At 35.7% G+C, this 57,671-nt stretch carries 51 protein-coding genes, 3 riboswitches and 1 other annotated feature (2 of these 55 cut by a window edge); of the genes, 13 read left to right on the forward strand and 38 right to left on the reverse strand.

Annotation, left to right across the window (positions count from 1 at the left end; genetic code table 11):
- On the forward strand, nucleotides 1–325 hold the 3' portion of the coding sequence (locus MNO09_RS28615; RefSeq protein ID WP_000100307.1) for an EamA family transporter. 104 nt of this gene lie to the left of the window's left edge; only the last 325 of its 429 coding nucleotides appear in the window; the start codon falls outside the window, past its left edge; its stop codon occupies nucleotides 323–325.
- A gap of 11 nt (nucleotides 326–336) precedes the next feature.
- On the opposite strand, the gene MNO09_RS28620 is transcribed toward MNO09_RS28615, so the two are convergent.
- Nucleotides 337–930 (reverse strand): DedA family protein, encoded by a 594-nt coding sequence (locus MNO09_RS28620; RefSeq protein WP_000434862.1) that lies wholly within the window; start codon nucleotides 928–930, stop codon nucleotides 337–339.
- A gap of 474 nt (nucleotides 931–1,404) precedes the next feature.
- On the opposite strand from MNO09_RS28620, the gene MNO09_RS28625 reads away from it, so the two are divergent.
- On the forward strand, nucleotides 1,405–4,167 hold the full coding sequence (locus MNO09_RS28625) for a tetratricopeptide repeat protein (RefSeq protein WP_000151444.1): 2,763 nt from the start codon (nucleotides 1,405–1,407) through the stop codon (nucleotides 4,165–4,167).
- 42 nt (nucleotides 4,168–4,209) lie between these two features.
- On the opposite strand, the gene lepB is transcribed toward MNO09_RS28625, so the two are convergent.
- A complete protein-coding gene (gene lepB / locus MNO09_RS28630; protein ID WP_000983304.1) occupies nucleotides 4,210–4,746 on the reverse strand; it encodes a signal peptidase I in 537 nt (178 codons plus the stop codon).
- A 159-nt stretch (nucleotides 4,747–4,905) separates the two neighbouring features.
- Here lepB and MNO09_RS28635 point away from each other — a divergent pair, with 159 nt between their 5' ends.
- Nucleotides 4,906–5,190, forward strand: coding sequence for a hypothetical protein (locus MNO09_RS28635; RefSeq protein ID WP_000867040.1), 285 nt, complete (start codon nucleotides 4,906–4,908; stop codon nucleotides 5,188–5,190).
- A gap of 55 nt (nucleotides 5,191–5,245) precedes the next feature.
- Here the strand turns inward: MNO09_RS28635 and MNO09_RS28640 are convergent, their stop codons facing one another.
- Together MNO09_RS28640 and MNO09_RS28645 are read right to left on the reverse strand one after the other, a co-directional pair.
- Nucleotides 5,246–5,926 (reverse strand): lysoplasmalogenase, encoded by a 681-nt coding sequence (locus tag MNO09_RS28640; RefSeq protein WP_001051062.1) that lies wholly within the window; start codon nucleotides 5,924–5,926, stop codon nucleotides 5,246–5,248.
- 122 nt (nucleotides 5,927–6,048) lie between these two features.
- Nucleotides 6,049–6,999 (reverse strand): DMT family transporter, encoded by a 951-nt coding sequence (locus MNO09_RS28645; RefSeq protein WP_000845721.1) that lies wholly within the window; start codon nucleotides 6,997–6,999, stop codon nucleotides 6,049–6,051.
- Between the two features lie 269 nt (nucleotides 7,000–7,268).
- On the opposite strand from MNO09_RS28645, the gene MNO09_RS28650 reads away from it, so the two are divergent.
- Complete coding sequence (locus tag MNO09_RS28650) at nucleotides 7,269–9,194, forward strand: heavy metal translocating P-type ATPase (protein ID WP_001083800.1); 1,926 nt, start codon at nucleotides 7,269–7,271, stop codon at nucleotides 9,192–9,194.
- Between the two features lie 183 nt (nucleotides 9,195–9,377).
- On the opposite strand, the gene MNO09_RS28655 is transcribed toward MNO09_RS28650, so the two are convergent.
- The 3 genes from MNO09_RS28655 to MNO09_RS28665 are packed head-to-tail and all read right to left on the reverse strand — an operon-like array spanning nucleotide 9,378 to nucleotide 11,287.
- Nucleotides 9,378–10,247: a YihY/virulence factor BrkB family protein gene (locus tag MNO09_RS28655; protein ID WP_001226522.1), complete on the reverse strand. Its 870-nt coding sequence runs from the start codon at nucleotides 10,245–10,247 to the stop codon at nucleotides 9,378–9,380.
- Between the two features lie 6 nt (nucleotides 10,248–10,253).
- Complete coding sequence (locus tag MNO09_RS28660) at nucleotides 10,254–10,769, reverse strand: DUF4075 domain-containing protein (RefSeq protein ID WP_001085385.1); 516 nt, start codon at nucleotides 10,767–10,769, stop codon at nucleotides 10,254–10,256.
- Nucleotides 10,770–10,822: 53 nt separating this feature from the next.
- Nucleotides 10,823–11,287, reverse strand: coding sequence for a low molecular weight protein-tyrosine-phosphatase (locus tag MNO09_RS28665; protein WP_000250910.1), 465 nt, complete (start codon nucleotides 11,285–11,287; stop codon nucleotides 10,823–10,825).
- A 173-nt stretch (nucleotides 11,288–11,460) separates the two neighbouring features.
- Between MNO09_RS28665 and MNO09_RS28670 the strand changes: the two genes are divergently transcribed.
- On the forward strand, nucleotides 11,461–11,685 hold the full coding sequence (locus MNO09_RS28670; RefSeq protein ID WP_000366197.1) for a DUF1128 domain-containing protein: 225 nt from the start codon (nucleotides 11,461–11,463) through the stop codon (nucleotides 11,683–11,685).
- A 192-nt stretch (nucleotides 11,686–11,877) separates the two neighbouring features.
- On the forward strand, nucleotides 11,878–14,544 hold the full coding sequence (locus tag MNO09_RS28675; RefSeq protein ID WP_000073678.1) for a cation-translocating P-type ATPase: 2,667 nt from the start codon (nucleotides 11,878–11,880) through the stop codon (nucleotides 14,542–14,544).
- A gap of 82 nt (nucleotides 14,545–14,626) precedes the next feature.
- Here the strand turns inward: MNO09_RS28675 and MNO09_RS28680 are convergent, their stop codons facing one another.
- The 7 genes from MNO09_RS28680 to MNO09_RS28710 all read right to left on the reverse strand — a co-directional run bounded on the left by MNO09_RS28680 (nucleotide 14,627) and on the right by MNO09_RS28710 (nucleotide 21,206).
- A complete protein-coding gene (locus tag MNO09_RS28680; RefSeq protein ID WP_001064402.1) occupies nucleotides 14,627–15,709 on the reverse strand; it encodes a toxic anion resistance protein in 1,083 nt (360 codons plus the stop codon).
- An 18-nt stretch (nucleotides 15,710–15,727) separates the two neighbouring features.
- On the reverse strand, nucleotides 15,728–17,359 hold the full coding sequence (locus MNO09_RS28685) for a YceG family protein (protein WP_088106803.1): 1,632 nt from the start codon (nucleotides 17,357–17,359) through the stop codon (nucleotides 15,728–15,730).
- Between the two features lie 110 nt (nucleotides 17,360–17,469).
- A complete protein-coding gene (locus tag MNO09_RS28690) occupies nucleotides 17,470–18,261 on the reverse strand; it encodes a TerC family protein (RefSeq protein ID WP_000025707.1) in 792 nt (263 codons plus the stop codon).
- Between the two features lie 72 nt (nucleotides 18,262–18,333).
- The gene (locus tag MNO09_RS28695) at nucleotides 18,334–18,912 is read right to left on the reverse strand and encodes a TerD family protein (protein ID WP_000236646.1); all 579 of its coding nucleotides are present in this window, start codon (nucleotides 18,910–18,912) and stop codon (nucleotides 18,334–18,336) included.
- Between the two features lie 82 nt (nucleotides 18,913–18,994).
- A complete protein-coding gene (locus tag MNO09_RS28700) occupies nucleotides 18,995–19,579 on the reverse strand; it encodes a TerD family protein (protein ID WP_000146732.1) in 585 nt (194 codons plus the stop codon).
- A 23-nt stretch (nucleotides 19,580–19,602) separates the two neighbouring features.
- On the reverse strand, nucleotides 19,603–20,199 hold the full coding sequence (locus tag MNO09_RS28705; RefSeq protein WP_001121586.1) for a TerD family protein: 597 nt from the start codon (nucleotides 20,197–20,199) through the stop codon (nucleotides 19,603–19,605).
- Between the two features lie 128 nt (nucleotides 20,200–20,327).
- Nucleotides 20,328–21,206, reverse strand: coding sequence for an ROK family protein (locus MNO09_RS28710; RefSeq protein WP_088106802.1), 879 nt, complete (start codon nucleotides 21,204–21,206; stop codon nucleotides 20,328–20,330).
- Between the two features lie 307 nt (nucleotides 21,207–21,513).
- Here MNO09_RS28710 and MNO09_RS28715 point away from each other — a divergent pair, with 307 nt between their 5' ends.
- Complete coding sequence (locus tag MNO09_RS28715) at nucleotides 21,514–22,671, forward strand: cell wall anchor protein (protein WP_088106801.1); 1,158 nt, start codon at nucleotides 21,514–21,516, stop codon at nucleotides 22,669–22,671.
- A 114-nt stretch (nucleotides 22,672–22,785) separates the two neighbouring features.
- Here the strand turns inward: MNO09_RS28715 and proS are convergent, their stop codons facing one another.
- Complete coding sequence (proS, locus tag MNO09_RS28720; protein ID WP_001040946.1) at nucleotides 22,786–24,216, reverse strand: proline--tRNA ligase; 1,431 nt, start codon at nucleotides 24,214–24,216, stop codon at nucleotides 22,786–22,788.
- A gap of 46 nt (nucleotides 24,217–24,262) precedes the next feature.
- Nucleotides 24,263–24,470: a binding site (T-box leader), on the reverse strand.
- Between the two features lie 93 nt (nucleotides 24,471–24,563).
- Entirely contained in the window at nucleotides 24,564–24,857 is a 294-nt protein-coding gene (locus tag MNO09_RS28725; protein ID WP_000383868.1) for a YesK-like family protein, read from the reverse strand.
- 154 nt (nucleotides 24,858–25,011) lie between these two features.
- Here MNO09_RS28725 and MNO09_RS28730 point away from each other — a divergent pair, with 154 nt between their 5' ends.
- Together MNO09_RS28730 and MNO09_RS28735 are read left to right on the forward strand one after the other, a co-directional pair.
- Nucleotides 25,012–26,325, forward strand: a complete 1,314-nt coding sequence (locus MNO09_RS28730) for an alkaline phosphatase family protein (RefSeq protein WP_000356427.1) — start codon at nucleotides 25,012–25,014, stop codon at nucleotides 26,323–26,325.
- 108 nt (nucleotides 26,326–26,433) lie between these two features.
- On the forward strand, nucleotides 26,434–27,717 hold the full coding sequence (locus MNO09_RS28735; protein WP_000738835.1) for an MFS transporter: 1,284 nt from the start codon (nucleotides 26,434–26,436) through the stop codon (nucleotides 27,715–27,717).
- Nucleotides 27,718–27,761: 44 nt separating this feature from the next.
- On the opposite strand, the gene MNO09_RS28740 is transcribed toward MNO09_RS28735, so the two are convergent.
- The 8 genes from MNO09_RS28740 to MNO09_RS28775 all read right to left on the reverse strand — a co-directional run bounded on the left by MNO09_RS28740 (nucleotide 27,762) and on the right by MNO09_RS28775 (nucleotide 31,815).
- Nucleotides 27,762–28,154 (reverse strand): hypothetical protein, encoded by a 393-nt coding sequence (locus tag MNO09_RS28740; protein WP_000514016.1) that lies wholly within the window; start codon nucleotides 28,152–28,154, stop codon nucleotides 27,762–27,764.
- 12 nt (nucleotides 28,155–28,166) lie between these two features.
- On the reverse strand, nucleotides 28,167–28,418 hold the full coding sequence (locus MNO09_RS28745) for a helix-turn-helix transcriptional regulator (RefSeq protein ID WP_002070345.1): 252 nt from the start codon (nucleotides 28,416–28,418) through the stop codon (nucleotides 28,167–28,169).
- 56 nt (nucleotides 28,419–28,474) lie between these two features.
- Nucleotides 28,475–29,707 (reverse strand): MFS transporter, encoded by a 1,233-nt coding sequence (locus MNO09_RS28750; RefSeq protein ID WP_070169376.1) that lies wholly within the window; start codon nucleotides 29,705–29,707, stop codon nucleotides 28,475–28,477.
- Nucleotides 29,708–29,773: 66 nt separating this feature from the next.
- Nucleotides 29,774–30,355, reverse strand: a complete 582-nt coding sequence (locus MNO09_RS28755) for a TetR/AcrR family transcriptional regulator (protein WP_001254438.1) — start codon at nucleotides 30,353–30,355, stop codon at nucleotides 29,774–29,776.
- Nucleotides 30,356–30,435: 80 nt separating this feature from the next.
- Entirely contained in the window at nucleotides 30,436–30,579 is a 144-nt protein-coding gene (locus MNO09_RS28760) for a hypothetical protein (RefSeq protein ID WP_000817980.1), read from the reverse strand.
- Nucleotides 30,580–30,704: 125 nt separating this feature from the next.
- Nucleotides 30,705–30,956 (reverse strand): hypothetical protein, encoded by a 252-nt coding sequence (locus MNO09_RS28765; protein WP_000394367.1) that lies wholly within the window; start codon nucleotides 30,954–30,956, stop codon nucleotides 30,705–30,707.
- Between the two features lie 13 nt (nucleotides 30,957–30,969).
- Nucleotides 30,970–31,284 (reverse strand): thioredoxin family protein, encoded by a 315-nt coding sequence (locus tag MNO09_RS28770; protein ID WP_001091217.1) that lies wholly within the window; start codon nucleotides 31,282–31,284, stop codon nucleotides 30,970–30,972.
- A 168-nt stretch (nucleotides 31,285–31,452) separates the two neighbouring features.
- Nucleotides 31,453–31,815 (reverse strand): DnaJ family domain-containing protein, encoded by a 363-nt coding sequence (locus tag MNO09_RS28775; RefSeq protein WP_000382357.1) that lies wholly within the window; start codon nucleotides 31,813–31,815, stop codon nucleotides 31,453–31,455.
- A 522-nt stretch (nucleotides 31,816–32,337) separates the two neighbouring features.
- Here MNO09_RS28775 and MNO09_RS28780 point away from each other — a divergent pair.
- Nucleotides 32,338–34,362 carry a glycosyl hydrolase family 18 protein gene (locus tag MNO09_RS28780; protein WP_000095625.1) on the forward strand — a complete coding sequence of 675 codons (2,025 nt, stop codon included), beginning with the start codon at nucleotides 32,338–32,340 and terminating at the stop codon, nucleotides 34,360–34,362.
- Between the two features lie 446 nt (nucleotides 34,363–34,808).
- Here the strand turns inward: MNO09_RS28780 and MNO09_RS28785 are convergent, their stop codons facing one another.
- The 7 genes from MNO09_RS28785 to MNO09_RS28815 form a co-directional block, all read right to left on the reverse strand.
- A complete protein-coding gene (locus tag MNO09_RS28785) occupies nucleotides 34,809–36,353 on the reverse strand; it encodes an ABC-F family ATP-binding cassette domain-containing protein (RefSeq protein WP_000025963.1) in 1,545 nt (514 codons plus the stop codon).
- A 305-nt stretch (nucleotides 36,354–36,658) separates the two neighbouring features.
- On the reverse strand, nucleotides 36,659–37,432 hold the full coding sequence (locus MNO09_RS28790; RefSeq protein ID WP_000835390.1) for a hypothetical protein: 774 nt from the start codon (nucleotides 37,430–37,432) through the stop codon (nucleotides 36,659–36,661).
- A 66-nt stretch (nucleotides 37,433–37,498) separates the two neighbouring features.
- Nucleotides 37,499–38,248: an ABC transporter ATP-binding protein gene (locus tag MNO09_RS28795; protein WP_000016075.1), complete on the reverse strand. Its 750-nt coding sequence runs from the start codon at nucleotides 38,246–38,248 to the stop codon at nucleotides 37,499–37,501.
- Complete coding sequence (locus MNO09_RS28800) at nucleotides 38,245–39,243, reverse strand: ABC transporter substrate-binding protein (RefSeq protein WP_000715558.1); 999 nt, start codon at nucleotides 39,241–39,243, stop codon at nucleotides 38,245–38,247. Before MNO09_RS28800 ends, MNO09_RS28795 begins: the two co-directional genes overlap by 4 nt.
- The gene (locus tag MNO09_RS28805; protein ID WP_001057159.1) at nucleotides 39,240–40,013 is read right to left on the reverse strand and encodes an ABC transporter permease; all 774 of its coding nucleotides are present in this window, start codon (nucleotides 40,011–40,013) and stop codon (nucleotides 39,240–39,242) included. Before MNO09_RS28805 ends, MNO09_RS28800 begins: the two co-directional genes overlap by 4 nt.
- On the reverse strand, nucleotides 39,985–40,305 hold the full coding sequence (locus MNO09_RS28810) for an MTH1187 family thiamine-binding protein (protein WP_000082904.1): 321 nt from the start codon (nucleotides 40,303–40,305) through the stop codon (nucleotides 39,985–39,987). Before MNO09_RS28810 ends, MNO09_RS28805 begins: the two co-directional genes overlap by 29 nt.
- Nucleotides 40,306–40,406: 101 nt before the next feature.
- Nucleotides 40,407–40,508, reverse strand: a riboswitch (TPP riboswitch).
- 61 nt (nucleotides 40,509–40,569) lie between these two features.
- Complete coding sequence (locus tag MNO09_RS28815) at nucleotides 40,570–42,309, reverse strand: methyl-accepting chemotaxis protein (RefSeq protein WP_001234176.1); 1,740 nt, start codon at nucleotides 42,307–42,309, stop codon at nucleotides 40,570–40,572.
- Nucleotides 42,310–42,452: 143 nt separating this feature from the next.
- A riboswitch (cyclic di-GMP riboswitch) is annotated at nucleotides 42,453–42,537 on the reverse strand.
- Between the two features lie 283 nt (nucleotides 42,538–42,820).
- Between MNO09_RS28815 and MNO09_RS28820 the strand changes: the two genes are divergently transcribed.
- Nucleotides 42,821–44,134: an anaerobic C4-dicarboxylate transporter family protein gene (locus MNO09_RS28820; RefSeq protein ID WP_000498714.1), complete on the forward strand. Its 1,314-nt coding sequence runs from the start codon at nucleotides 42,821–42,823 to the stop codon at nucleotides 44,132–44,134.
- Between the two features lie 115 nt (nucleotides 44,135–44,249).
- Here the strand turns inward: MNO09_RS28820 and thiE are convergent, their stop codons facing one another.
- Together thiE and thiM are read right to left on the reverse strand one after the other, a co-directional pair.
- Nucleotides 44,250–44,909 carry a thiamine phosphate synthase gene (gene thiE / locus MNO09_RS28825; protein WP_000087092.1) on the reverse strand — a complete coding sequence of 220 codons (660 nt, stop codon included), beginning with the start codon at nucleotides 44,907–44,909 and terminating at the stop codon, nucleotides 44,250–44,252.
- Between the two features lie 16 nt (nucleotides 44,910–44,925).
- Nucleotides 44,926–45,732, reverse strand: a complete 807-nt coding sequence (thiM, locus tag MNO09_RS28830; RefSeq protein WP_001056108.1) for a hydroxyethylthiazole kinase — start codon at nucleotides 45,730–45,732, stop codon at nucleotides 44,926–44,928.
- A 72-nt stretch (nucleotides 45,733–45,804) separates the two neighbouring features.
- A riboswitch (TPP riboswitch) is annotated at nucleotides 45,805–45,914 on the reverse strand.
- A gap of 277 nt (nucleotides 45,915–46,191) precedes the next feature.
- On the opposite strand from thiM, the gene topB reads away from it, so the two are divergent.
- A complete protein-coding gene (gene topB, locus MNO09_RS28835; RefSeq protein WP_000047265.1) occupies nucleotides 46,192–48,381 on the forward strand; it encodes a DNA topoisomerase III in 2,190 nt (729 codons plus the stop codon).
- Nucleotides 48,382–48,420: 39 nt separating this feature from the next.
- Here topB and MNO09_RS28840 read toward each other — a convergent pair whose 3' ends face one another.
- The 4 genes from MNO09_RS28840 to MNO09_RS28855 all read right to left on the reverse strand — a co-directional run bounded on the left by MNO09_RS28840 (nucleotide 48,421) and on the right by MNO09_RS28855 (nucleotide 55,892).
- Nucleotides 48,421–51,282 (reverse strand): YhgE/Pip domain-containing protein, encoded by a 2,862-nt coding sequence (locus tag MNO09_RS28840; protein ID WP_000810107.1) that lies wholly within the window; start codon nucleotides 51,280–51,282, stop codon nucleotides 48,421–48,423.
- 306 nt (nucleotides 51,283–51,588) lie between these two features.
- A complete protein-coding gene (locus MNO09_RS28845) occupies nucleotides 51,589–52,380 on the reverse strand; it encodes an endonuclease/exonuclease/phosphatase family protein (protein WP_000772004.1) in 792 nt (263 codons plus the stop codon).
- Nucleotides 52,381–52,384: 4 nt separating this feature from the next.
- The gene (locus tag MNO09_RS28850) at nucleotides 52,385–54,022 is read right to left on the reverse strand and encodes a PTS transporter subunit IIBC (protein WP_000705549.1); all 1,638 of its coding nucleotides are present in this window, start codon (nucleotides 54,020–54,022) and stop codon (nucleotides 52,385–52,387) included.
- Nucleotides 54,023–54,227: 205 nt separating this feature from the next.
- A complete protein-coding gene (locus MNO09_RS28855) occupies nucleotides 54,228–55,892 on the reverse strand; it encodes a glycoside hydrolase family 13 protein (RefSeq protein WP_001044747.1) in 1,665 nt (554 codons plus the stop codon).
- A 244-nt stretch (nucleotides 55,893–56,136) separates the two neighbouring features.
- Between MNO09_RS28855 and MNO09_RS28860 the strand changes: the two genes are divergently transcribed.
- Complete coding sequence (locus MNO09_RS28860) at nucleotides 56,137–57,471, forward strand: FAD-binding oxidoreductase (protein WP_088106799.1); 1,335 nt, start codon at nucleotides 56,137–56,139, stop codon at nucleotides 57,469–57,471.
- A gap of 31 nt (nucleotides 57,472–57,502) precedes the next feature.
- Here MNO09_RS28860 and MNO09_RS28865 read toward each other — a convergent pair whose 3' ends face one another.
- Nucleotides 57,503–57,671, reverse strand: the 3' end of a protein-coding gene (locus MNO09_RS28865) for a methyl-accepting chemotaxis protein (protein WP_417852659.1). It continues 782 nt past the right edge of the window; only the last 169 of its 951 coding nucleotides appear in the window; its start codon lies off the right edge, out of view; the stop codon is at nucleotides 57,503–57,505.

Here is a 57,671-nt window from a genome sequence, read left to right on the forward strand (position 1 = left end):
AACGGTTCGTTCTATTATTATGGCATTATTTATGGTAGGCGTTATTATTATCCAAGGTAAATTTCAAAATATTGGCGACGTACTGCTAAATAAAAAAGCACTGCTCTTTATCACATTAAGTGGGGTTGCAGGTGCTTCGTCATGGCTATTTTATTTTCTTGCCCTCAAAACAGGGAAAGTTTCACAAGTGGCTCCTGTCGATAAATTAAGCGTCGTATTTTCTATCATTCTCGCGATGATTATACTCGGTGAAAAATTAAACTTTATGACTGGCGTTGGTGTAGTCTTTATTACAGCTGGTGTATTATTTATTGCTTTCAGCTAAAAAAACCGCTATTAGCGGTTTTTCTTTTTCTTTATGTAAAACCATACAATACATATAACAATTACTGAAATGAATAAAATCCATATTCCATAATGATGTAAACTATACTCAACGAAACGCCATTTCTCTCCTAACTTCCAGCCAAGTCCAATAAAAACACTTATCCAAATAAGCGCACCACCGTAAGCATACAAACAAAAACGCCAAAGTGTTAAATTCGACATCCCAGCAAAATATGCTGTTAAATGACGTACTCCCGGAATAAAGTAACCAATCATTAAAAGAAAGGGGCCATACTTTTCAAATAAAATATGCGTTTTTTCAATGTGATGTTCTTTAATTCTAATCTTCGGCCCATATTTTTTTAAAACAGGAAGTCCAAGTTTTAAACCTAATATGTAGCTTAATGTAATACCTAACATCGCACCAGCCATCCCGCTTAAAAAAGCAGCAGTTCCTGACATAACTCCTTTAGAAACGTTATAACCAACGAAGGTCAATAAAAACTCGTCTGGTATCGGTAATCCAACAATTCCACCGGCCAACGCTATAATAATTCCAAAATACCCATAATGCGCGATTAACTCGCCAATATGTTGTTCCATTTGGAAAACACATCCTATGCACGATCGTTATTCCACATTGTGCCCTTTCTATCTTTCAGACAAACATGGTATACATATTCACTATACATTGTTTTTATAATGAACTCTACTTCTATCCATTCCTTTAGCAGGAAGAAAGTGAACCATTAATCAGTGGTGATTTGCTCATCCTCACTAATTTTTAGCACACACCAATTGTGCGCCCGACTCCCGCCTACTTCCCTTGTATTCACCGATTTTTGAAGCGCTAGTCTTACTACCCGCAAATAGCCGGATTAAAAAATAAAAATTCATATGCTTGTTTTTTTGTTACAATAAAGGAAAGTTACTTTTCGCAACGGTTTAACTCTCAGGAAAAATGATATATCTAGCAAAAACATAGTTTGGTCGATATAATGCAACTTCTACCTATTAAAAGAACATACACCCTTTACATACAACATCATTTTTCTAAATTATACAGGGGGAACGAACATGACCATTGAAAATCAATTTATCCAAAAGGTTTACTATAAAACATTTTTAACAGAAGAAACTTCTACTCCAGTATCAGAAGTACTCGGTGAAGCATATATAAATGAATCTACAAATGAATTCTCCAACATTTCTAATATCCGCTTTGCCCAAGGTGAATTTTATTACCAAAATAAAGACTTTGAAGCAGCGATATTTAAATGGGAAAAAGTAAATAACGAACTTGCACTTTGGGCAACCAAAAATATTGCGGATTCTTATTTTGAACTAGGATTCTTGCCAAAAGCAGAAGAGATTTATCAATCTATTCAAACGGAAGATACAACTCTTACAATGGAAGTTTCCTTACAACTTCTTTCTCTTTACATCGAACAAGATCGTTTAGGTCTAGCATTTAAGACGATTAGTGAGGCTGTTGCATTTCAACCTGACTATCCTAATATCACTGCAATTGCTCGCTCATTCTATGAAAAACAAGAAGATTGGAATAATGCTATCGAACTTGCCGTTCAAGAAGGAATTCGAACAAAATCGTTACACTGGTTCGATACTTTAATCAATTATGTGAATCAAGGATTCACGAAACGAATCAAACCAGAATATTTCTATGAATCTTTAAAAGCTTTATATGCAATTGATCAAGTCCAATTTAAAGAACTTGTTATTGCGCTTTGGAACAGCTATCAAAATGAAAACTTACATCTACCTTGGATTCAAACAATAAATCATTTATTCTTACATATTGAAACAGACAACAATGACGATTGGCATGAAATTGTTGAACGCTATCAAGATACGTACTTTGAGTTAATTACTGGTGAGCATTTCATGCATGAAATGCAGGGACTTGTACCAGATTTATTAACCAATTGGTTTAGTTTAACGCAAGCAAAAGATGCCCTATTTGTCTCTGCTGCAGTGTTAGCATGGAATGAAGTTTCACCTACAACTTTAGAGTCATTACTCGTAAAAAGTGCTGGAGCCCTACTTTCTAATTCAACAGCTGAAACAAATGTAAATATGGAAACAGTTTCTCATTTATTCGAAACAATTGCTGTATGGGCTGAAAAAAACGATGTGGATTTAAGTCATCAATTTACGTTACTCGTTCACGAACTGTGTGATTTAAATGTTACACAATTACTAATAGCGGGAACTAGTAACCAGGATAAATCATCATTCATCAATTCAATACTAGGAGAGAACATCTTAACTGAGACTGTAACAACTCCTATTCTATTTAAAGATGATAGCCAAACTGAAATAACAGAATTCACTGCGTTAGATGTACACAATATACCTAACTTTGATGAATTCCATCAAAGAATGGCTACACCTTCCGGATCAGAACTTGAGAAAAAATGTATAGAAATTAAGTTACCAAGTAGATTTTTAAGAAAAAATAAATTTGCATTTCTTGTTACGCCACCTGTTCAAGGGCAAGTGGATAAAAACAGCTCATATTTTGAATACTTACAAGCAGCAGATAGCCTTATTTACGTATTAAATTCTGCTTCACCATTACATGGTGAAGAACTTGATACATTACTTTATTTACGGGAACAAGTGCCAAATTTACAAATTCATTTCGTATTACACACAAATAATACGACCAATAATGAAAAACTAATGAGTAAGATTAAAGTCCATTTCCCAAATGCACAGTTCTTCCCATACTCTCCTTCACAAGAGAGTAGCCAGCAACTTGGGGACGTGACAGAGTCTATTCTTTCTAATTTGGCAGAACGTAACATGGAACAAGAACGTATAGAAAAACTAATATGGTTTACTCAAAAGACAATCGCATACCTTGTAAATGAACGTGTGGAGTTAGAAAATACATTAGTGAAATCAGTACGCTGGAATAAACATATCTCAGTTAAATTAAATGGATTTATTAACAACCTTACTGCCCTTGAAAAAGATAAAATTCGTTCTATTACAGAATCTTATCTTTTAACGAAAGAAGAAATCACACGAGATATCCATTCTCAAATCCCTGAATTATTACAGAGTTGTTCTGACCTTGTTCAAGAAGATAGCGACTTCAAATTAGTTCATGAAGAATTAAATACTGCGATGAACGAACGAGTTCAAAAACATGTACAACAAGTACTTCTTCCTAAATTTACTGGTTCTATTCAAGAGTGGATTGAAACAGCTCATAATGAATTTATTCAAGCTCAATCTTATTTAGATGAAATGAGTGAAACGTTTAATAAATTATATAAAGAAGAACGCATGAAACTTCCTTGTGATTTCAAATTACTAGATGATTGGCATCGAGATGTTGTACGCATGACAAATAGAATTACAGTAACGAACATCAATATTTTATTACGCTTTACACCGACACAATTTTTCTTAAAGAGTGCGGGAAAACTATTTGGTAACATGCAAAAAAATCAGTCTATGCTCGCAAACAAATATAAACAATACATTGAAACGGAAGACTATACGGAAATTGCTCAAACAATCTCAAAACAATTCTTCCTTCAATTTGAAGTATTTGAAGGCGCATTAGAACGAGATATCATGATGTTCTTTAAAGATCCACTTAGCATATTGAAACAAAATGTAGAAGCAGCTCAACTTGAAATACAGGAAGACGAGCAAACATTAACAACATTAAGAAGCAACCCAGAAACTTATCACGATCCGTTAGCATTCTTTAAACTGCAACTATTGCAGCACAAATTCGTTTTAAGTACAAACAAAAGCAATGAAGACGTCTATGAATTTAATGAGTCTCCTACGATTTAACATAAAAAACCAAGCAAATTTCAGTTTGCTTGGTTTTTTACTTTAATTCATTATTTTCATATGTTCAAATGGATAATAAATTGCCGCTAATTCTCCTAATACATCTTCTCTATCAATAAGTCCCAAACCATTTCTACTATCTCTGCTTATTAGGCGATTATCTCCCATAACAAAAATCTTATTTTTAGGAACTGTAATCGGTCCAAAGTCCTCTGTTAAATTCATAAGTTTTTTTTCAGCTTGTTTTTTATTACTATACAAATAAGCTTCCTGTGTCACTTCATGATTCACATATAATTGATCATTTCTCACCTCGATTACATCGCCAGGCAAACCAATAACCCTTTTCACATAAAAATTATCCGTCTTCACAACAATAATATCTTCTCTCCCATAACTTTCAAACTGCTTTGCTAACTTATTAACAATCAGCTTATCCCCATCTTGTAACGTCGGCTTCATGGACGCTCCTTTTACAGTCGTAGGAAAAAACACAAAAATTTTCGCTAAAAACACTAACAAACATGCAATTGCAATTGTTCCAAAGAATTCACGCCAACGTTTTTTCTTTTGCATCATTCCACCATCTCATCATCTTTTTACTTTTATTATAAGGACTTCAACTGTGTAATTTCCATAAAATTCTGAATTATAAAATTTTAATATTACAAACTTTTAAATAATAATATTCAAAAATATATTATTTTATATTTTTATTTACTTAAGAGGACTTTTTCTATGAAAGTTATGCTTAAAAATGAAAATACCGGCCAAATTAAACAAGCAAAAATTGGTTTTAGTTGGACTGTATTTTTCTTTGGTTTCTTCCCTGCTATATTCCGTGGAGATTGGAAATGGTTTTTAATTATTTTAATCGCTAGCATGTTTACGTTCGGATTCTCTAACCTAGTCTTCTGCTTTATTTACAACAAGCTTTACATCAATGATTTATTAGCTCAAGGTTATAAAGCAGCTGATGAATATAGCCTTTCTGCCCTACAACAAAAAAACATCGTAGCATAGTAACAAAAAAAGATACTCTCAAAATAGTCTATCCACTATTTTTGAGAGTATCTTTTTATATTCCCACATATACAATACACATTTGAGCCGCTACATATGTAAACCAAATCCAAAGTGGTTCATACTTTAATTTGCGCCCTCCAATATCTGTCACACCTATAATAAAATCAGAAATCACAAATAGTAAACCACCAAAAGCCGGTATCCACCATATTCCTGTATTCTCATAGTATAGGGCGAATGCAAAGCAAGCCATTCCTCCAACCCACAATCCGTAAATTAGAGCTCCTATCGTAAACAATTTATCTTGTTTATCATTTCGTATAAAGAAGTACCATCCTATAATTAGAAAGAGCCCGTATACGAGTAAACCAATCCAAAAACCATTCCATGAGATGCCTGTTTGCAAAAATGCTTTTACATAAAAACAATGCGCAAGCGCGAAAGTAATCATCCCTCCAATTAATCGATGACCAATTGGAATCAAACCTGCCATAAATAAATCTCCTACAGTTGATAACGTCATACCTAGTGCAACCCACGTACTATACGCTACTGATGGATCTTGTAACCATATCCAAATTGCACTCCCTGTTAAAGAAAAACTAAGAATAAGACGCACCGCTAAAGGTAACGGCATATTATTTCTTGTTTTTTTTGTCTGTCCTATTGCGTACATTGCACCAATTAAAAAAAGAATTATTTGTCCAATTAACACCATGTAAAGTAGATTCATAACATGTTCTCCTCAATAAATGCTTTTTGTATCTTTTTTCGTTACACCTAGTCTATTATCCTTTTTCTATATAAAAAAAGAAGAACAGTACTGTTCTTCCATTGTAATCGTTTTCCTGTTATCTATGCTACTTGTTTTTCGTTCGCCCTTTTCTGCTTAGCTGTCGTCCGATTCACCACGATAATTCCCGCGGCTACACATGCCAAACCGAATAATACAAATGAATGAATTGCTTCTCCTAAAATCATGCTCGATAATAACACACCAAATACGGGTATAAAGAACATGTACATTGATACTTTTCCAACCTTGTTATACTTCATAATTGTATTCCAAATGCAAAAGCCTGCTGCGGATAAGAAAGATAAGTAGAGAAGCATAAATATTGCATGTACACTAAATGTAAGTGGCATGGCTCCAACTTGCAAAGCCCCTATACATAATAGCCCTATAGAACCAAAAATCATTTGATATGCTGTCATATAGCCAACATCTAATGTTTTGCTACCTTCTTTCGCCAATATGTTTCCATATGAATACAACATTGCTGCACTAAGAAGTAATAAGCTACCGATTCCGAAATGGAATGACAAACTACCATCACTCGGTACATTTACTAAAATGACACCACAAAAGCCAATAGAGACCCCAATTATTTTTCTCATATTGAGAGCGTCATCTTTATATAAAAAGTGAGCGAGTAAAATTTGAAAGAATGATGATGTTCCTGAAATGATAGCTCCCTCAATACCAGAACTATAACTCATTCCAATATAAAAACATATATATTGAAGAAATGTTTGAAATAAACCAATTTGTACTAACTGCTTCCCCGTTCCTTTTTTGAAGCTCATATCTTTTCCTAACACTTTAAAGAATAATAAGAGCATGACTCCAGATAAAAAGAAACGATAACCAGCAAATAATATTTGCTCCCCAACTTCTTGTGGCTGAATTCCAAGTTCAGCATAACTTAATTTAATAAATGGGAATGCGCTCCCCCACAAAAAAGTCGCTACTATTGCAGCAATTAGTACGCCAATCGGATGGGTAAAAAATTTCTCTGTCTTCACTTGTTGTCTTCCTTTCCGATCTTTTTATGAACAATATTCATATATACCAAAGGAAGTGTGAAAACACAAGTTTTCAGTTTATACGCAAACAAAACATATCATCTAACGAAAACATATGCTATACTATAGAATAATTACAACATAATAACTATTAAAATCAGATTCAACAGAAATGCTGCTATCCATTATGGATGGCAGCTTTCGTCGTTTTATAGGGGTTTCGATTTTGATTCTTTTTCTCAATAAGAATTTGGAAGGAGCGAGTAGTAATGAACTCAGAAGTAAAAACATTACAAGTACAAAAGTCTATTTCTCATCCCTCTTTATGGGATACATTAACGAAACATCATGAACTTATATTTGCAATCGCATCTGGTATTTTCATTTTAGCTGGTTGGTTATTCACAAAGAACGATGCAATGAATGTAGGCATTACTTGCTATATCCTTGCTTATATAGTTGGTGGATATGCAAAAGCGAAAGAAGGTATTGAAGATACCATTGAAGAGAAAGAGCTAAATGTCGAAATGCTCATGCTCTTTGCTGCTATCGGTGCTGCAATCATTGGCTACTGGGCAGAAGGTGCAATTTTAATCTTTATCTTCGCACTAAGCGGTGCGATGGAATCTTATACATTAAGTAAAAGTCAAAAAGAAATTTCAGCGCTTCTTGATTTACAACCTGAAGAAGCATTACGTATTTCAAATGGACCCGAAGAACGTGTTCCTGTTGGACGATTACAAATTAACGACATTATTTTAATTAAGCCAGGTGAGCGCGTTCCTGCTGACGGTACGATTCATAACGGTGAAACAAATATCGATGAAGCAGCAATTACTGGAGAACCTATTCCAAATGAAAAAAAACATGGCGATGAAGTATTTGCCGGTACCGTAAATTTACGCGGTGCTATCGAAGTTAAAATTACGAAGCCGAGCGATCAAACATTATTCCAAAAGATTATCCGTCTCGTCCAAAGTGCACAAAGTGAAAAATCACCATCACAACTATTCATCGAAAAGTTTGAAGGAACATACGTAAAAGGTGTACTACTCGTTGTTGCGCTTATGATGTTCGTCCCTCATTTCTTACTTGACTGGAGCTGGAATGAAACGTTTTATCGCGCTATGATCTTACTTGTAGTCGCATCTCCTTGTGCACTCGTTGCTGCCATTACACCAGCAACATTGTCTGCAATTTCTAACGGAGCAAGAAATGGAATTCTCTTTAAAGGTGGCATACATTTAGAACGCCTCGCTTCAGTAAAAGCGATCGCCTTTGATAAAACAGGAACATTAACAGAAGGAAAACCTACCGTAACAGATGTATATGTTCGAGAAAGTATGACAGAAAAAGAAGTACTTTCTATTACAGCATCAATTGAAAGTCACTCTACACACCCTTTAGCTGAATCTATCGTTAAATATGCACAACATGCGTATGACATTGTATTAAAAAAACCAGAAAATGTTGAAGATGTAACTGGTTTTGGACTCAAAGGAATATTTGAAAACAAAGCTTATAAAATAGGTAAAGCTGATTTTATCGGTGAAGAAACAAAGACATTTCATAATGGTATTTCTGCCTCCCTTGAAAAAGAAGGTAAAACTGTCGTTTATATTAGTGATGAGAGAGGCATTCTTGGACTTATCGCTTTAAAAGATACGCTTCGCCAAGAAACAATAGCTGCTATTCGTGAATTACAAAGCATTGGTGTCGAAGCAATTATGATTACTGGAGATAATGAAGAAACGGCAAAAGCAATTGCCTCTGAAAGTAATATAAAGGAATATTACGCATCATGCTTACCAGAAACAAAAGTTGAAACGATTAAAAAGCTAAAAGAAAAATACGGGACAGTAGCAATGGTCGGAGATGGTATAAATGATGCTCCTGCACTCGCTACTGCCAGCATTGGTGTAGCAATGGGTGAAGGAACAGACGTAGCTTTAGAGACTGCAGACGTTGTACTTATGAAAAACGAATTATCTCGCCTTTCCCAAGCAATCCGCTTATCAAAACGAATGAACCGTATTGTAAAGCAAAACGTAATCTTTTCACTAGCTGTAATTGCAATGCTGATTTGTTCAAACTTCTTGCAATTTTTAGCTCTTCCATTCGGTGTGATTGGGCATGAAGGAAGTACAATTCTTGTCATTTTAAATGGCTTACGATTATTAAATGGAAACAAATAAAACGGGTCCCTCATAGAGGACCCGTTTTTTTAATGGTAGCTATTATGCCCGTTCGCACTACTACTCGTTTTATGCTTTGGATGCGAACTGCTCTTTTGTTTATTGTTATTTTTGTTGTTGTGGTTCTTTTTATTATTACTCATGAAATATCCCCCCTGTTCCCTATTATTATGGAACAAGAGGTCATTTTTCATTACGGGAATTATTGTCACCCGTCCTATAATGATGGAGTAAACCATTAATTTCACCGCCAAGTAAAATTACCCATCCAGTTAAGTAAAACCATAACATTAAAATAATGATACCACCGAGACCACCATATGTATTGGCGTAATTCGCAAACTTATCTACATAATAAGCAAATGAGTACGATACCACAATCCATCCTACAGTAGCAAATGTTGCTCCTGAAATGACTTCTCTTCTTTTTAACTTTCGATCTGGTGCAAATGTATATAAGAAACTAAACAAGGCAAATAGTACGAAGAAACTCGCTACTAAGCGTGTAATGCTCCATACGAAAGAGAAACTATCTGATAAACCGAGTGCTTTAAACACCGCTGCTCCAATAACTTGTCCGAATACCGGGACAATTAAAGCAAAGACAATCATAAAAATGATAGCTAATGTAAACACAATTGATAACGCTCTTGTTGTAATAAAAGAACGTGTTTCTTTCACGTCATAGGCGCGGTTAAAAGCATTCATAACCGCATTAACACCATTTGAGGCAAACCATAACATGGATAATAAACCAAATGATAATAAACCACCATTTTGCTGATTTACAACTTTATCTACATTTACCTCAATTAAGTTCATTGCATCATCTGGTACATAAACCTCTAATAAACTAAGCACATCCTCTGTTTGAATGGGAATAAATCCAAGAAGCGTAATTAAGAAAACGAGCCCAGGAAAAATTGCAAGCAAGAAGAAATAAGCGAGCTGTGCTGCCAAGCCCGCTACATCATCGCGCATCGTTCGGTCATATAAGTCTTTACCAAACGAATAAGTACGATGTCTCCTCACCTTTTCTAAAATTTTTCTCATATATGTTTAAACGCTTTTCTTCTCTTCTTTATCTTGCTTCAACTCAATGTACGCTTCAGTTTTTTTTCCCTCTACATTTGAGTCTTTCATAAATAGTTCACGCGCTTCTTTCATACCGCCATCTTCAGCAACTACTGGCTCTTCTTCTGCTTTCAGCTCATCTACCTTTGAAGATACAGCTTGAATTTCAATCGTTTCTGGCTTCTCTGCTGGCTCAACCTTTTTCTTACTAAAAATTTCTTTCGTTTCTTTTAACGTCTCTACAACAGACGGCGTCAATTTTTTAATTTCTGCTACTTTCGCTTTTACTACATTGAAGTCAGCGAGTTCGCGTCCTTTATCTGTAACAGTTTGCACTTTTTCTTTTATCTTCGCATTTTCACCGATTTCAATCATCTTTGTTTTTGCTTTTTCCGCAGTATTTTTTACTTTTTCACGGTTTTCCTTCTTCAACATAGATACAGCTACACCTGCAGCTACACCAATCGCAATGTTTCGAGCAATATTATTTTTCTTTGCCATATTCCTTCACCCTTTCATTTCTTATATTAGAAAGTATTTCTTTCTAAGCTTCCTCATATTCCTTGTTCATTTCGAATGAAAGCTAATAGCTTTGCACACCCTTCTGTTACAAGGTCATATACTTCTTGGAAATTCCCTGTATAGTAAGGGTCGGGAACGTCTGTCCAGCCACCGTCTGGAACAAAATCGGACAGTCTACCAATATAGCCTCCAGTTTTACCTAAACTTTTTAAATCTGCTATATTCTTGTTGTCCATGGCAATAATATAATCAAACTTTGTTAAGTCTTCTTTTTCTACCTGCCTTGCTTTAATTCCTTCAAAAGTGACTGCATTTTCTTTTAAAATTTTTTGTGTTCCTTTATGTGGCGGATGGCCAACATGCCAATCTCCAGTTCCTGCAGAATCAATGACAATTTTCTCCTCGAGTCCCTCTTTTACGACAAGATCTCGAAAAATTGCTTCTGCCATCGGTGAACGGCAAATGTTCCCAAGACAAACAAACAATACTTGAACCATATTTTTGTTCTTCCCTTCTTGGTGCATTTCTTTATATATACTTATAGTATAAACAACCAATTATTAATTATAAAGGAAATCCCTACTAATTTAATAGGATTGAAAAGATTCATTAACGAAAATGATAAAAAATGTTAAGATATCCTTATGTTATTTTAAAGGGGGACACTTCGGTGGATTTATCCGTAAAGTCAGAAGAAAACGTTGAATATATGGTCGAAGCTATTAAAGAAAAATTACGTATGGTTAATGCTGGAGCGATGAGAGCTGCTAGCTTTAATGAAGAAATGTACGAAGACTTACGTGACATTTACGAGCATGTTATGAAACGTGAAACATTCAGCATCAGTGAAATGCAAGCTATTACAGAAGAATTAGGTACATTAATTAAAAAGTAAAAAAAGCCTCGTTTATATGAGGCTTTTTTTATTTCCAACAAATTCATGACAACTTTTCTCTTTCCCTCAACCAACTGTAAAATACTGTACAATGGAAGTAGAACCTCACCTTAGATTTTTTCTCCATACATACTACTCACAAATAATAGCAACACTACCATTGCTAACTGTTTTTACTGGAGGTGCTTACTTATGAGCAATTGGTACAGTAAGACGAAAGATCAAACATTAATCGACTTAGAAACAAACGAACAACACGGTTTAACAGATGAAATCGTAAATGAACGTTTAAAGCAATACGGTTCTAATGAATTAGCTACAAAACAAAAACGCACGTTATGGCAGCGTATTTTCGCCCAAATTAATGACGTCCTCGTATATGTCCTTATTATTGCTGCCCTTATTTCTGCCTTTGTAGGTGAATGGGCTGATGCTAGTATTATCGCGCTCGTTGTAGTTTTAAACGCTGTTATCGGTGTCATCCAAGAATCGAAAGCAGAACAAGCTTTAGAGGCATTGAAAAAGATGGCGACACCTAAAGCTATCGTCAAGCGAGATGGTGAACTAAAAGAAATTCCATCTGAACAAGTCGTTCCAGGTGATATTGTCATGCTGGATGCAGGACGTTATATCCCATGTGATTTGCGACTTATTGAAACCGCAAATTTAAAAGTTGAAGAATCTGCTCTAACTGGTGAATCTGTCCCTGTTGATAAAGATGCAATTTACCACCCTTCTATGCAAAGTGATGAGCAAGTACCATTAGGCGATCAAAAAAATATGGCCTTTATGTCGACACTAGTAACATATGGGCGCGGAGTCGGTGTCGCTGTTGAAACTGGAATGAACTCACAAATTGGTAAGATTGCTACCCTTTTACATGAAGCCGACGATGATATGACACCACTTCAAAAGAGCTTAGCACAAGTCGGTAAGTATTTAGGCTTTGTTGCTGTATCTATTTGCGTCATTATGTTTATCATCGGTTTTTTACAAGGACGAGATACGTTAGAAATGTTTATGACTGCTATTAGTTTAGCCGTTGCAGCTATTCCAGAAGGCTTGCCGGCTATTGTTTCCATCGTTCTTGCAATTGGTGTGCAGCGAATGATTAAACAAAATGTTATCATTCGTAAACTACCAGCTGTCGAAGCTCTCGGTTCTGTCACAATTATCTGTTCAGATAAAACAGGTACGTTAACGCAAAATAAAATGACCGTTACTCACTTTTATAGTGATAACACATACGACCATTTAGAAAACTTAAATGTAAATAATGATGTACAACGTCTATTGTTAGAAAATATGGTGCTATGCAACGATGCTTCTTACAGTTCCGACTCACAAACAGGGGACCCTACAGAAATTGCCCTTCTTGTTGCTGGAAACACTTTTAACATGCAAAAAGATCATTTAGAAAAGATACATGAACGCGTTAACGAGCTGCCTTTCGATTCAGATCGTAAAATGATGTCAACTGTTCATACATACGATGACAGCTACTATAGCATGACGAAAGGTGCTATTGATAAACTCTTACCTCGATGTACCCACATATTTAAAAACGGTAAAATCGAGGTTCTAACAGATGCTGATAAAAATCAAATATTAGAAGCTGCCGGGGCAATGTCTCAAGAGGCTTTAAGAGTACTTTCATTCGCATTTAAACAATACAATTCAAACGATGTGGTTATAGATCATCTCGAAGAAAATCTCATCTTTATTGGTCTTGTCGGTATGATTGATCCACCGCGAACTGAAGTAAAAGATTCCATTACAGAATGTAAAAAAGCCGGTATTCGCACAGTTATGATTACTGGTGACCATAAAGATACCGCATTTGCAATTGCCAAAGAACTTGGTATTGCCAAAGAAATATCTGAAATTATGATTGGAACTGAATTAGATAACATCCCAGATACAGAACTAGCAAATAAAATTAATCACTTAAATGTATTTGCCAGAGTCTCTCCAGAGCATAAAGTAAAGATTGTAAAAGCATTACGTGCAAAAGGAAATATCGTTTCTATGACTGGTGATGGCGTCAATGACGCTCCATCTTTAAAACAAGCAGATGTTGGCGTAGCGATGGGCATTACAGGAACAGACGTTGCAAAAGGGGCAGCGGATGTAGTATTAACAGATGATAATTTCTCATCTATCGTGAAAGCTGTTGAGGAAGGGAGAAATATTTATCGTAACATAAAAAAATCAATTCTCTTCCTACTCTCTTGTAACTTTGGAGAAATTATCGCTTTATTTTTAGCTATTTTACTCGGTTGGGCAACACCACTACGACCTATTCACATTTTGTGGGTCAATTTGATTACAGATACACTGCCTGCATTATCACTTGGGGTTGACCCTGAAGATCCAGATGTGATGAAGGAAAAACCACGACATGCGAAAGAAAGCTTATTTAGTGGTAGCGTTCCTTTTCTTATTTTCAATGGGGTTGTCATTGGACTTTTAACGTTAGCAGCCTTTATCGCCGGGGCAAAATTCTATACCGGAGATACAAATTTATTTCCTCTTTTCCCAGAGAAAATTGATGAAGATGCCCTATTACACGCTCAAACGATGGCATTTGTCGTTCTTAGTTTTTCTCAGCTCGTTCATTCATTTAACTTGCGTTCAAGAACGAAATCCATTTTTTCAATTGGGATCTTTACAAATAAATATTTAGTCTTCTCCCTTCTTATCGGTGTTCTTATGCAAGTGTGTATTATCTCCATCCCACCTCTTGCAAATATATTCGGTGTACACGCATTAACGATGCGAGATTGGGGATTTGTTCTCTTATTAAGTATCATTCCACTTGTTGTGAATGAGATCATTAAATTAGTAAAGAGAAACTAAAAGGCAATGAGGATTATTCCTCATTGCCTTTTCATTTATTTCACTATTTGCGGGAGATGTCCCTACTGATTAAAGTTTCACTTTATCCTTGTAATTCTTTTTTTATGTTCTCTGTTAACGTAGCCATACGCTTGCGGCTTTCTTCGCGCTCACGTTTATTTTGCTCTTCAATTTGTTGTGTTTCTTGCATACCTCTTGAAATAATGTTCCAAGTTTCCTCAAGTGTTTCCATCTTAATACTAGAAGAACCTGATAATCTCGCTACTTCCACACTTTGCGTTGCAATATTTTGTGCATTTTTCTTAAGTAATTCATTTGTGCGGCGATCAAGTTCAGCCATAGAATCTGCAACAAGCTTTTGACGTTTCGCATTCACCGCTTGAATAATACCATTTTTAAAGATAGGAATCGTTGTAATAAATGCTGTATTGATTTTACCAATTAATTTATTATTACCACGTTGAACCATACGAATTTGTGGTGCTGTAAGTAGCGCAACCATACGTGCTTTTTCTAAATCATCAATACGTTGCTCTAAAATTTCAACAGAATTTTTCAGTGATTCTAATTCAATACCTGCTAATTGGTCATTGTTGCGCACGCGCTCTTCGTACATTGGAACCAACTCTGTATTTAAACGCTCTAATAACATTTCTCCTGCTACTACATACTTTTCTAAGTCTAAATAATATTTTAAATTTTGCTCATATAAACCATCTAACGTACCGATTGATTTTTTCATTTCATCTTGATACTTTGTAATTTCTACGTATACTTTATCCATTTCGCGACCCATTGTTTGGTACTTACTAAAGATCTGTTCAATCATTTTATCAGCTTTTTTGAACATACGTGAGAAGAAACCGCTTTTCTCTTCCGCAAAGTCTTTGCTATCGAATCTGTCCATAATTTTACCAAGCTGTTTTAATAATTCTCCGGAGTCTTCTATTTTTGATAAAGACATTGTATGTAAAATTTGATCAGCGAAACGTGAAATTTCCATAGATGGTTCTTTTCCAAGCTCGATTAATTCTAACTGATCTTTAATATCTACTGCATTATAAATACGTTGTACTTCTGCATCTTGTCTAAGTTGTAAACGAACATCTTGTGCCGTTTGCTCATTTAATTCTGTTTTCGAATCTAGTATGACTGGGTTATTCATATGGCATTCTCCCTTTCCTTATAAAAATGGACGAAATAGTCCTTTTATTGTTTGTGATAAATTTTTATAGGCTGATGAACCATGAAACTCAAGATCGAAATTAACTTCTTCAAGCCAATGGGAATCAAATGCTTCTGCTTCAATATACGGTTCAATATCATTTCTCCCCGTTGGATTAAAGTGGAATACATCTACCCCAATTTGATTTAAAAATAATAATAAAACAGCATCCGAACGGCTTAATTCTCCGCTCTTCTCATTATTAAATATAACAATTTTCGGTACTTCTTGCGAGTAATCAAATTTCTCAAGTTGCTCTAAAATGTTCGGCGGTATTTGAGAAAGCTGTGCGAAAACATACAGTGCTACATCTTGTTTCGTCTCTTTCGCAATGGGTTTACACATTTCACTTTCGCACGTATGGATGATCGCCTCTGCAATACCATGTTGCAATCCTTCTGGCAAACGTTTATGTGGCCACCAATGACTGTTCATAATTAAATCAGGGTGTAATTTCCCCCCGCGGTCTAACGCATCTCGGTAATGATATTGGAAATTCGCTTTTTGTTCTTTCGTAAACGGAAATGTATTAATTAATAAACTGTTATCAAATGATGTAATAGCCTTTAATCGCTGAAAATATTCTTTATCATTTTTTGAGACACCTGATATTTTCGCAAATAAAGAAGGGATATAAATGTGTTTATTTTCAACAAAGAATGTTGGACGCACAAATGCCTTTTCTTTCGTAATTAAAAAGAGTTCATCATACGTTGTTTTGAGCGTACGAGCTACAGGCGTATAGGAACGAAATTGCCATGGCTTGTACAGCAGTGAGTTATCATGGTGAAGTACTTGTTCAATTTCTTTTGAAGCCTGATACGCTACTGTCGCAACTCGCTCACGGCGGCGATTTGGAAATGGCTCAAGAGAAATCCGACCTGGATGAGACACAACAAAACTTCTTCCTTCCTCATCAACATTCTCAAATCCATCTTTTCCTTCTGGGTGATAATAAAGTACATCGCAACCGAGCATAATAAGAAAGTATAAGAAATATATACGGCTTTCCTGTGCATCACCGTACCAAATAATGCGCGGCATTTGTTTCTTATAATTAATCGTAGAGAACCACTTCGCTACGTAATTTTCACTTAATTTAATTATATCAATTAAGAAACGACGGAATCCTTCTGTTTTTAACGATTGGTTATGTTGTTTCTCATATAATTTCAATACAGAAATAAACGTCGTATGTATATAATGCTGTAAGTCAGGATTGTCTACTTTCGGTAAAAGTTGTTTCCCAGATAAATGTGCCACTAACCTATTTACTGTCAGACCATTTGGTGCTTCTTGATGTAATCCGAACACTTCTTGAATATGACGAAGCTTTTCCGAATCAATCACTTTGTTTAAATTTTGTTCGTGTAAAACTTCGATTCCTTTCGCTTCACTATAATCAAATAGCTCATTAAAATATTCATCTACATCATTAGGAACGCCAAGGATTCGACATGCTATATAACTAAACTTCATCTCATTCTCTGTCAGTTCATATTGTGGGCGTTTTTCTAAAAGCGCTTCAAATTGCTTTAAATCTGATTCGTCTTTTAATGCACATGGTTGAAGTGTAAAACGTGAAAACACAACAGTTCACCTCCAAAAACATTTACTTTTTTTATAAAGTCTCTCTTCTATTATAAACTATTTTTAGTTATAAAAAATGGGCGCTCGCATAACGAGCAAACCCATTTCAATTATTTATGATTATTTTTAGTAGCTGCAACTTCTTCTTTAGCTTGTCCAGAATTCTTCATGTAGTGAAGTATAAACGTTGCTCCAAATGCTACAACTAAAATAATGAAGAACAGTGTATGACTAATATGAATATCAATTAGAGACAATAGCATTTTCGATGCGATAATTAAGATTAAAATATATGCTGTTGTTTCAAGCTCTGGAATACGCTCTAACAATTTTAAGAATACACCAGCGATACCACGCATCATTAAAATACCAAGCATTCCGCCTAATAATAGAATCCAAACTTCATTAGATACACCGAATGCAGCAAGTACGCTATCTACAGAGAACGCGATATCCATTAATTCAACCATCGCAACTGTTCCCCAGAAGACACCGAACATTCTAAAGAGAATACTATTTTGATTCATGCCATGAGCTTCTTCTTCTTCACTTGCACCTTTACGCTTATCAATAAAGTATTTCACTGATAACCAAGCAAGGTAAAGTGCACCAAGAAGTTTTACCCACCATAATTTAATTAAGAACATTCCGATTCCAATTGCAATAAAACGGAATACATAAGCTCCAATAAGTCCATAGAATAATGCTTTTTTACGCTTTTCTTCCGGAAGGTGTTTTACCATTACCGCTAATACAAGTGCGTTATCAGCAGATAACAACCCTTCAAGTACAACAAGTGTACCTATTAATCCCCAAGATACTGGATCTTGCAACACTTTAATCCACATGTCCAAGTCGAAAAACTGAGCATACGTATCAAGGATTCCTTGCAAAATACTCATCTTACCTATATCCCCTATTCTTTGCTAGATTTATAGAAAGGTCAAAAAAAGGAAACGAATGTCGTTTCCTTCCTATGCTTCCAAGCCATACGCTCTTACAAGCGCACCTAAACCACCTTGGAATCCACTTCCTACTGCATTAAACTTCCACTGTCCATTATGACGGTATAATTCACAAAAGACAACTGCTGTTTCGATGGAGAAATCTTCCCCTAAATCAAAACGAAGAACTTCTTCATTCGTTTCTTCATTCGCTAAACGAACGAACGCATTTCCTACTTGTCCAAAGTTTTGACTACGGCCTTCTCCATCATAAATTGTAACTGTAATAGCAATTTTGTGCACATCTGCTGGAACTTTCTTTAAATCCACAACAAGTTGTTCATCATCGCCTTCACCTTCACCTGTACGGTTATCTCCTGTATGTAGAACAGATTCACAAGGAGACTGTAAATTATTATAGAAAATAAAATCAGTTTCCTTCGTACATTTTCCATTCGCATCTAATAGGAATGCTGATGCATCTAAATCGAAATCTGATCCACCGTCATAAGATTTAATATCCCATCCAAGACCAATTACTGCTTTTGTTAAGCCAGGGCTTGTCTTACCTAAATCAATCTTCTGTCCTTTTTGCAATTGAATAACCATTTATATTCACCTCTATATTTTATATCTTAAAAAATATATCCATCAGTAAACACCTGTTTCACCGATGGATATATAAAATCTATTACTCTACATCTAAACCGAAATTATTACATAGAGACGCTAATCCGCCCTGGAATCCACTTCCGATTGCATTGAACTTCCAGTCACCTGCATGACGGTATAATTCCCCTACTACAACAGCTGTTTCAATAGAGAAATCTTCTCCTAAATCGTAACGAATTAACTCTGCATTCTTTTCTTCATCTAAAATACGTACGAAAGAGTTAGAAACTTGTCCGAAGTTTTGGCTACGACCTTCTCCATCGTAAATTGTGATTGAGAAACAAATACGTTCAATATGTGCAGGTACATTTTTTAAATCTACTTTAATCGATTCGTCATCGCCTTCACCTTCGCCAGTTCGGTTATCTCCTAAATGCTCGACAGCACCATTCGCACCTTTTGGATTATTATAGAAGACGAAATCCTCTGTACCTGAAACTTTACCGTTAGCACCTACTAAGAAAATACTAACATCTAAATCGAAATCGTTTTGTCCGTCATAACGATTCGTATCCCAACCAAGTCCTACAAGAACTTTTGAAAGACCTGGATTTGTTTTTGTTAAGTCTACCTTTTGTCCTTTTTTCAATGAAATTGATGCCATATTCAATTCCTCCTCGGTTTATTTTATTGATAACGTGATACAATCTCACTTAAGTTTTTATCTTGTGTGCCTTCTCCAACAGCTGAAAACTTCCATTCACTTCCGTGGCGATACATTTCACCTGCAATTAGAGTCGTTTTGCCAGCATAATTATCCGATAAATTATAGCGTGCTAATTCTTCACCAGTTTGCGGGTTTTGAATACGAATATACGCATTACGAATCATCCCGAAATCTTGGCGACGATTTACACAGTCATAAATATTTACAACGAATACTAAACGATTAATACGGCTCGGAACTTTATGTAATTCTACGAAAATTGTTTCGTCATCACCAGCGCCTTCACCTGTTAAATTATCTCCTGAATGAATAATACTACCACAAGTAGAAAGCTTGTTTCCGAAGTAAACTAAATCGTTTTTGTTTAAAAAACGATCCCCTTCTAACATAACAACAGATGCATCACAATCTACATTTGGTTTACTTCCAAATAATGAAGACAGAAACCCACCTGATTGCCCAATTGGATCCCAGCCTAAGCCAACCTGTAGTTTTGCTACTTTTGGTTGTCCTTTCGTTAAATCGATCTTTTGACCTTTTTCTAAAATAATAGGCATGCAGTTTCTTCCTTTCTACAAAGCATTTTCCAAGGCGGAAAATATTGTATTCTTCCCTTATATTGTAGCATTATTTACCTAATGATAAAAAGGATAAATTCTCAGTTATATGAAAACATTCATATAATTTACTTATGATGATGTAAGAAGTGGTAAATAGAACCAATCATTCCTGCACAATTACCGTTTTGTGCAAGTTCAATCTCACAATTACTATAAATCTCTTTATCTAAATATTTTTCTACCTCTTCTTTTACTTCTTTTAAGAACTGATTTCCCCTATCAGTAATTCCTCCACCTATAACAATCATTTCTGGATTAAAAATATAAGCAAGATTACTAATTCCAATCGCTAAATGTTTAAAGAAAACCTCAACCGCTTGTGTAACTTCTCTATCTCCTTTATCATACAGTTCGAAAATCGTTTTTCCATTCCAATCACTTTCACCTTTATATTTTCGCACAAGACGAATTAACCCTGAAATGGAAGCGACCCCTTCAAACGGCTTTCCTTCTATTAACATATTTCCCCATTCACCAGCACTAAAAGAATATCCTCTGTATAACTCTCCATCTATAAAAATCGCTCCTCCAATACCAGTTCCAAGAGTAAGCATAATAAAATTTCTTTTTCCGTTTCCAATACCTTTCCACTTCTCACCCAAAGCTGCACAATTCACATCATTTTCAACGGATACAGGAACTTGTAATACCTCTTGCAATCTATCAATAATAGGAATAGTCGCGTAGTTCGGAATATGCTCCACCCCTCCCGTTACAACTCCTTTATGAATATTAACAATTCCCGCAGTACTAATGCCAATTCCCGAAATTGTATGTTCATTCATTAATTTTCGGGATAGAAGAATAAGTTTTTGAATGATTTGTTCCCCACCCAAATGAATTTCTGTTGGAACTGTTTTATGCTTTAGTACTGTTCCTGTTTCTGAAACAATTCCATATTTAATTTGTGTACCACCAATATCAAATGCAATATATTCTTTCATCTGCTGTCACTTCCTCTACTGTAATGAGTGTAAAATTCTCACTGCTCTACTATTTATAAAGTGAAACTTTAATCAGTGGGGTTTTGTTCATCCCCCACCTAAATTCTTTGCTTTCGCTGAATTTTCAGGTGGGGTTCTTACTACCCGTCAAATAGCGGGATAAAGAGTTTACATTAACTCTTTTCTCTCTTCAAAAATACACCACCTTTTTCTATATATAGTTTTTTTTGCATAAAACTCTTTTTCCTAAGAAATATTACAAAAGGATGTATTTTAGATGGAATATTAATTTCTTAGGAGGAAAACAATGACGAAAATCTTCATTTTAGCATCAACACTCTCTTTATCTTTTTTTAGCGGTTTAAATATCGGTAATGCAGCAACGGAAAACTTCTCTCCAGCAGCAAACGCAATTGTACAAAATAACGATCATTTAGCAGAAGGCAACTCAAAAGATAATAATAAGCCACCAGGAAACAGTGGCTCTCAGGACGATAGTGGTTCTGGTGGCAATGGTTCTGATGGCAGTGGTTCTGGTGGCAATGGCTCCGGCGGCAACGGTTCTGATGGCAGTGGCTCTGGTGGCAACGGTTCTGGCGGCAACGGTTCTGGTGGTAACGGTTCTGGTGGCAACGGTTCTGGTGGCAACGGTTCTGATGGCAGTGGTTCTGGCGGCAACGGTTCTGGTGGCAACGGTTCTGATGGCAGTGGTTCTGGTGGCAATGGCTCCGGCGGCAATGGCTCTGGCGGCAACAGTTCCGGTGGTAACGGTTCTGGTGGCAATGGTTCTGGTGGTAACGGTTCTGATGGCAACGGTTCTGGCGGCAGTGGTTCTGGTGGCAATGGCTCCGGCGGCAACGGTTCTGATGGCAACGGTTCTGGTGGCAGTGGTTCTGGCGGCAGTGGTTCTGGTGGCAATGGCTCCGGCGGCAACGGTTCTGATGGCAACGGTTCTGGTGGCAGTGGTTCTGGTGGCAATGGTTCTGGTGGCAATGGTTCTGGTGGCAATGGTTCTGGTGGTAACGGTTCTGGTGGTAACGGTTCTGGCGGCAATGCTTCTGGTGGTAACGGTTCTGGTGGTAACGGTTCTGGTGGTAGCGGTTCTGGCGGCAGTGGTTCTGGTGGCAATGGTTCTGGTGGTAACGGTTCTGGTGGTAACGGTTCTGGCGGCAATGCTTCTGGTGGCAACGGTTCTGGTGGTAACGGTTCTCAAGGTGGTAACCGTGTTAAAGGCGATAGCAGTTCTCAAGGTGGTAATGGCTCTCAAGGCGGCAACCGCGTTAAAAGCGATAGTAGTTCTCAAGGTGGCAACGGATCCCAAGGTGGTAATGTAAAAGATAATGTGAAAAAAGAAGGCGATAAGTTACCTAATACGGCAACGCATTATCCTGCATCTATTTTAATGGGACTTTCAACATTCCTAATCGGTATGTTACTATTTATTCGCCGTAAAAACGCAAAATAAAAACACATCCTTCCATCTAAAACATACATGAAACAAATTGCAAAACTAAAAAGGACTTTGGATTGCATTTTATTATGCAGCCCAAAGTCCTTTTTATCATCTATCAAAAAAGCATTAATACGCTTTTCCCCAATACACCATTTGTTTAGCTTCTTTACCACAACAAATACATTGGTCAGCTAAATGCTCTTGCTCAAAAGGCATACAGCGAGAAGATACTCCAACTTCTTCTTTTAGTTTCTCTTCACAAGCTAATTCTCCGCACCACATTGCCTTAATAAATCCTTGCTTTTCATCAGCTACTTTTTTCATCTCTTCGAAATTCGTCGCACTATACGTATTCTCATCGCGAAATACTTTTGCTTTATTAAATAAAGAATTATGAATTTCCTCAAGTAGTGCTGGAATACGTTTTTCTAATTGATCCATTGATATAAATTCTTTTTCTTTCGTATCTCTTCTAACAAGTACAACTTGATTCTTTTCAATATCTTTAGGACCAACTTCTAATCGAATTGGAATGCCCTTCATTTCATACTCATTAAATTTCCAGCCTGGTGTTTTATTACTAGCATCTATTTTTACTCGTGCAACCTTTTGAATATGTTCTTGTAACTCTGTTGCTTTCGCTAAAACTCCTTCTTTATGCTGAGCAATCGGCACAATAACAACTTGTACTGGTGCGACTTTAGGAGGCATTACAAGACCATTATTATCGCTATGAACCATAATAAGTCCACCTATCATTCTTGTTGATACACCCCAAGATGTTTGGTGTACATATTGCCACTTACCGTTGCGATCTAAAAATTTAATATCAAATGCTTCAGAGAAATTCGTTCCAAAGTTATGGGATGTTCCTGTTTGAAGTGCTTTCCCATCATGCATTAAACTTTCGATCGTATAAGTTGCCTTTGCTCCTGCAAACTTTTCTTTTTCTGTTTTTTGCCCTTTAATTACTGGTATTGCTAAGTAATCTTCACAGAAAGAAGCATATAGATTTAAAATATGTAACGTTTCAGCTTGCGATTCTTCTGCTGTTTCATGAATTGTATGACCCTCTTGCCATAAGAATTCCGTTGTACGAAGGAATGGTCTCGTTGTTTTCTCCCAACGAACTACTGAACACCACTGATTATATAGCTTTGGCAAATCATTATAGGATTGCACAATTTTTGAAAAATGCTCACAGAATAAAGTTTCAGATGTAGGCCGTATACAAAGTCTCTCCGCTAATTTTTCATCCCCGCCATGTGTCACCCATGCTACTTCAGGAGCAAATCCTTCTACATGATCCTTCTCTTTTTGCAATAAACTTTCTGGAATAAACATTGGCATATATACATTTTCATGACCAGTTGCTTTTAACTTTTCATCCATAACTTTCTGCATATTTTCCCATAAGGCATAACCGTACGGGCGTAGAATCATACATCCTTTTACACTTGAATAATCAACAAGTTCTGCTTTTTTTACAATATCTGTGTACCACTGTGCAAAATCCTCTTCCATCTTCGTAATCGCCTGTACTTGTTCTTTTGCCATAGTCAATCTTCCTCCTTTTGAAAATACCAAAAAGCCCGCGTCCCTAAATAGGGACCGAGCTTTGCCGGCGTTACCACCCTGATTCATGCACAAAAAATTGTGCATGCTCTCTTTTTGATAACGGGAAATTCCCGCTGCATATGCAGAACGCAAAGGTAGGTTCCATATCGCCTTTTTAAAAATCTTTCAGCCTGGCGGATTCTCTCTCTGCTAAAAAGGTTGAACATGTACTAGTCCTTTTTCATCGTTATAACGAAATAAATTTGTTGATTATCATAATACAAATTCTTTTTTAAAACAATAGCTAATTTTCTCATTTTTATATATTCTTTTCATTTTCTGCAGTTTTATACGTAGCTTTTTCGCGAGATTTTTACCAGTTGATGTGCAATCATACCGATAAGTGTACCAAGTAGAACGAAGAAACCAATAAATCCATATCCCATTCCTTCCCATCCACCAATCACCATCATTGTAACCGGAAAGGATGCTAAACACAGAAGTATTAAACTAAGTGCAAATATAATATCGAACTGTTTGTTTGGAAACCGTTTCTTTAGTAAATACGAAATAGCAAATACAAGGATAATCGTAATTCCGCCAATGATGTAAAAGATACTAAATCCATCTAGCCAATCCATAGTATTCCCTCCTTCCATTCATTCCCTTATACTTAATTATATGTTTAATTTTTCTGAAAATAAATAATAAATTTTTACCTAGAAATATATTTTTATTACTAGGTATTAATAGTAATATATAAGAATAGGTTTTATATAATCAGGAGGGAACTTTATGGATAAAGCATTAACAAATCACGTCATTATTTTATCTTTCGATTGCTTATCAGCTTTAGATTTTCCTATATTACAAAAACTCCCTAATTTTCAAACATTAATAAACAAGGGCGCGATGGCAAGAAAAGTGGAACCTATTTATCCTTCTGTAACATATCCAAGTCACTCAACAATCGTTACTGGAAACTACCCTAATAAACATGGCGTAGTTAGCAATACGTTACTTCAACCTGGACGCGAGTCACCAGATTGGCATTGGTACCGAAAATCCATTAAAGGAACAACGTTATACGATGAAGCACATAAAGCAAATTTAACGACAGCTGCCCTTCTATGGCCTGTTACCGGCAGAGCAAATATTGATTACAATTTACCTGAAATTTTTCCAAATAGACCGTGGCAAAATCAAATTTTAGTTTCATTATTTAGCGGTAGCCCGCTATATCAATTAGATTTGAATCAGCGTTTTGGTCATATAAGAAATGGCTTATCACAGCCTGAACTCGATGATTTCGTACTTGCTTCTGCTGTGCATACAATCCAGACGAAGAAGCCTAATGTCATGTTTGTACATTTCACCGATTTAGACACTCAAAGACACTATCACGGCTTTGAATCTAACGAAACAATAGCTGCTATCCATAGACATGATGAACGGCTAGGAAAAATTATTCAAGCTTTAAAAGACAGTGACCTATACGAAGAAAGTACAATTATCGCTCTCGGTGATCATAGCGCTTTAAGTGAAAACAAAGCCATTCAATTAAATGTACTATTTCATCAAAAAGGGCTTATATCTATAAATTCAAAAGGAAAATTAGTAGACTGGAAGGTCTATTGCCAAAGTTGCGACGGCTCTGCCTATGTATATGTGAAGGACAAAAATGATACGGATACAATTCGAAAAATACAACTACTACTTGAAGAGTTACTTCAAAATAAACAAAACGGTATTGAATTTATGCTTCATGATGAGGCTGCAAAAGACTGCGGTGCAGATGGTAATTGTTTATTTATGTTGGAAGCACAAGAAGGATATTATTTCACTGAAAACTATACAGGCGATTTTATAAAAGAAATTACTGAAAAAGATGTTACGCCTAGTAAAAAATATACATTTGGTACGCATGGATACTCTCCAACAAAACCTAACTATGAAACAATTTTTATCGCTGCTGGGAAAGGGATAAAAAGCGGCGTTACCATTCCGTATATGAGACTTATTGATGAAGGTCCAACTATCGCTAGACTACTCGGTTTACACTTAGGTGAAACAGACGGATCAATTGTAGAGGATTTACTTCAATTGTAAAGAACTGTGTATATATGTAAAATTTATGTAAAAATCATCACTGTTTCTCTTTTTATAATTTTTATTTTTGTACACTGTTAGTAGAACAAATTTAAGGGGGAACATTATATGAAAAAAATGTCCAGACAAGAAAAAAGCTGGATATTATACGATTGGGCGAATTCGGTATATTCGCTCGTCATTACCACTGCATTATTTCCAATTTACTTTAAAGCAGCTGCAAAAGAAGCCGGACTATCTGGTGCAACTTCAACGGCATATTGGGGATATGCGAACTCTTTCGCTACACTTTTAATTTCTATACTTGCTCCTATTCTCGGCACAGTTGCTGATTATAAAGGATTTAAAAAACGATTTTTCACATTCTTCTTTGGACTCGGTATCGTATTTACAAGTATGCTAGCAGTCGTCCCAACGTCTCAGTGGTACTTATTATTAGGCTGCTATATGCTCGCATTAGTCGGTTTTGCGGGAGCAAACATTTTTTATGATGCATTTTTAGTAGATGTTACCTCTAAAGATAGAATGGACCGAATTTCTACACGAGGCTTTGCATTAGGCTATATTGGGAGTACTATTCCTTTCATCGGTTGTATCGCTCTTATTATTCTTGCTCAAAAAGGCACTATCCCTTTATCAGTCGGCATTGCCAGTCAAATTTCATTCGCAATAACAGCTCTTTGGTGGGGATTATTTACAATTCCAATGCTAAAAAACGTAGAGCAAACGCACTATATTGAACGTCACCCTAGACCAATTGCAATGAGCTTCAAACGCCTTGCTGATACTTTTAAAAATATTAAAGAATATAAAACGGTCTTTATGTTCCTAATTGCTTACTTCTTCTACATTGACGGGGTCGATACAATTATTACTATGTCTACCGCTTACGGAACAGATCTCGGTATTAGTGCAACGAATCTATTAATCATCTTATTTGTCACACAAATTGTAGCTTGTCCATTCGCCTTATTATACGGAAAATTATCAGAAACATTTACAGGTAAAAAAATGCTATACGTCGGTATTATTATTTATATCATTATCTGCATATATGCTTATTTCTTAAAAACGACACTCGATTTCTGGATTTTAGCAATGTTAGTTGCCACTTCTCAAGGTGGTATTCAAGCACTTAGTCGTTCCTATTTTGCTAAACTAGTACCAAAAGAATCTGCAAATGAATTCTTCGGATTTTATAATATCTTTGGTAAATTCGCGGCAATTATGGGTCCAGTATTAGTCGGTGTTACAACGCAATTAACAGGAAAAACCAACGCTGGTGTCCTTAGTATTATTGTGCTGTTCGTTATCGGTGGATTCTTACTAACTAGAGTTCCCGAAAATGATACATCCGTTACACCACCTAGTCCAAAAACTAAAACGCTATAAGAAAAAGATCCTCTTCTCATGAGAAGAGGATCTTTTCTTTAGTTTTAGCGATAACGTCTTACAATTAAAAATTCTACAGCCGGCTTTACAACTATCGCAGCGCATAACGCAAACAAAAGCGGTATGTTATGAAAATCAATCCATTTATTAAAACCTACCGATGCGAAAAACAAACCAAAAATTAATACAACAAGTACATAATACGTAACATTTGCACTTGTTTTTAATACATGTTTTTCTACATCTTCTTTCTCCTCCGTTGCCCCTTCCACATTATGCGATGCCAAACTTTTAAACATATAATGTAATGTGATGCTACAAATAAATAGTGCATACCAGTTTACTTGAAGTTCAGTTAACCAATAATAAAGTGCAAACACTAACGTACTTATAGCTACTAATGCCGTAACTACAAGGCTTATTTTCTCTTTCCCCAACAACTACTCCCCCTACAACTTGTACAAAAATAGTTTATCAACAGTTGTTCCTAATACTTCAGCTAAACGGAATGCTAACGCTAAGCTTGGATCATATTTATTATTCTCAATTGCATTTATCGTCTGTCTAGAAACTTTACACTTATCAGCCAATGCACCTTGTGAAATATTGTTTTCAGTGCGTAATTCATAGATTTGATTTTTCACACCATTTCTCCTAACCTGTAAAATCGTTTTTACATCATCAGTATATAGTTGGGGCATGTCATTGTCAAAAGATTGCCACAAGAAAAGGGAGCAATTCTGCTCCCTTACAATAGCTATTTCGAGGCTAACGAATTTGTTAGTTCCTCTTTATTAGCGACATCTTCTTTATTTATTTGCATGCGTAGAACTGGTCCTATCGCAAATAAAATAAGTGACATTGCTATACAAAATACAGTAACTAGTGAGGTCATCTCCTTCAATCCTCCAGCTAGTGAAGTTCCGATTAACATCGCCCCCATAAACAGTGGCAAAATTGTTCCATTTACTCTTCCAACCATATTTTCTGGTACAAGTTGAATCATAAGCGTACCGACAACGATATTAACACAAGCTAAACAAATACCTGTGCCAAATCTCATAAAACTAGTAATCCAAAATGATGTAGATAGCCCTTCTACTAAAAATGACATCGCTAATATGCTCATACCGAATACAAACATCTTTTTCGGATTCACTTTTGAAGCGAAAACTGCAGCAACAATACCACCAATTAACATACCTATTCCATCAGCTGCGGCTAAATATTGAACTGCTTCTTTTTCCATTCCAAGCCGTTCTATTACAAGAAACACTTCTAATGGATTCGTTAGTCCAACAGCTAAGCCCATAATGGTGAAAGTGATCGTAATCATACGTAAATTTTTCGTATGAAGAACGTATTTCCACCCTTCTTTTATATCATTTTTTAATGAATCTCTCGCCACTTGCTCTTGTTCCACCCATTTTGGTAAAAACGAAAGAGCAATAGCAGATAACAAAAATAAAATGATTAAGCTATATAGTGACGTAAATAAACCAAGTTGTGTGTACACAAGCGATCCTACTACTGGCCCAAAAATCAGAAATAATGACTGTAACGTTTGGTTAAATGCAATCGCATTTGCTACCTGCTCTTCTTTTACGTAGCGCTTAAATATACGCGAAGATGATGGCTGAGAAAACTGACCTACAATCGCGGAAATGAGTGTTGCAAAAAATATAGCCTGCCAATAATCTAACTTTAACAACAAGACAATTCCTATAATAGACAGTACGCTTAATACGTCTCCAGCAACCATCGTTCTTTTCGGATTCCAGCGATCAGCTAGTGCACCACCGATAAACGAGAAAATAAAAATAGGTGCATATTCCATAACCGATAACAACGAAACTGAAACTGGATCATTATTCGTTCGCTCCATTATGAAATATAAAAGAGCCATATTTCTAATCCAAATTGCAAATTGTTGTAAAATATCAGATGCCATAACGAGCATAAATGCTCGGTTTTTAAATAAAGCGTTCATTTTCATTCCCCTTTCATAAACCGACCGTTCGGTCTAATTTATTTTGTAAGAAAAGCAACTGACCTATTATTCAGCTGCCATTCCTTTTAACAATACATCTATTGCCTTTTTATAAATACGTTGCAGTTCTTTATAATCTAACTCGTAGTAAAGTACTCCAAGCCCTGATAATAATCCATTCACAATATACATAAGATCGCGCGTATTATCTTCACGAAACTCTCCAGACTGTATGCCTGCTCCAATTAGTTTCTCAAACATAACATATGATTCTCTAGTTAAAGCCAATAGTTCATCCAAAATCTCTTTACTTACAACTTGGCTCATAGAGAATTCCTCTATTGCATTTGAAATTGGTTGCTGTATGTCCTCGACATGATATTCCGCGAGGCCATATAGTTTTTCAGTATTCGTACTATACAACTTCTCTTTTTCATTCCATTTTTCAAGCCAATCATACGTATGCTGTTTTACTACAAATAAAAATAATTCTTCTTTACTTTTAAAGTGATAATAAATGCTTCCTTTACTTCGCTCTGTAATTTCACAAATCTCTTCCATAGATGTAGCTGCATAGCCCTTCTGTGAAAACAGACTTTCTGCTTTATATGCAATTTCTTTCTTTATCTCTTCTGCACTTCTTCTCATATTTACACCTCTTTAAACCGACCGTTCAGTCTAATAATAACAAATTAAAAACCTCTATTACAAGAGGCTATATTCCTTATTTAAGAAAACGTACTTTCAAACCACGTTCGAATCATATGTATTATTCCAATTTTAAATCCTAATTTAATAAGAAATACGCCTCCTGCAGCTAATAAAAATAACACTACTTTCCCCTTATTTTTCACTTTCGGTTCCCTTTTCATTTCTATTCCCCTTAGTACGTTAAAAATATTAATCAAACGTTTGTTTAACTGTTGTTATGCATATGTAAGCCAACTAATCAAACGTTTGTTTAAAAAGAAATACGCCTATATAAGGCGCATTTTCATCAATCACCGCCACCTCCGCCACCATCGCAGCTGCCTCCGCTATCTCCACCGAAAGATCCTCCACAATCATGTGAACCTCCATGCGAGCTATCATTATCAGATCCAGCAAAGAAAAATAATGGTGATGAGTTGTTAGATGAATTATGAATGTTATTTTGTTTCGTAAGATTTACCTTCTTTTTGTTCGATCGAACTGCTGTTACAATTGTTCCAACTACAACAAATAATAGTATGACAATAATAAATTCCATATAAAAACCTCCCTTAATCTTCGAATAATTGAATGGTTCTTTCTAGATTTTCAAGTGAAATAAAGCGTGATTCACGAAGGATCTCTTTTCCATTATAAAATAATAAAACTGTTGGTCCTGTAAATACTGCATATCGCCCCGCGATCTCTTGCATGCCTTGTAGTAATATTTCTACTTTCTCTACGTAATCATAATTCTCTAATACGCAATTTACTTTTCTTAGCATAACATCACAAACACCACAATTTTCCGTTTTAATAAACAGCAGTACTAATTGTTGTCCTTCAATATATGTCGCTAATTCTTCTATCGTTTCAAATGTATTCATCTTATCCCTCTTAGCGTAATTTAAGAAATACTTTACCCCGCATAACGGGGCAGTAAGACTCTCACCTCAAAATCCAGCTGAGGCAAAGAAGTTAGGTGAGAGGTCAACTGCCCGTAAATGCCCGATTGGTTCAACTAATAATCAGTGGAGGATGAACCTCCCCACTGATTAAAGTTTCACTTTATCCTGATACATACGAAAAGCTGAATTATCTTTAATCTTTCTCTTTTCCATTACCTGCTGAAAACGCAGCGTTTTTGCTGTTAACTCTTCTTGTAATTCTTTTTTCTCTACTTCATCATAACAGCACGCAATTAAGTCTTCTATTTTTAATATATCTTTTTGTAGTTCCATTTCTGGTGGAATCATACCCGCATTTTTTAAGATTTTGTAACTCATTCTAAGTTCTGGAGGTACCATTGAAAGGTCTTCTAATTGTAGTGGTTTTCCTTTTCCCGGAATATGATCAAGGTCTCCATTCCGTATTGCTTGTCGAATTTTTTCTTCAGCAATGTTCAAAAAGACATCCACACCATTCGCTCCTTTACATATTTTTACTATTATTTTACATGATATTTTCTCATCTTGCTACGCTTTTACAAATTGACTTTATACAATTTTTTCTCAAATTTAATTACAAGGAGCCTTTTCCTCCCTAATCAATATTTTATTTTCATGTGTAGTCTGTGTTAGAGCCATTTCATATTGAGAAAATCTTTCCGAATCAAATAAAGCGTTTACACTAAATCTTACATTTGCTACGATTTAATCACCCCCAGCTCCCTTGTATAGACTTCGTGATGTCTTATCATTTTTATCCCGCTTTAATGGGCAGTAAGACCCCCACCTCAAAATTTAGCGAAAGCAAAGAAGTTAGGTGGGGGATCAACTGCCCATAAAAGTCCGATTGGTTCAACTAATAATCAGTGGGGGATGAAGCCCCCCCACTGATTAAAGTTTCACTTTATCTAGACGTTTCATACGTCTAGATTCACTTTGGTTTATTGGCGCATGCCTTTAAATATATCTTTTATTTTGAAAGGAGAAATGACTATGAGCTCAAAAAAATTCACACTGCTATTACTATCTCTACTACTCTTCTTACCTCTTTTTCTCACAAACTTTATTACTCCAAATGTTGCATTAGCAGATTCACCAAAGCAAGGTCAAAAAATTGTTGGGTATTTTCCTTCATGGGGCATTTACGGACGTAATTATCAAGTTGCAGACATTGATGCATCAAAGCTAACTCATTTAAACTATGCTTTCGCTGATATTTGCTGGAATGGAAAACATGGAAACCCTTCTACTCACCCCGATAATCCAAATAAACAAACGTGGAACTGTAAAGAGTCTGGTGTACCACTGCAAAATAAAGAGGTTCCTAATGGCACTCTCGTACTCGGTGAACCATGGGCTGATGTCACAAAATCTTATCCGGGATCAGGTACTACTTGGGAAGATTGTGATAAATACGCCCGTTGTGGAAATTTCGGAGAACTGAAACGATTAAAAGCTAAGTATCCTCACTTAAAAACAATTATTTCCGTTGGTGGCTGGACTTGGTCTAACCGTTTTTCTGATATGGCCGCTGATGAAAAAACAAGAAAAGTATTCGCTGAATCTACAGTAGCTTTTCTTCGCGAATATGGATTTGACGGCGTTGATTTAGACTGGGAATACCCGGGTGTTGAAACGATTCCTGGTGGTAGTTATCGTCCTGAAGATAAACAAAACTTCACCCTACTCCTTCAAGATGTTCGAAATGCATTAACGAAAGCTACTGCAGAAGATGGGAAACAATATTTACTAACAATCGCGTCAGGTGCAAGCCAACGTTATGCGGATCATACAGAGCTAAAGAAAACCTCTCAAATACTGGATTGGATTAATATTATGACATATGATTTCCACGGTGGCTGGGAAGCTACTTCTAACCATAATGCAGCACTATACAAAGATCCAAATGACCCAGCGGCGGATACGAAATTTTACGTAGATGGTGCGATAGACATTTATACAAATGAAGGGGTTCCAGCGGATAAACTCGTATTAGGTGTACCTTTTTACGGACGTGGATGGAAAAGTTGCGGAAAAGAAAATAATGGGCAATACCAACCTTGTAAACCAGGTAGTGACGGAAAGCTCGCTTCTAAAGGTACTTGGGATGATTATTCTACCGGTGACACAGGTGTGTACGATTATGGTGATTTAGCAGCTAATTATGTTAATAAAAATGGTTTTGTTCGCCACTGGAACGATGTAGCGAAAGTACCTTATTTATATAATGCGACTACAGGCACGTTTATTAGCTATGATGACAACGAATCTATGAAATATAAAACAGACTATATAAAGACAAAGGGTTTAAGTGGCGCAATGTTTTGGGAAATAAGCGGGGATTGCCGTACAAGTCCAAAATATAGTTGTAGTGGGCCAAAATTACTTGATACGCTAGTAAAAGAATTACTTGGTGGACCTATTACTCAAAAAGATACTGAACCACCAACAAACGTAAAAAATATTGCTGTTACAAATAAAAATTCAAACTTAGTTCAATTAAACTGGATTGCATCTACTGATAACGTAGGAGTTAATGAGTATGAAATTACTGCCGGAGAAGAGAAATGGAGTACAACAACAAATAGTATTACAATTAAAAACTTAAAACCTAATACAGAATACACCTTTTCAGTATTAGCAAAGGATGCTGCTGGGAATAAATCACAGCCTACTTCCATTCTTGTAAAAACAGATGAAGCTAACACAACACCTCCTGGTGGAAATAGCAATGCTACCTTTTCAGTCACTTCAAATTGGGGAAGTGGTTACAACTTCTCGATTGTAATTAAAAATAGCGGAACGACCCCTATTAAAAACTGGAAATTAGAATTTGATTATAACGGCAATTTAACACAAGTTTGGGATTCTAAAATTAGTAGTAAAATAAATAATCATTACGTAATTACGAATGCAGGATGGAATGGTGAAATTCTTCCTGGTGGATCGATTACAATCGGAGGAGCAGGAACAGGCACTCCCGCCGAACTTGTAAATGCATCCATTAGCGAAAACTAAGCGTAACCTCCATTAATTATTTCACTAAAGTTTGAATTTAGGTTTGAGTGCTCTATCCTAAATTCAAACTTTTAATTTTATGAAAAATCACAAATCGATATTACAATAACCTATTATAATCATATTTAGTTTCTAATATGAAGTTCATGTGAAGTTCATCTGAATTTTACATGAATTTCCTTTAAGTTCTATTGTCTTCCTATACTAATCACATTATCTTTTACATATAGGAATTATTTTTATTCCATTTCAAACTATCTATATATATAAAGAAAGATAGTCGCCTGTTAGGGAAAGGCATCTAAATATAAACATAACATAAGAAAAAGCACGCTTATAAGCGCACCATAAGAGTGCTTCTTCATACAATTCTCATGTAAGAGTTCTCGAAAATCATGTTAATCACAAAGAAAAGGCATTAGCTTATACAAGCTAATGCCTTTTCTTTATTCATATCGTTCAGCATCCCATTCTTCTATATTCCATACTTTTGTTATCCATGCTTCATAGAAAGACGGCTCATGTGAGACAAGTAAAACTGTTCCTTTATATTGTTGTAATCCTTCCTGCAAAGATTTCTTTGTTTCTATATCCAAATGATTAGTCGGTTCATCTAAAATTAAAACATTGCTTTTCGTTACGATAAGTTCACATAAACGTACTTTCGTTTGTTCCCCGCCGCTTAATAAACGAATAGGTTTTAATACATGTTCTTCTTTCAATCCACACTTTGCTAATGCTTGGCGTACTTCTTTCTTTGTCATATCTGGTCGTTCTGCCCAAACTTTTTCTAATGGTGTTGTTTCTAAAGCAAACTCTTCCTGCGCAAAATAAGCAGGATTTACTCGTTCTCCAACAGAAATTGAACCGCTTAGCGGCTTTATTTGACCTAATAACGTTTTTAACATTGTCGTTTTTCCAATTCCATTATGACCAACAATCGCTATCTTTTCTCCTTTTTTCACTTGCAAATTCAATTCTGGACATAACGGAGAACTATATCCTATCCTTAGTTTTTCAGCCTGTAATATGCGACTAACTGGCTCCTCATAAACATTGAAATCAAAACGGGATCGAGGTACATGATTAACCTTTTCAATCCTTTGCATTTTCTCCAATACTTTCTCTCGACTTTTGGCCTGTTTCGCTTTTCGAATTTTATTTTTTTGAATAAATGTTTCTAACTGAGCAATTTCTTTTTGTTGTTTCGCATGCGCCGATTGTAATTGTTTCCTTTGCAATTGATAACTTTGCACAAATTTTTCATAACTTCCTACGTACCGCTTCACTTTCCGTTCTTCTAGATGATAAATAACATTTGTAATACTGTTCAAAAATACTTCGTTATGTGAAATGATCACATAAGCTTTTTCATACAGTCTCAAATACGATTGCAACCATTCTATATGGGCTGTATCTAAATAGTTTGTTGGCTCATCTAGCAATAAAACATCAGCTTTTTCTAAAAGGAGCTTCCCAAGTAATAACTTTGTTCGCTGTCCTCCACTTAACTGTGAAACATCCTTTTTAAGCCCGATTTCAAATAAACCTAAACCGATTGCTACTTCTTCAATTTCTGTATGAATTTGATAGAAATTAGAACTTTCCAATATAGTTTGTAATTCTCCATACTTTACTAACAGTCGTTCTATTTCTCCTGCTCCATTCATTTCTTCAGCAATTTTTAACATTTCACATTCAACCGCATACAAATTAGAAAATGCACTTTGTAAGTATCCCTCAATTGTTATTCCTTCTTGTAAATCCATATGCTGCTGTAAAAAACCTATCTTCACATGTGGAAACCATTCAATGTTTCCGTCATCATGTATAAGTTCTCCTGTTAAAATCCTTAACAATGTTGATTTTCCAATTCCATTTTTCCCAACTAACCCAACATGCTCGCCCTTTAATAGTCGAAAACACGCATTATATAAAATGGTTTTCTCACCATACGAATGACTTACATTTTCTACTGTTAATATACTCATTTTTTTCTCTCCTCTACTTATAGTTCATAAGCTAAATAGAGAGAGCAACAGTATAAAGCCTTATTTAATTGTATATATATAAAATGGGTAAGGTGAATACACCTTACCCATTACATATTATAGTAAAAAAGGATTAAGGTTCTTTACCTGCTGTCTTCAATTTAGCTTAATCGTTAAAAATGGGCAGACTTCTCCCGCATCAAGCTAAAACCATTTGAAGAACAGTTGATAAAGTCATTTTATCCTTTCACTCCTTTAACATTTGTTATATTAAGAGTATAAACTACTCTGTTATATTCTATTCTCTATTTTTTCTTTTGTTCCTTCTCCGCTTTTTCATTTTCTGCGTAAATTTCTTTATACATCTTTTCTAATGCATATGGACTTGTAAAGATGAGCGTTAACGATTTCCAAATATAAATTCTTCTTTGTAGTTCTACCCCATACTCTTTACTAACCATATTTTTCACTTCTGGAATATGTTCTTCGTTTTGAAATTGTTGTACAGATTTCAATTCCTTCGTCTTAAAATCCGTTAAAAGGCCTATTACAGTTCGTCCATGTTCCTGCGACCTTTCTTCTAAATCAAACTGAATGGAATGAACAAAACCTAAAACATGAAAGATTTGAGCATGCAACCCGACAGCAGCACGCTGTTCCATTAAGTTGTAGCACTCTCGTTTTAACTCTTCTACCATTTCTAAAGAATTTCTATTAACTTTTCTTTTGCCAACAAACATAATTTTTACAATATGAGCGACTGCTCCCATACTTTTTAATACACTCTCTAAAACTTCTACCGCATCTTCCACATAACCATTTGAAATTATAGAATGAATAAATTCATCTAATACCACTTGAAACTTTTTAATTAAATGTAAATCGCGTAATTCTGGAACATCTTCTCTCAATTGATTCCGGCCTTGAACCCACTTTAAAACTTCTGACATCTCTTCTTCTTTTAATTCATGATGTTCCATACCATACTTCATTAATAAAATATGATTTTTTAATAAGGACTTTCCTTCTTCAAGATTGTCCGGCGTTAATGAATCAACTATTTTCTCTATAGATTTCATCTTTCTCCCCCTATATAAAAAAGCCTCTTAACAGTAATTATACCAAAAACTGTTAAAAGACTTTTTCTATTTTTTCATATAAGGAGCTAATACTCTCAGAATTTCTTCCTTATCCTTCTTTAACTCAAGTGATGTTAACATATCCATCGTTCTCGGTCTAGGTAATTTCACTTGTACCTCACCAACTATTGAGGCTGGTCTTTGAGATAAAATAAATACGCGATCTGAAAGCAAGATTGCCTCATCTAGGTCGTGTGTAACCATAACGATTGTTTGCTTCTCTTGGTGCCAAGAGTTTAAAAGCCAGCTATGTACTTCCATTTTTGTAAAGGCATCTAATTTTCCAAAAGGCTCATCAAGTAGCATAATTGGCTTTTCACATAAATATGTGCGCAAAAAACTAATTCTTTGACGCATACCACCAGACAATTCATCTGGATAATGGTCTGCATATTCATCTAGTTCAAATTGCTTTAATGCTTCCATTCCCTCTGTCAGCCTTTGTTTTTTCGGTTTCCCTTCGATTTCCAATGGAAGAACTATATTTTGCAAAGCTGATCGCCAAGGTAATAATAAATCTTGTTGCGGCATATAACTTACAACATCTTGCTCTTGTACGTGCCTATCCTTATACGTTACATTCCCACTTGTTGGGCTTTCAACATTTGCAATCATATTTAATAATGTGCTTTTCCCGCAACCACTCGGTCCTACAAAGGAAACGAACTCTCCCTCTCGTATAGAAGCACTAATATTTGCCAATACATTCTTTCCATCAAAAGCTTTTACAATCTCTTTTATTTGTAATCCACTCATTTTTCACTTGGAAGGAACTCATTTGTAAAGGCATCTTTCACATCAATTTTCTTCTTAATAACTTTGTTATCATATAAGAAATTCATGTAATTCGTCCAAACTTCTTCCTTCTGTACTCCCCACGCTTTTGCATCATCTTGATACTTCGTACTTAACCATTTTTGACTTTCTTGTACTAATTCTTTATTCACATCTGGAACTGCTTTAATTAAAATATCAGCAGCTTCTTTCGGTTCTTTAATTGCAAAATTATAACCTTCTGTCGTTGCACTCATAAACTTTTTCACAAAGTCTTTATCTTGCTTCGTATGTTTTTCACTCGTAATAATAACAGGGCTATAGAAATCAAGCGCTGGGTCTAAGTCTTTCACCATAATCGTATTTAACTCTTTTCCTTGGCGCTTCGCTTCAATTCCATCCCATCCGTAATATATCCATTCAAAGTCTGCATCACGACCGATTGATTTAAAGAAATCTGTTTGTCCTAAGATGATTTTTTCAACTTTATTAAAATCAGCTTGATGCTTCTCCATGATTGTCTTCAGCGTTGCTTCTTCTGCTGGTCCTCCCCAGCCTCCGTAACGTTTACCTTCAAAATCTTTCGGTGAAGTCATGTTATCTTTCTTAAGCGATGCAAAAGCTGAAGTGTTATGCTGAATAATCGCTCCGACAGATACAACAGGAATACCTTCTACACGAGCCAACGTTACATTTTCTTGTGCGCTTATTGCGAAGTCAGCTTTTCCGGAAGCTATCATTTGCTCCGCTGTCACATTATCACCAGGCTGAATAATTTCTACATCTAAGCCTTGCTTTTTATAATAATCTTTCGTTTGCGCTACATATAAGCCAGTATGATTCGTATTTGGAAACCAATCTAATACTACTTTTACTTTTTGATCTTTACTTGCACTTTCTTCTTTCTTCGCCGGATTACATCCAGCCACACCTACTGCTAATAAGGCAGCCAACATAACTTTTAAACCTTTTTTCATTTCCTGCCGTCCTTTCTATATATCCATGGTGCTGTTATTCTTGCCATAAACTCCACGATAAAATACAGACATAGTGTCACCATAACAATAATTGCTGCCACACCAAATACTCGGGCTGTTAAAAAGGATTTTGTAGCTCTCGTAAGCATAACTCCTAATCCTTCACTGGCACCGAGCCATTCCCCAATAATCGCTCCCATTACGCTATATGTAACTGCAATTTTTAAACCTGAGAAAAAGTATGGAAGCACTGCTGGAAACTTTACTTTCTGGTAAACTTGCCATTTCGTTGCCTTCATCGTTTGCAACAACTTCAACATATTTTTATCTACTGTTTGAAAACCTTCTAAAATGCTAAGCGCAATCGGGAAGAAACAAACGAGTATTACTACCATTACTTTCGGTAGCATTCCATATCCAAACCAAATAATAAATAACGGTGCAAGTACAACGATTGGAATTGTTTGCGAAATAACAAGCAACGGATTTATTAAAATACGAAATAAAGGGATAACGTCCATAATAATTGCAATACTTGTCCCAATTAAAATTGCAAAGAATAGTCCAATTAAAACCTCTTGCAGTGTTTGCATCGTATTCGGTAATAGTAAATCTTTCATTCCAATTAATTCTTGAACAATGGCAGAAGGCTTCGGTAAAATCCACGGTTCAATTTTAAATAATGAAACAGATCCTTCCCATATCGCTATGAGAAGGATAAGCCAAATTGTTGTAATTATTTTAGATTGCTTCTGGTTTTGCATATTCATCACGGTACTTCCAAACCTTTTCATCTATCGTTACACCAGTGCTTGGACGATAATGGATTTTAATAGAAGTAATCACTTCTTCTGCTCCAGCATCTACACAAGCTTGTTGCGCACGTTTAATGACATCAAGAAGTACATCTAATTCTCCTTCCAGCGTTGTTTCCATTGCTCCTACTTCATAACGAACTCCCGATTGTTGTACAACTTCAATTGCTTTATCAACAACAGAATATACATCTTTTGTTTTTGCTTGTGGTACTACTGAAAATGACATTGTAACTTGTTGTGACATAGTAAAATCCCCCTTATAAAATTAAAATTTTAAAACAAGAAAAGGCTTTCCTACTGCGTAGGAAAGCCTTGTATGCAAGTTATTATAGAATAACATATGCTACATCACTTTAAGTAACTCCCTACGCTGGCATTATCCAGATCAGGTGGAGGGTCGATGTTTATTTACATCCTCTCAGCCAATTGGCTCCCCGGTCCTTAATTCGTTTTCATTGTAGCATGATTTATTTTATTGAACAAACAAAAGCATGTATAATCATTTCATTTAACTTTTAAATTCCCCAATTAACTCTTGTAACTCCTGTGAAAGCCATCTTAAAGAACTCGCTAATTCGGCAATATCTTGTACAGACATTTCCTGTTCTTTCATACTCGTTTCAATATTACTACTACTATTCGCATACATATTTGCGATATGTGATAGTTCATTTACGACACGAACAATATTTTGGCTATTTTGCAATATATCACTTGAATTGCTAAAAACAGCTCTAACTTGATTTGTAACAGATTGTGCTGATTTTGAATTTTTTTCAAAGAAAGCACCACTACTTTGAACAAATTCAATTCCAGATTCTACTTCTTTTGAAGCTTTTTGTATTGAAACAATAGCTTCTTTCGTTTCAGCTTGTGTTTCCCCTATTAATTTTGCTATATCTTTTGCTGATGCTTCCGTCTGCTCTGCTAATTTACTCACTTCATCAGCAACAACAGCAAATCCCTTTCCGGTTGCTTCAGCACGTGAAGCTTCAATAGAAGCATGTAACGCTAACGAATTAGTTTGATTTGAAATACCTGTAATTACAGTTACTATATCACTAATTTCTTTTGATTTTGTTTCCAAAGAATACATAATAGAAGATAAATCTTGTACTGCATTTTGTATTATAATCATTTGATTCATCGTCTTTTCAATAACACCATTTCCTTTTACTGAATGATGCTCCATACCTTCAGACTCTTTCGCCATTTGTTCTGCAGCATTTTTTATCTCTTCCATCTTATCTTCCATTTCATATACAATACCTAAATACTGTGGTACTGACGTTTCTTGTGACTGAGCGCTAGCTCTTAACTCAACCATAGAACTTACAATTTCTTGAACCGCCATACTATTCTCTTTCGTACTCACTGACAATTCTTGTGAAGATGAGGAAACCTGTTCTGCTGTCTGCTTCACTTTATCTACAATTCCTTTAAACTTCTCGATGGTATTATTAAAATACGAATTAATAATACCAATATCATCTGGTCTTTCCTCTAACTTAATACTTAAATCACCTTCACCGACTTTGCGTAATCCTTCACGTAAATCTCGCAATGGAGCAAGTGCGTTACGCACAATTAAGAATTGAATAACAGTTGCAATTAAAACAGAAATACAAATAAACATTAAACCTTGTATAATGAATTTTTCCTTTGTAATAGGAACAATCGAAGCATCTACATCGGCTGCAACAATTGCCACAATATTTCCGTCTCCATCTTTAATTGGCTCTAATATCGTTACCCATGACCCTAATAGATCTTCATATACTACTGTCATGTTTGCTTTTTTCGTGCTCATTACTTTATCATATGCTTTCATCCAAAGATCTGGTTGTTTATAATATTCTCCCGGCCTTACTTCAACAACATTTGCTAAACCTGTAGACAAATCAATGATTTGTAGCTCACCTTTTTCATTTTCTTTTGCTCCAACAATATACGTTTGTCCAACACTATTCAATTCTTCCGTTGCTTCATCTAATTTCTCTGTTAACTTCTCTCTCTTTTCTCTTTGTGCCACTGGGTCTTTTGTAACATCTCTCACTATTTGTTCGTCTAATTTATGTAATACCGTATCTCCTGTTTCAAAAGAATGCCTTTCAAATATAGACATCATACTATTTTGAAACATGTTAAAACTTAACGCTCCCATAGTACCAACAAGCGTCAAAATAACTAACACAGTTAACAATACATTTTTTTGAAGAAATGATAGCTTATGCCAATATTTTCTCATTAACATCACCTTTCTTAATTAACTTACTATAAAGTAACGCTATTAAAATATACACCTTATTAATAAACGATAACGGTTCTCATTTTTTTATAAACAAAAAAAAGACCAATGAAAAGAGCATTGGTCAAGACCAACCCTATCCGTCCGGTAACTGGCTAGCATAACCTTTCGGCCTTAGCTCCTGTAGTTTTGCGTCCTAATGTTTCCATCAGTTTGCCTTTCTCGCTGAACGAGTTGAACGATATGGGAGTTCTATGAGAATTAAATTATTCTCTATCAAAGATTACAACATAAAAATTAAAATGTCTACCTATTTAGAGATGCAAATGTAAAGTTTCAATGCATTATTTTTTCGAAATAATTTAACAAAGTTCGTGAATGTTACATTTCTTGTGTTATATAATAAAAAATGTATATAACACAAGGATTATTTTGAGTATTTGTTTTAATTTTCGTTCAAATTAAATTATTCAAATATATCTTAACTAATGAATTTCGGAGGTAGTTTATCATGTTTTGGCTACAATTTCTTACGTTACTACTCTGCATTTTTATTGGCGCACGCCTAGGCGGAGTTGGGCTAGGAGTAATGGGTGGCGTTGGTATGGCAATACTTGTTTTCGTCTTCCACTTACAACCTACAGCCCCTCCTATTGATGTAATGCTTATGATTTTAGCAGTAATTACAGCTGCCGGTGCACTGCAAGCTGCTGGAGGAATGGACTACCTTGTTCATCTGGCTGAGAAAGCATTGCGAAAAAATCCAAAGCGCATTACATTCTTTGCTCCAATTGTTACTTATTTATTTACACTGTGCGCAGGAACTGGTCACGTTGCTTATTCTGTACTTCCTGTTATCGCAGAAGTCTCTCGCGAATCTGGGATTAGACCGGAACGACCAATGTCAATTGCCGTAATCGCTTCCCAACAAGCAATTACAGCTAGCCCTATATCAGCTGCGACAGTTGCACTTTTAGCAATGCTAGCTGACTATAAAATCACTTTATTAGATATTTTAAAAGTAAGTATTCCTTCTACCTTCATCGCTTGTATGGTAGCTGCATTTGTTGCTAGCAAAATGGGGAAAGAATTAAATGAAGACCCTGAATACTTGAAACGTTTAAAAGAAGGAATGATTCCTAAAATTGAAGAGAAGAAAGAATTTGTTGGTTTAAAAGGCGCTAAACTATCCGTTATCCTTTTCTTAGTAGGAACTTTCCTTGTCGTACTTCTCGGTTCATTTGAAGCACTTCGTCCAGGATGGGTGGTTGACGGGAAGTTAGTTCGTCTTTCCATGCCAAACACAATTGAAATGGTTATGTTAACTATCGCAGCTCTTATTATTATTTTCTGCAAACCAAATGTAGAAAGCATCGTGTCTGGTAACGTCTTTAAAGCGGGGGCAACAGCAGTTGTTGCTATTTTCGGTATCGCTTGGATGGGAGATACTTTCTTTAACGGAAACTTAAATATGATTCAAGGATCAATTCAGCACCTAGTAACAAGTGCACCATGGCTATTTGCCATCGCATTATTCATTCTATCTATTTTACTATATAGCCAAGCAGCAACAGTACGTGCTTTAATGCCTCTTGGATTATCACTCGGTATTCCACCAGCACTACTAATCGCAATGTTCCCTGCAGTAAATGGATATTTCTTCATTCCAAACTATGGAACGATCGTTGCTGCCATTAACTTTGATCGCACTGGTACAACAGGCATTGGTAAATATGTTTTAAATCATAGCTTTATGATTCCAGGCCTAATCGCAACATTCACTTCTATCGGAATTGGAATGCTCTTAATATCAATTATGTTTTAAAGAAAAAGCACAAACCTACAATTTTAAAGGGTTTGTGCTTTTTTAATCAAACGTTTGTTTAAATATTTTTAACCGTCCATTATGTTTTTTACTATTTTTGTGAAGTTCCCTTTTCCTACAAACTCCTATTTACTTCCTCTACTAGCTTCTTCGTACTTTCATACGGAGATTCAGCTAAACTAATCGCGGAAATAACAGAAACACCGTCCGCACCGGCTTCTATAACCGAAGCGGTATTTTCAATTGTAATCCCACCAATCCCAACGATTGGTATTATAATTTCTTGTTCTCTAAAATGAGCTAAACCTTTCGTTCCTTGCACTGCTTTCGTATCTTTTTTCGTACTCGTTGGGAAAATAGGGCCAACACCTAAATAATCAGCTCCGTTTTCAATTGCCCAGCGTGCTTCTTCAATTGTATGGGTAGATACACCAACAATTTTATCTCCCATTTTTTCACGAACAGAAGTAATTCCTTCATCATCTTGTCCAACATGCACGCCATCTGCATCTAACTCGAGAGCTAGTTCCACATCATCATTTACGATGAATGGTACACCGTACTCCTTACAGACTGCTTGTAGTTCTTTCGCGAAACAAATACGTTTCTCTCCCGTTAAAGCGCCTCCCCCCTTTTCACGAAATTGAAAAATTGTTATACCGCCTTCAAGTGCATCTCTCAATACTTGTAGTGGCTCCTTCGCACAATTGTTACTTCCCATAATAAAATATACTGATAATAATCTAGACATTTCAGCCTTTGTAATACGCGACATCTAGTTCCCCTCCTTACTATATAAGCTCAATCTTCCCATACTTCTCAATATCATCTGAAGTTGTATTTGCTAACTGATTTAAAAATTCAATTTGGAAACTACCAGGTCCCTTTTCCACTGTCTTAACAGCTGCCAGTTCCGCAGCTACACCATAAAACGTTAATGCCGCTACTGCTGCCTTTACATAATCCTTTTCTACTGCTACAAATGCTCCTATTACAGAAGTTAGTAAACAACCAGTTCCCGTAACCTTCGTTAAAATAGAGTGACCATTTCGAATAAGAATCGCTCGCTCTCCATCTGTAACAACATCTTCTTTTCCAGTAATCACCGCTACTGTATTTAATTCATCCGCTGCCTGCCTTGCAATACTTACGACATTGCCATTTCCAGCACCGGCGTCTACCCCTTTAATTTCCCAGCTCTCATTAATAACGTTTGCTATTTCAGCTGCATTTCCGCGAATAATCGCTAAATCAATTTCAGCCGGAATATGTCTCGCAACTTCTGTTCGATACGATGTTGCTCCTGCACCAACTGGATCAAACAGTACTGGTACATTGTTCACATTTGCTGATTTACCCGCAAGTAACATCGCTTCTACTTCTTCAGGACGAAGTGTCCCCATATTTAATACTAACGCTCCAGCAATGCTAGCCATTTCTGCTACTTCTTCTTTTGCATACGCCATTACAGGCGATGCCCCTAACGCTAACAAACCGTTAGCTGTAAAGTTTGTTACAACAACATTTGTAATATTATGAACGAGCGGATTAGATTCTCTCACCAAATCCACTACTTTACTAATTTCTTTCATATTCATCCTTCTCATCCCCTAACTATTGTGATGGGAGATACACAAAAGGGCACTTTGCGCGTACGCAAAGTGCCTGAACATGTGCTTTTACACTCTCCCTACGCTGGCATTATCCAACAGGTTCAAATGGTCAATGACGGATTAGTCATACTCTCAGTTTGCATCCACAAACTCCCATGTGTTTAGTATTCATCTACTTCAAAGTCTACTCTTATTCTACTAAAATAACAAGTTCTTTACTTTTCTATTTAATTATAGAAGAAACTGATAAAACAATAAGCATAATAAATAAGGATCTATTTTTCATAGTCTCATCATATTGCATATTATGTTCTGTCGCTATCATTTGATTTCAAACAGATTTTGTTCACTCCACAAAAAACCGATCAAACATGGAGCGAAACTGAATCTCAAGAAGATGTATGCTATAGTTAACGTATGGAAATTTGAAAGGATGTTTTTAATATGTCAAAAAGCGTTATAATCGCTGAAAAGCCTTCTGTTGCACGTGATATCGCTCGCGTACTGAAGTGCGATAAAAAGGGAAACGGCTACCTTGAAGGTAGTAAATATATTGTAACTTGGGCTTTAGGTCACCTTGTTACATTAGCAGATCCAGAAAGCTATGATGTGAAATATAAAAAGTGGAATTTAGAAGATTTACCGATGCTACCTGAGCGTTTGAAATTAACAGTTATTAAACAAACTGGGAAACAATTTAATGCTGTAAAAAGTCAGCTACTTAGAAAAGATGTAAATGAAATTATTGTAGCGACAGATGCTGGACGTGAAGGCGAATTAGTCGCACGTTGGATTATCGATAAAGTTAAAATACAGAAGCCTATTAAGCGTTTATGGATTTCATCTGTTACTGATAAAGCAATTAAAGATGGTTTTGCAAATTTAAAACCAGGTAAAGCATATGACAATTTATACGCTTCAGCAGTTGCACGTTCAGAGGCTGACTGGTATATCGGCCTTAATGCGACTCGAGCATTAACTACTCGCTTTAATGCCCAGCTGAATTGCGGCCGCGTGCAAACACCTACTGTCGCTATGATCGCTAATCGTGAAGATGAAATAAAGAACTTCAAAGCTCAAACTTACTACGGCATCGAAGCACAAACAACGAATCAGTTAAAACTAACTTGGCAAGATGCAAATGGTAATAGCCGCAGTTTTAATAAAGAAAAAATTGATGGTATTGTAAAAGGTTTAGATAAACATAATGCTACTGTTGTGGAAATTGATAAAAAACAGAAGAAGTCATTCTCTCCTGGTCTTTACGATTTAACTGAATTACAACGTGATGCAAATAAAAAGTTCGGTTACTCTGCGAAAGAAACGTTAAACATTATGCAGAAATTGTATGAGCAACATAAAGTGCTAACGTACCCTCGTACAGATTCACGCTATATTTCATCTGATATCGTTGGAACACTTCCAGAACGTCTAAAAGCATGTGGCGTTGGAGAGTACCGTCCTTTAGCACATAAAGTATTACAAAAGCCTATCAAGTCTAATAAGTCATTTGTTGATGATAGTAAAGTAAGTGATCATCACGCAATTATTCCGACAGAAGGATACGTTAACTTCTCGGCCTTCACAGATAAAGAACGTAAAATTTATGATTTAGTTGTAAAACGTTTCTTAGCTGTTTTATTCCCGGCCTTTGAATATGAACAACTAACGTTACGCACAAAAGTTGGCAATGAAACGTTCATCGCACGTGGAAAAACTATTCTACATGCCGGTTGGAAAGAAGTATATGAAAATCGCTTTGAAGATGATGATATAACTGATGACGTAAAAGAACAACTTCTACCTCACATTGAAAAAGGCGATACATTAACTGTAAAGTTAATTATGCAAACATCAGGTCAAACAAAAGCACCTGCACGATTTAACGAAGCGACTTTACTTTCAGCAATGGAAAATCCTACAAAATATATGGATACGCAAAACAAACAACTTGCTGACACGTTAAAATCAACTGGTGGATTAGGTACTGTAGCGACACGAGCTGATATTATCGACAAGCTATTCAATTCATTCTTACTTGAAAAACGTGGTAAAGATATTCACATTACTTCAAAAGGCCGTCAGTTACTTGATTTAGTTCCAGAAGAGTTAAAATCACCTACACTAACTGGTGAATGGGAACAAAAGCTTGAAGCAATTGCGAAGGGTAAACTGAAAAAAGAAGTATTCATTTCAGAAATGAAGAACTATACGAAAGAAATTGTTTCTGAAATTAAATCAAGTGATAAAAAATATAAACATGACAACATTTCAACGAAGTCTTGTCCAGACTGTGGTAAACCAATGCTGGAGGTAAACGGCAAAAAAGGAAAAATGCTCGTTTGCCAAGACCGTGAATGTGGTCATCGTAAAAATGTATCTCGTACAACAAACGCTCGTTGCCCACAATGTAAGAAGAAGTTAGAATTACGTGGTGAAGGTGCCGGACAAATTTTCGCATGTAAATGTGGCTATCGCGAGAAACTTTCTACATTCCAAGAGAGACGTAAAAAAGAATCCGGCAGCAAAGCTGATAAACGTGACGTCCAAAAATATATGAAACAACAGAACAAAGAGGAAGAACCATTAAATAATCCATTCGCAGAAGCATTAAAGAAATTAAAATTTGATTAAATAAAAAGGTTCCTACCTCTATCGGTAGGAACCTTTTTATTAATGAATGATTTTACTTCCTTTTGCATTCTCAACGAATTTTTCACTTGATTTGTTAATTGGTGTTTTCAGTAATAACGCAGCAATAACAATGACTACTACGAACACACTTAAGACAAGTAAATCTCTAATAACTATATCCCAAAGCATTCCACCTACTGTTTCACGAATTGCACTAATTGCATATGTGAATGGTAAGAACGGATAAATTGCTTGGAAGAATGGTGGTGTCATTTGAATTGGGAACGTACCACCCGATCCTGCTACTTGAAGCACAAGTAAAATGATTGCCATCGATTTCCCAACGTTTCCGAAAATAGAAACGAGTGAGTACACGATACAAACAAATACTCCGCCAATAAATAAACTAAATAACACAAACCAGAATTTATCGACTACGTACGTACCGAGTAAGAATATATCCCCCATCGATACGATAAATGCCTGCGAAAGACCTATCGTTAAGAATGTTAATAAACGTCCAAAGTATATTTCATGGCTCTTATAATTCGCGCCCTCTTCATGTACTTCTACCGTTAATAACGAAACCATTAATAGTGCGCCTACCCATAATGCAAGCACTGTGTAGAATGGTGACATCGCTGAACCGTAGTTCGGCATTGCAAATAACTTATTCTCTTTTAAATTTACTGGATTCGCGAAGTAATCACTTTGCTTTTCAACATCATTTTTCAATAAGCGTATGATGTCTTTTATATCCTCTTCTGATTCAAAATCACGGATTTTATTTGCTAAGTCTTTAATCTTTTTCTCAGTCTCCGGCATGTCAGCTTTAATGTCTGCTAATTTCTTTCTACCGTCTACTAAGCCTTTTGATGAATCTTCTAGTAGCTTTTTAACATCTGGAAGCTTTTTGTCTGCATCATTTAAAATTTGAGTTGTATTTTTCGACATCTCTTTTGTACGAGCAATTGCTGTATTGAAATTAGGTACAATTTCTGAATCATACGTCGATAATACATCTGTTAATTGAGCTGACCCGCCCTTCGCAGCGTTGTTAATACTTTCAATTACATCTTTTGTAGGTTTCTGTCCATTGTTAAGAAGTGTAATTCCCTTATTCGTTGCATCTACACCTTTTTGCAGACTACTTTTTGCTTTATTTAATTTTGCAATTCCATTATTAAGGTTTTTATCACTACTTACATCTGCTAAAACCTTATTTGTGCTTTCTAGAACAGGAATCATATCATCAATTAAACCGATTCCAGATTGGAATTGTCCATTTAAGCTATTTAAAGCTACTTTCGTTGAATCTAAACCGTTAATACCTCTATTTTGTACATCTTCTTTCGCCTTTTGTAAATCTGCTTTTGCACCTTCAAGGCCATTTTTTGCTTTATCGTAATCTGCTTTCGCATTATCATATGCTGCATTTGCATCAGCTTTAGCTTGATCGACTGTGCTAACTGCTTTTTTATAATCTGCTACAAACGTTTCATTATAATCTTTTTCCGCTTGATCAATTAATCCATTTGCTGCATCTAATTTTTGATTTGCTACATCTGTTACATCTTTCTTTACTTCTTGTCCTGTACCGATAACATTTACAATATCTTTAATACCGTTGTTTGCATTTTCCATACCTTTTTTAACATTAGTTAAGTGATCCACTCGCCCTTTGAAAAAGCTAATTCCAAAATCAGTCGTCGCTGAGTTTTGAAGTTCAGTAAAGAAATTAATAAGATATGAAATACCATCTGTACCAGTTTGCAATCGATCTGATACCGCATTTAAATCTTTCTTTGCTTGTTCAGGGTCAAATTGGCCATTTTGTAAGCCATTTAAAACACTTTTCCCATAAGCTGTTCCTGCACGTGATGAACTTAAAACATTATTTACTGTTTGATTAATACTTTGCGCTATACTCTTATAACCATCACTATTCAACTTAGAAAGATCCGGTCTCGCTGGGAATTCAGGTAATCCATTCATTCCAGACAAGTCAGGAATATTTAATTCTACACCTGGATTCATTAAAAAGTCAGTAAATGCAGCTGCACTATCCATAACGCCTTTTGCTGCTACTAAATCATTTCTTATCGTCCCTGGAGCATTTTTTAATGTTTGATCTTGTCTTGCAAAGAACTTATCTAAATTTGCCAATGCTTCCTGTCCATCATTTATGACACTCTCTACAACAGGTAAATCTTTTTGCGCTACTTTCACAATATCCTCTGCTCGAGTCGCATCATCTAACGCCTTATCCATAAGTGTATTCATTTCTGGGAACTGCGCTTCTAACTTAAAGACAAGATCCTTGACCTTCTCAATACTCGGTAAGTTAGTTTCTAAATCGATTCCAAGATCGTTGAAGATTTCAAAAATCTCGCCGTTTGCTGTTTTAACAAAGTTTTTACTAATCTCTTCTGTCAGCCCCGATGCACCTTTAGCTGTAATCTTCGGCGCAATGGCATTGACCTTTTCATTTACGTAATAATCAATTTCTGGTTTCTGTGGATTTTCATTCAAGACTGTTGCAATCTTTTCAGAGAAATCCTTTGGAATAGTAATACTTGCAGAATAATCTCCACGCTCTACCCCATAAATCGCTTGCTTTTCATCGACAAACTTCCAACCAAAATTTTTGTCCTTCTTAAGTGAATCTACAATTTCTTTCCCGATGTTAATATCTTTCCCTCTTAAATTTGATCCAACATCTTGGTTAGAAACTGCAATCTGGATTCCTTTCGTATTTCCATAAGGATCCCAAGAAGCTTTAATGTTAAACCATGCATATAACGATGGTAAAATCATTAATCCTAAAACAATAACAATTGCAGCCCAATGTTTAGCTACATTCCGTAAATCTGTCTTATAAATACGCCAAATTTGTTTCATAGAAGTTATCACCTAATTATATATTTTTCCTTCTTTAGAAAATGATACATACATTTTGCAATTATATCACTTTCTACATCGTGGATTAACCAAAAACGAACTATTTTTTCCCATTAACTTTAACTTACTACATTATATAACGAAGTCAGTCAAAGTATGAATACAAAATGACCAAACCGGTTTTACATTCAATAATAACAAATATATAGGAAATGTCATAAAAAATACAAGTATTTTCTCTTGGAAATACTTGTATTCCTCAAAAAAATCCTCACAGCTTTTCATCATCTGTGAGGATTTCTTCTATTATATATCTACTTGTACTTCTACACCGAAATGATCTGAAATTACCTTTCGGTTTATACCATTAAAAATAACTTTTGAAGAACGAACTTTTTCACTTCGGTTACACAATATTAGATCGATTCGCAAATTATGTTTATTTTCATCCCAACCAGCAATTTCACCTTGGACAGTTGTTCCTTCATCCTTCTCTATTGCTAGTTCATATGTGTCGTACAAACCTTTTTGTATCATATATTCATAGCCTTCACCTTGCAAACGGGCGTTATTATTAAAATCACCCATTAAGAAGGATCGTTCATTACTATCTACACGCTCCATTAAACGCTCAACTTGATCTTTGAATGATTCTTCTTCATCATTCCACCAACCGAGGTGGCAAGAGTAAAACGTGATGTTCTTACCATTATAAGCAATTGTTGCACTTACAATTTTACGTGTTTTCCAATACGTTGTATCCTTATTTTCTGAAATAAAGAACGTATCTTCTTTTATAATACTATGCTTCGTTATAATCGCTAATCCTTCTTCATACACATCATAACCAATATGAGAGAAATCCCAAGTAATATTGTAATCTTTTACATGTAACGCTTTTAACTCTGCTAATAGTAAAAGCCCAAAATTATCTTCTTTCTTGTTACCGCATACATTTTCAGCTTGTATCGACTGACTTACTTCTTGCAATGCGATGACATCGTACTCTTCTTCTTGAATGACTTTAGCAAGATATTTTATCTTTTCCATTTGATTCTCTTCTTGCCAAGAGTGACAGTTTAAAGTTAGCAATTTCATCTTATTACGCACCTAACATATCTTGAATGTCTGACTTTAATACGTCAGCTTTCGGACCATATACTGCCTGTACACCTTTATCTTTTACGATAAGTCCTAAAGCACCATTTTGTTTCCACTGTGCTTCTGGTGCAACAACATCTAAATCTTTTACTGTTACACGTAAACGCGTCATACAAGCATCTACGTCAGCAATATTTTCTTTACCACCTAATAAATCAATAACTTTTGTTGCTAATGAACCATCCTGTACATTTCCTGTTCCTTCTGATGACTCATCTTCATTATCAATATAGTTACCTGCACGTCCTGGTGTTGGTAAATTGAATTTTTTAATTAAGAAATTGAATAATGTAAAGTTCAGACCGAAGAACACTAATGAAACGATAACGAAATTGATTAAATCTCTTGTTAGTCCTGCATTAACCATCATCGGTGTACGAGTAATTAATTCAATAAATCCAAATGCGTGAACACGTAAGTTAATTAAATCTGCTAATGCGAATGCAAGTCCTGTTGTAATTGCATATACAACATATAATACTGGAGCAATAAACATGAACATGAATTCAATTGGTTCTGTTACACCTGTTAAGAATACTGCTAATGCAGCTGATAAGAACATTGGTTTATATTTTGCACGTTTTTCTTTATCAACATTACGGAACATCGCGAAAGCAATACCCATTAACGCTGCTGTTGAGCCAATAACTTGTCCAGCTTTGAAACGAGCTGGTACAACGTTATTTAATAAATCGTTATATGCTTTCGTATCTCCATTTGCTAGTAAATTATTTAAGTCTGTAATCCATGCAAGCCATAAAGGATCTTGCCCTGCTACAATTTGTCCAACTTTTGAGCCAGTTAACATCGTATATGTTCCGCCTAGCTCTGTGTAGTTCATCGGAATCGTTAACATATGATGTAAACCGAATGGTAATAGTAAACGCTCTAACGTTCCATATACAAATGGTGCAACAACTGGTGCACTATCTTTAGATGCTGCAATCCAGCGACCGAATTCATTTAATCCACTTTGGATGAACGGCCATAAAAGTGATAATACAATTGCAGTGACTGTAGACCAAACAATTACAACGAATGGTACGAATCGTTTTCCGTTAAAGAATGCTAATGCCTGTGGCAGTTTATTATAGTTATAATATTTGTTATATAGAGTAGCTCCTAAGAAACCTGTGATAATCCCTACGAAAACTCCCATGTTTAATGCTGGTGCACCAAGTACAGAAGTAAAGTAATCTTTTACAACTAAATCTCCTGCTAATACTGAAGAAACTGTCGCTTTTGAATCCGCTAACATTTCAGCGTTTACGCCAAATATAGCTCCTGTAATTCGGTTTGTTAAGACGAATGCTAATAGCGCTGCAAATGCACCACCTGCGCGATCCTTCGCCCAAGATCCCCCAATTGCTACTGCAAATAAGATGTGTAGATTTGTAATAATTGCCCAACCTATGTCTTCCATTACGCGAGCGATTGTATGAACTGCGTTAATATCCCCAGCAGACATCCCAATTAACTTACCGATAGAAATCATTAAACCAGCTGCTGGCATTACAGCTACAACAACTAATAATGCTTTTCCGAACTTTTGCCAAAAATCAAAAGACGTAATTTTCATCTGTTCTTCCTCCCCTTTATTTATAACAACATAATGATTTAAATTATAATTTCTGTTTCTCTTATGAAAACGATTCCTTATGTTACTTTATTTTTATCTTTACGCAACCGTTTTCATAAATCTATTTTAATAAAAGCGTTTTCACTTTGCAATAGAAATTTATTTTTTTTCATAAAAAAAGATGCTCTAAGAGCATCCTTTTTTATTATGAAATGCGATAAACCCTTGTTTCATAAGGCTTTAACGTGATTGAAGTTACTTGTTCATTTTCCGCAACTTTATAGTTATTTAAAAGCAAACGTTTGCGTTCTAGTGCAAATGAACCCTCATTATACACAGCTTCCTCTTTTGAGATATTGCTAATTACAACGATTTTTTCATCGTTTAATGTACGAGTATATGCATAAATTTGCGGATCATCTTCTAGAAGTAAATCGTACGTACCATAATTCAGTACATCGTGCTCTTTTTTCAAGGCAATCATTTTTTTATAGAAATTGAAAATAGAGTTCTCTTCATTCTTTTGCTTTTCAACATTAATTTCTTTGTAGTTTGGATTCATACTAAACCAAGGCGCACCTGCTGTAAAGCCAGCATTCATCTCATCGTTCCACTGCATTGGTGTACGTGAATTATCGCGGCAAGAAGCCCATATAATTTCCATCATATCTTGATGTGATACACCCTCTGCAATTTTCTCTCGATATAAATTTTTAGTTGCTACATCATCATAATCTTCAATATTTAATAATTGAACGTTCGTCATCCCAATTTCTTGTCCTTGATAAATAAACGGTGTACCGTGCATAAAGAAGTACATTGCTCCAAGAGCTGTTGCACTTTCACGCCAATATTGTTTATCATCTCCCCAAGTTGAAACGATACGTGGCTTATCGTGATTCTCAATATATAAAGCATTCCATCCTTTATTTTCTAACCCTTTTTGCCATTTCGTTAATACCTTTTTCAACCCTACAACATCAAGATCTTTCTTCTTTTCTGCATCCCATAAACTTAAATGTTCAAATTGGAATACCATATTGAACTTGCCTTGCTCTTCGCCAACCCAAAGCTCAGCATCTTCAATCTTAACGCCATTCGCTTCACCAACAGTCATAATATCGTACTTAGAAAACGTATTTTCTTTTAACTCTTCTAGTAAAGGTTGAATACCATCCACATTCATATGTTTATCAAAAGATGGTACATACTTTAGTTCTTTTGGATTTGGCATATCTTTGAAACCATCTTCTTTTTTAATATGGCTAATCGCATCCACGCGGAAACCATCAATTCCTTTATCAAGCCACCAATTAACTGTATCGTATAACACTTCGCGAACTTCTTTATTCTCCCAGTTTAAATCTGGTTGTTTACGCGAGAATAAGTGTAAATAATATTGTCCTGTTACTTCATCATATTCCCATGCCGAACCGTTAAAAATACTTTCCCAGTTGTTTGGTTCCGAACCATCTTTACCATCATGCCAAATATACCAATCACGCTTCGGATTGTCTTTAGATGAACGCGACTCAATAAACCATGGATGTTCATCACTCGTATGATTAATAACTAAATCAATAATAAGCTTCATATCACGCTTATGAACTTCATCTAGTAAAGCATCAAAGTCTTCCATCGTACCAAACTCATCCATGATATCTTGATAATCACTAATGTCATAACCATTATCATCATTAGGTGACTTATACATTGGACAAATCCAAATTACATCTATACCTAAATCTTTTAAATAATCCAGTTTTGCAATAATACCTTGTAAATCTCCAATACCATCACCATTTGAATCCATAAAGCTACGTGGGTAAATTTGATAAGCAACTGCTTCTTTCCACCATGTCTTATTCATAATCATTCTCTCCTTTTGCATCCCATCGGAAATTTTATGCAAACGTTTTCGTAACACTATCATAACAAAATATAAATAGTTTGCAACTGTTTTCATTGAACTCTATGTAGATTCCTCATTCTTATGCTTTATTTATTTCTCACAAAGGCAAATCTCATTCCTCACCTATTCTTGTCCACACAGGTTACATACGCTTTTCATATATTAATAAAAAGAACTGCTTATTTTAGAAAGGAGTGATCAATTGAAACAAACAAAATTAACAGGTCGTATCGTTGTTCCTTCAGATCCTGACTATGACGTAGCCCGAATGAATTTAAATTTAAGTATTCCAAAACTCCCTTGTATTATTGTTTTTTGCCAAAATAAAAATGATGTGTGTAACGCCTTAAAATGGGCACGTGAACGTCATATACCATTTCGCTTAAGAAGCGGACGTCATAGCTATGAAAATTTTTCTCTTCTAAATAGAGGACTTATTATTGATGTGAGTGAAATGCATCGCATTACTGTTAATACAGATAAATTAACAGCAACAATTGAAGCTGGTGCAAACCTTGGCACTGTTTATAAAGAGCTTTGGAATTATGGTGTGACAATACCGGCTGGTACAAGCGCAAGCGTTGGAATTGTTGGATTAACACTTGGCGGTGGCATCGGTATGCTTTCACGCTTATTTGGATTAACATGTGATCAATTAGTAGAAGTCGAAATGGTACAAGCATGCGGTAAATTCGGAGCAAAAATCATTCGTGCAAGCGAACTTGAAAACCATAACTTGTTTTGGGCGTGCCGCGGTGGTGGTGGTGGAAACTTCGGAATTGTTACTTCTTTAACTTTTCGAGTACATCCCATCAAAAATGTATCAATCTTCTCAATTACATGGGAATGGGAAGATTTTATCGCTGCATTTCAAGCGTGGCAGAACTGGGCGCCTTATATAGACAAACGTCTCACTTCATCAATTGAATTATTCGCAAAGCAACAAAATAAAATTGAAGCACAAGGTGAGTTTATCGGCTCTCCCTCTGAACTCCATTCCTTATTATCTCCTCTTCTTGAAACTGGTACCCCCTCTCTCTTTATAGATGAAGTTCCTTATATAAAAGCTGTTGAATTTTTTAACAGTGGGAATATCCCTGAAAAATTTAAGCGCTCCGGTTCCTACGTATATGAACCTATCCCTCTTAAAGGCATTCAAATCATGAAATATTTTCTTTCTCATGCACCAAATAAAGATGCAAGTATTTGGCACCAATCGCTCGTAGGTGCTGTTGAAAATATTCCCCCTACTGAAACAGCTTATTTCCATCGTAAAGCAATTATTGCACAAGAATACATTACCTCTTGGAAATGCGCTAATGAAGAAAATCGCAATATACGCTGGGTTAAAGATTTACGAGAAAACTTAGATCCTTATACACTAGGTGACTATGTCAATTGGCCTGATATCGATATTATAAATTGGCAAACTAGTTATTATGGTTCTAACTTTCAAAGATTGCGTAAAGTGAAAACCATATATGATCCTTGCAATATTTTTCGTTTTCAACAAAGTATCCCTCCTTTTCATACGTAAAAAAGGAAGAACAGAATACTGTTCTTCCTTTTTACATTGAAAATCGTTCAATTGTTTGTTTCAAGTCTGCTGCTTGCTTCTCTAAATCCTTTAACAATTGATCGATTACTACCATATTTTTAGATTGTTGCAACGTCACACGTGCTACTTCTTGCGAACCAGCCGATGTTTCCTCAGCAATTGCTGCTACAGCCTTCGTC

This window comes from Bacillus sp. N5-665 (genome assembly GCF_022637375.2).
Taxonomy (GTDB): Bacteria; Bacillota; Bacilli; order Bacillales; family Bacillaceae_G; genus Bacillus_A; species Bacillus_A wiedmannii.

Coding starts and splice junctions, on each gene's coding strand:
- MNO09_RS28620 (WP_000434862.1), bottom strand. CDS start 930: ATGGAACAACATATTGGCGAGTTAATCGCGCATTATGGGTATTTTGGA.
- MNO09_RS28625 (WP_000151444.1), top strand. CDS start 1,405: ATGACCATTGAAAATCAATTTATCCAAAAGGTTTACTATAAAACATTT.
- lepB (WP_000983304.1), bottom strand. CDS start 4,746: ATGATGCAAAAGAAAAAACGTTGGCGTGAATTCTTTGGAACAATTGCA.
- MNO09_RS28635 (WP_000867040.1), top strand. CDS start 4,906: ATGAAAGTTATGCTTAAAAATGAAAATACCGGCCAAATTAAACAAGCA.
- MNO09_RS28640 (WP_001051062.1), bottom strand. CDS start 5,926: ATGAATCTACTTTACATGGTGTTAATTGGACAAATAATTCTTTTTTTA.
- MNO09_RS28650 (WP_001083800.1), top strand. CDS start 7,269: ATGAACTCAGAAGTAAAAACATTACAAGTACAAAAGTCTATTTCTCAT.
- MNO09_RS28655 (WP_001226522.1), bottom strand. CDS start 10,247: ATGAGAAAAATTTTAGAAAAGGTGAGGAGACATCGTACTTATTCGTTT.
- MNO09_RS28660 (WP_001085385.1), bottom strand. CDS start 10,769: ATGGCAAAGAAAAATAATATTGCTCGAAACATTGCGATTGGTGTAGCT.
- MNO09_RS28665 (WP_000250910.1), bottom strand. CDS start 11,287: ATGGTTCAAGTATTGTTTGTTTGTCTTGGGAACATTTGCCGTTCACCG.
- MNO09_RS28675 (WP_000073678.1), top strand. CDS start 11,878: ATGAGCAATTGGTACAGTAAGACGAAAGATCAAACATTAATCGACTTA.
- MNO09_RS28680 (WP_001064402.1), bottom strand. CDS start 15,709: ATGAATAACCCAGTCATACTAGATTCGAAAACAGAATTAAATGAGCAA.
- MNO09_RS28690 (WP_000025707.1), bottom strand. CDS start 18,261: ATGAGTATTTTGCAAGGAATCCTTGATACGTATGCTCAGTTTTTCGAC.
- MNO09_RS28695 (WP_000236646.1), bottom strand. CDS start 18,912: ATGGTTATTCAATTGCAAAAAGGACAGAAGATTGATTTAGGTAAGACA.
- MNO09_RS28700 (WP_000146732.1), bottom strand. CDS start 19,579: ATGGCATCAATTTCATTGAAAAAAGGACAAAAGGTAGACTTAACAAAA.
- MNO09_RS28705 (WP_001121586.1), bottom strand. CDS start 20,199: ATGCCTATTATTTTAGAAAAAGGTCAAAAGATCGATTTAACGAAAGGA.
- MNO09_RS28710 (WP_088106802.1), bottom strand. CDS start 21,206: ATGAAAGAATATATTGCATTTGATATTGGTGGTACACAAATTAAATAT.
- MNO09_RS28715 (WP_088106801.1), top strand. CDS start 21,514: ATGACGAAAATCTTCATTTTAGCATCAACACTCTCTTTATCTTTTTTT.
- proS (WP_001040946.1), bottom strand. CDS start 24,216: ATGGCAAAAGAACAAGTACAGGCGATTACGAAGATGGAAGAGGATTTT.
- MNO09_RS28725 (WP_000383868.1), bottom strand. CDS start 24,857: ATGGATTGGCTAGATGGATTTAGTATCTTTTACATCATTGGCGGAATT.
- MNO09_RS28730 (WP_000356427.1), top strand. CDS start 25,012: ATGGATAAAGCATTAACAAATCACGTCATTATTTTATCTTTCGATTGC.
- MNO09_RS28735 (WP_000738835.1), top strand. CDS start 26,434: ATGAAAAAAATGTCCAGACAAGAAAAAAGCTGGATATTATACGATTGG.
- MNO09_RS28745 (WP_002070345.1), bottom strand. CDS start 28,418: ATGCCCCAACTATATACTGATGATGTAAAAACGATTTTACAGGTTAGG.
- MNO09_RS28750 (WP_070169376.1), bottom strand. CDS start 29,707: ATGAACGCTTTATTTAAAAACCGAGCATTTATGCTCGTTATGGCATCT.
- MNO09_RS28755 (WP_001254438.1), bottom strand. CDS start 30,355: ATGAGAAGAAGTGCAGAAGAGATAAAGAAAGAAATTGCATATAAAGCA.
- MNO09_RS28760 (WP_000817980.1), bottom strand. CDS start 30,579: ATGAAAAGGGAACCGAAAGTGAAAAATAAGGGGAAAGTAGTGTTATTT.
- MNO09_RS28765 (WP_000394367.1), bottom strand. CDS start 30,956: ATGGAATTTATTATTGTCATACTATTATTTGTTGTAGTTGGAACAATT.
- MNO09_RS28770 (WP_001091217.1), bottom strand. CDS start 31,284: ATGAATACATTTGAAACGATAGAAGAATTAGCGACATATATTGAAGGA.
- MNO09_RS28780 (WP_000095625.1), top strand. CDS start 32,338: ATGAGCTCAAAAAAATTCACACTGCTATTACTATCTCTACTACTCTTC.
- MNO09_RS28785 (WP_000025963.1), bottom strand. CDS start 36,353: ATGAGTATATTAACAGTAGAAAATGTAAGTCATTCGTATGGTGAGAAA.
- MNO09_RS28790 (WP_000835390.1), bottom strand. CDS start 37,432: ATGAAATCTATAGAGAAAATAGTTGATTCATTAACGCCGGACAATCTT.
- MNO09_RS28795 (WP_000016075.1), bottom strand. CDS start 38,248: ATGAGTGGATTACAAATAAAAGAGATTGTAAAAGCTTTTGATGGAAAG.
- MNO09_RS28800 (WP_000715558.1), bottom strand. CDS start 39,243: ATGAAAAAAGGTTTAAAAGTTATGTTGGCTGCCTTATTAGCAGTAGGT.
- MNO09_RS28805 (WP_001057159.1), bottom strand. CDS start 40,013: ATGAATATGCAAAACCAGAAGCAATCTAAAATAATTACAACAATTTGG.
- MNO09_RS28810 (WP_000082904.1), bottom strand. CDS start 40,305: ATGTCACAACAAGTTACAATGTCATTTTCAGTAGTACCACAAGCAAAA.
- MNO09_RS28815 (WP_001234176.1), bottom strand. CDS start 42,309: ATGAGAAAATATTGGCATAAGCTATCATTTCTTCAAAAAAATGTATTG.
- MNO09_RS28820 (WP_000498714.1), top strand. CDS start 42,821: ATGTTTTGGCTACAATTTCTTACGTTACTACTCTGCATTTTTATTGGC.
- thiE (WP_000087092.1), bottom strand. CDS start 44,909: ATGTCGCGTATTACAAAGGCTGAAATGTCTAGATTATTATCAGTATAT.
- thiM (WP_001056108.1), bottom strand. CDS start 45,732: ATGAATATGAAAGAAATTAGTAAAGTAGTGGATTTGGTGAGAGAATCT.
- topB (WP_000047265.1), top strand. CDS start 46,192: ATGTCAAAAAGCGTTATAATCGCTGAAAAGCCTTCTGTTGCACGTGAT.
- MNO09_RS28840 (WP_000810107.1), bottom strand. CDS start 51,282: ATGAAACAAATTTGGCGTATTTATAAGACAGATTTACGGAATGTAGCT.
- MNO09_RS28845 (WP_000772004.1), bottom strand. CDS start 52,380: ATGAAATTGCTAACTTTAAACTGTCACTCTTGGCAAGAAGAGAATCAA.
- MNO09_RS28850 (WP_000705549.1), bottom strand. CDS start 54,022: ATGAAAATTACGTCTTTTGATTTTTGGCAAAAGTTCGGAAAAGCATTA.
- MNO09_RS28855 (WP_001044747.1), bottom strand. CDS start 55,892: ATGAATAAGACATGGTGGAAAGAAGCAGTTGCTTATCAAATTTACCCA.